At 70.9% G+C, this 56,960-nt stretch carries 52 protein-coding genes and 3 pseudogenes (2 of these 55 cut by a window edge); 41 read left to right on the top strand and 14 right to left on the bottom strand.

The features are described from left to right. From B277_RS03765 to B277_RS17300, 14 genes are all read left to right on the top strand, one after another. Window positions 1-764 carry the 3' portion of a tyrosine-type recombinase/integrase gene (locus tag B277_RS03765; RefSeq protein ID WP_007925338.1) on the top strand. Its footprint begins 160 nt before the window's first position, so only the last 764 of its 924 coding nucleotides appear in the window; the start codon falls outside the window, past its left edge; it ends in the stop codon at window positions 762-764. 35 nt (window positions 765-799) lie between these two features. Then, the gene (locus tag B277_RS17320) at window positions 800-1,303 is read left to right on the top strand and encodes a hypothetical protein (RefSeq protein ID WP_128276847.1); all 504 of its coding nucleotides are present in this window, start codon (window positions 800-802) and stop codon (window positions 1,301-1,303) included. A 152-nt stretch (window positions 1,304-1,455) separates the two neighbouring features. Beyond that, window positions 1,456-1,749 (top strand): hypothetical protein, encoded by a 294-nt coding sequence (locus tag B277_RS03760; RefSeq protein WP_007925337.1) that lies wholly within the window; start codon window positions 1,456-1,458, stop codon window positions 1,747-1,749. After that, window positions 1,742-2,056, top strand: coding sequence for a hypothetical protein (locus B277_RS17315; protein ID WP_128276848.1), 315 nt, complete (start codon window positions 1,742-1,744; stop codon window positions 2,054-2,056). Before B277_RS03760 ends, B277_RS17315 begins: the two co-directional genes overlap by 8 nt. Then, the gene (locus B277_RS03750) at window positions 2,053-2,307 is read left to right on the top strand and encodes a hypothetical protein (RefSeq protein ID WP_007925330.1); all 255 of its coding nucleotides are present in this window, start codon (window positions 2,053-2,055) and stop codon (window positions 2,305-2,307) included. Before B277_RS17315 ends, B277_RS03750 begins: the two co-directional genes overlap by 4 nt. Further along, window positions 2,307-3,701, top strand: a complete 1,395-nt coding sequence (locus tag B277_RS03745) for a DNA primase family protein (protein ID WP_007925327.1) — start codon at window positions 2,307-2,309, stop codon at window positions 3,699-3,701. The genes B277_RS03750 and B277_RS03745 overlap by 1 nt, the downstream gene beginning before the upstream one ends. A 488-nt stretch (window positions 3,702-4,189) precedes the next feature. Further along, a complete protein-coding gene (locus tag B277_RS17830; protein ID WP_040880711.1) occupies window positions 4,190-4,570 on the top strand; it encodes a hypothetical protein in 381 nt (126 codons plus the stop codon). After that, complete coding sequence (locus B277_RS17825) at window positions 4,567-4,833, top strand: WhiB family transcriptional regulator (RefSeq protein WP_007925324.1); 267 nt, start codon at window positions 4,567-4,569, stop codon at window positions 4,831-4,833. The genes B277_RS17830 and B277_RS17825 overlap by 4 nt, the downstream gene beginning before the upstream one ends. A gap of 121 nt (window positions 4,834-4,954) precedes the next feature. After that, window positions 4,955-5,632, top strand: coding sequence for a hypothetical protein (locus B277_RS03730; RefSeq protein ID WP_007925321.1), 678 nt, complete (start codon window positions 4,955-4,957; stop codon window positions 5,630-5,632). Continuing rightward, complete coding sequence (locus B277_RS17310) at window positions 5,629-5,907, top strand: hypothetical protein (protein ID WP_128276849.1); 279 nt, start codon at window positions 5,629-5,631, stop codon at window positions 5,905-5,907. Before B277_RS03730 ends, B277_RS17310 begins: the two co-directional genes overlap by 4 nt. After that, the gene (locus tag B277_RS03725; RefSeq protein WP_007925319.1) at window positions 5,904-6,188 is read left to right on the top strand and encodes a hypothetical protein; all 285 of its coding nucleotides are present in this window, start codon (window positions 5,904-5,906) and stop codon (window positions 6,186-6,188) included. Before B277_RS17310 ends, B277_RS03725 begins: the two co-directional genes overlap by 4 nt. Before the next feature lie 14 nt (window positions 6,189-6,202). After that, window positions 6,203-7,150, top strand: coding sequence for a hypothetical protein (locus tag B277_RS03720; protein WP_007925313.1), 948 nt, complete (start codon window positions 6,203-6,205; stop codon window positions 7,148-7,150). Between the two features lie 808 nt (window positions 7,151-7,958). Continuing rightward, window positions 7,959-8,594: a hypothetical protein gene (locus tag B277_RS17305; protein ID WP_128276850.1), complete on the top strand. Its 636-nt coding sequence runs from the start codon at window positions 7,959-7,961 to the stop codon at window positions 8,592-8,594. A 48-nt stretch (window positions 8,595-8,642) separates the two neighbouring features. Continuing rightward, window positions 8,643-8,867, top strand: a complete 225-nt coding sequence (locus B277_RS17300; RefSeq protein WP_007925309.1) for a hypothetical protein — start codon at window positions 8,643-8,645, stop codon at window positions 8,865-8,867. Window positions 8,868-9,705: 838 nt separating this feature from the next. On the opposite strand, the gene B277_RS17295 is transcribed toward B277_RS17300, so the two are convergent. From B277_RS17295 to B277_RS03700, 3 genes are all read right to left on the bottom strand, one after another. Beyond that, window positions 9,706-10,098 (bottom strand): hypothetical protein, encoded by a 393-nt coding sequence (locus tag B277_RS17295; protein ID WP_128276851.1) that lies wholly within the window; start codon window positions 10,096-10,098, stop codon window positions 9,706-9,708. A 444-nt stretch (window positions 10,099-10,542) separates the two neighbouring features. After that, window positions 10,543-14,052, bottom strand: coding sequence for a transglutaminaseTgpA domain-containing protein (locus B277_RS15730; protein WP_007925303.1), 3,510 nt, complete (start codon window positions 14,050-14,052; stop codon window positions 10,543-10,545). Between the two features lie 10 nt (window positions 14,053-14,062). Further along, window positions 14,063-15,025: an AAA family ATPase gene (locus B277_RS03700; protein WP_051987848.1), complete on the bottom strand. Its 963-nt coding sequence runs from the start codon at window positions 15,023-15,025 to the stop codon at window positions 14,063-14,065. A 354-nt stretch (window positions 15,026-15,379) separates the two neighbouring features. Between B277_RS03700 and mraZ the strand changes: the two genes are divergently transcribed. From mraZ to B277_RS03595, 21 genes and pseudogenes are all read left to right on the top strand, one after another. After that, window positions 15,380-15,811, top strand: coding sequence for a division/cell wall cluster transcriptional repressor MraZ (gene mraZ / locus B277_RS03695; protein WP_007925298.1), 432 nt, complete (start codon window positions 15,380-15,382; stop codon window positions 15,809-15,811). A gap of 164 nt (window positions 15,812-15,975) precedes the next feature. Next, the gene (gene rsmH / locus B277_RS03690; protein WP_007925297.1) at window positions 15,976-16,980 is read left to right on the top strand and encodes a 16S rRNA (cytosine(1402)-N(4))-methyltransferase RsmH; all 1,005 of its coding nucleotides are present in this window, start codon (window positions 15,976-15,978) and stop codon (window positions 16,978-16,980) included. A 3-nt stretch (window positions 16,981-16,983) separates the two neighbouring features. Then, window positions 16,984-17,514 carry a cell division protein FtsL gene (ftsL, locus tag B277_RS03685; protein WP_007925296.1) on the top strand — a complete coding sequence of 177 codons (531 nt, stop codon included), beginning with the start codon at window positions 16,984-16,986 and terminating at the stop codon, window positions 17,512-17,514. Between the two features lie 350 nt (window positions 17,515-17,864). Next, window positions 17,865-19,655 carry a peptidoglycan D,D-transpeptidase FtsI family protein gene (locus tag B277_RS03680; RefSeq protein WP_007925295.1) on the top strand — a complete coding sequence of 597 codons (1,791 nt, stop codon included), beginning with the start codon at window positions 17,865-17,867 and terminating at the stop codon, window positions 19,653-19,655. A gap of 11 nt (window positions 19,656-19,666) precedes the next feature. After that, window positions 19,667-21,205 carry a UDP-N-acetylmuramoyl-L-alanyl-D-glutamate--2,6-diaminopimelate ligase gene (locus tag B277_RS03675; protein WP_007925294.1) on the top strand — a complete coding sequence of 513 codons (1,539 nt, stop codon included), beginning with the start codon at window positions 19,667-19,669 and terminating at the stop codon, window positions 21,203-21,205. After that, entirely contained in the window at window positions 21,202-22,608 is a 1,407-nt protein-coding gene (locus tag B277_RS03670) for a UDP-N-acetylmuramoyl-tripeptide--D-alanyl-D-alanine ligase (RefSeq protein WP_040880710.1), read from the top strand. The genes B277_RS03675 and B277_RS03670 overlap by 4 nt, the downstream gene beginning before the upstream one ends. After that, window positions 22,605-23,686: pseudogene (gene mraY, locus B277_RS03665) on the top strand (phospho-N-acetylmuramoyl-pentapeptide-transferase). The gene B277_RS03670 and the pseudogene mraY overlap by 4 nt, the downstream one beginning before the upstream one ends. Beyond that, entirely contained in the window at window positions 23,665-25,182 is a 1,518-nt protein-coding gene (gene murD, locus B277_RS03660) for a UDP-N-acetylmuramoyl-L-alanine--D-glutamate ligase (RefSeq protein WP_007925289.1), read from the top strand. The pseudogene mraY and the gene murD overlap by 22 nt, the downstream one beginning before the upstream one ends. A 249-nt stretch (window positions 25,183-25,431) precedes the next feature. Further along, window positions 25,432-26,460: an FtsW/RodA/SpoVE family cell cycle protein gene (locus tag B277_RS03655; RefSeq protein ID WP_156811725.1), complete on the top strand. Its 1,029-nt coding sequence runs from the start codon at window positions 25,432-25,434 to the stop codon at window positions 26,458-26,460. After that, window positions 26,457-27,569, top strand: a complete 1,113-nt coding sequence (murG, locus tag B277_RS03650; protein ID WP_007925280.1) for an undecaprenyldiphospho-muramoylpentapeptide beta-N-acetylglucosaminyltransferase — start codon at window positions 26,457-26,459, stop codon at window positions 27,567-27,569. The genes B277_RS03655 and murG overlap by 4 nt, the downstream gene beginning before the upstream one ends. Before the next feature lie 56 nt (window positions 27,570-27,625). Then, the gene (gene murC, locus B277_RS03645; RefSeq protein WP_007925279.1) at window positions 27,626-29,005 is read left to right on the top strand and encodes a UDP-N-acetylmuramate--L-alanine ligase; all 1,380 of its coding nucleotides are present in this window, start codon (window positions 27,626-27,628) and stop codon (window positions 29,003-29,005) included. Next, window positions 29,002-29,745 carry a cell division protein FtsQ/DivIB gene (locus B277_RS03640; protein WP_007925277.1) on the top strand — a complete coding sequence of 248 codons (744 nt, stop codon included), beginning with the start codon at window positions 29,002-29,004 and terminating at the stop codon, window positions 29,743-29,745. The genes murC and B277_RS03640 overlap by 4 nt, the downstream gene beginning before the upstream one ends. 147 nt (window positions 29,746-29,892) lie before the next feature. Beyond that, the gene (gene ftsZ, locus B277_RS03635) at window positions 29,893-31,113 is read left to right on the top strand and encodes a cell division protein FtsZ (RefSeq protein ID WP_007925275.1); all 1,221 of its coding nucleotides are present in this window, start codon (window positions 29,893-29,895) and stop codon (window positions 31,111-31,113) included. A 116-nt stretch (window positions 31,114-31,229) separates the two neighbouring features. Beyond that, window positions 31,230-31,961 carry a purine nucleoside phosphorylase YfiH/LACC1 family protein gene (locus B277_RS03630; RefSeq protein WP_040880709.1) on the top strand — a complete coding sequence of 244 codons (732 nt, stop codon included), beginning with the start codon at window positions 31,230-31,232 and terminating at the stop codon, window positions 31,959-31,961. Continuing rightward, complete coding sequence (locus tag B277_RS03625) at window positions 31,958-32,662, top strand: YggS family pyridoxal phosphate-dependent enzyme (protein ID WP_007925272.1); 705 nt, start codon at window positions 31,958-31,960, stop codon at window positions 32,660-32,662. The genes B277_RS03630 and B277_RS03625 overlap by 4 nt, the downstream gene beginning before the upstream one ends. A gap of 50 nt (window positions 32,663-32,712) precedes the next feature. Next, complete coding sequence (locus B277_RS18770; protein WP_007925271.1) at window positions 32,713-33,186, top strand: cell division protein SepF; 474 nt, start codon at window positions 32,713-32,715, stop codon at window positions 33,184-33,186. Window positions 33,187-33,228: 42 nt separating this feature from the next. Beyond that, window positions 33,229-33,504 (top strand): YggT family protein, encoded by a 276-nt coding sequence (locus B277_RS03615; protein ID WP_007925270.1) that lies wholly within the window; start codon window positions 33,229-33,231, stop codon window positions 33,502-33,504. Between the two features lie 72 nt (window positions 33,505-33,576). Next, the gene (locus tag B277_RS19445; protein WP_007925269.1) at window positions 33,577-34,641 is read left to right on the top strand and encodes a DivIVA domain-containing protein; all 1,065 of its coding nucleotides are present in this window, start codon (window positions 33,577-33,579) and stop codon (window positions 34,639-34,641) included. A 194-nt stretch (window positions 34,642-34,835) separates the two neighbouring features. Then, on the top strand, window positions 34,836-35,594 hold the full coding sequence (locus tag B277_RS03605) for a TraR/DksA family transcriptional regulator (RefSeq protein ID WP_007925268.1): 759 nt from the start codon (window positions 34,836-34,838) through the stop codon (window positions 35,592-35,594). Beyond that, window positions 35,567-36,181: a signal peptidase II gene (gene lspA / locus B277_RS03600; protein ID WP_128276859.1), complete on the top strand. Its 615-nt coding sequence runs from the start codon at window positions 35,567-35,569 to the stop codon at window positions 36,179-36,181. The genes B277_RS03605 and lspA overlap by 28 nt, the downstream gene beginning before the upstream one ends. Next, entirely contained in the window at window positions 36,178-37,113 is a 936-nt protein-coding gene (locus B277_RS03595; RefSeq protein ID WP_007925264.1) for an RluA family pseudouridine synthase, read from the top strand. The genes lspA and B277_RS03595 overlap by 4 nt, the downstream gene beginning before the upstream one ends. Window positions 37,114-37,242: 129 nt before the next feature. Here the strand turns inward: B277_RS03595 and B277_RS03590 are convergent, their stop codons facing one another. Then, entirely contained in the window at window positions 37,243-38,775 is a 1,533-nt protein-coding gene (locus B277_RS03590; RefSeq protein ID WP_238148037.1) for an AMP-binding protein, read from the bottom strand. 172 nt (window positions 38,776-38,947) lie between these two features. Between B277_RS03590 and dnaE the strand changes: the two are divergent. Both dnaE and B277_RS03580 read left to right on the top strand, forming a co-directional pair. After that, a pseudogene (dnaE, locus tag B277_RS03585) lies at window positions 38,948-42,551 on the top strand (DNA polymerase III subunit alpha). After that, window positions 42,548-44,692, top strand: coding sequence for a S9 family peptidase (locus B277_RS03580; RefSeq protein WP_238148038.1), 2,145 nt, complete (start codon window positions 42,548-42,550; stop codon window positions 44,690-44,692). The pseudogene dnaE and the gene B277_RS03580 overlap by 4 nt, the downstream one beginning before the upstream one ends. A 15-nt stretch (window positions 44,693-44,707) precedes the next feature. On the opposite strand, the gene B277_RS03575 is transcribed toward B277_RS03580, so the two are convergent. From B277_RS03575 to B277_RS03560, 5 genes and pseudogenes are all read right to left on the bottom strand, one after another. After that, window positions 44,708-45,802 carry a DUF4185 domain-containing protein gene (locus tag B277_RS03575; protein WP_007925258.1) on the bottom strand — a complete coding sequence of 365 codons (1,095 nt, stop codon included), beginning with the start codon at window positions 45,800-45,802 and terminating at the stop codon, window positions 44,708-44,710. Window positions 45,803-45,916: 114 nt separating this feature from the next. Next, window positions 45,917-46,522 carry a response regulator gene (locus B277_RS18760; protein ID WP_007925256.1) on the bottom strand — a complete coding sequence of 202 codons (606 nt, stop codon included), beginning with the start codon at window positions 46,520-46,522 and terminating at the stop codon, window positions 45,917-45,919. Window positions 46,523-46,894: 372 nt separating this feature from the next. Continuing rightward, window positions 46,895-47,104, bottom strand: a pseudogene (locus tag B277_RS18755) (histidine kinase); the annotation flags it as partial. A gap of 557 nt (window positions 47,105-47,661) precedes the next feature. Continuing rightward, window positions 47,662-48,420, bottom strand: coding sequence for an ABC transporter permease (locus B277_RS03565; protein ID WP_007925255.1), 759 nt, complete (start codon window positions 48,418-48,420; stop codon window positions 47,662-47,664). Then, window positions 48,417-49,415 carry an ABC transporter ATP-binding protein gene (locus B277_RS03560; RefSeq protein ID WP_007925254.1) on the bottom strand — a complete coding sequence of 333 codons (999 nt, stop codon included), beginning with the start codon at window positions 49,413-49,415 and terminating at the stop codon, window positions 48,417-48,419. The genes B277_RS03565 and B277_RS03560 overlap by 4 nt, the downstream gene beginning before the upstream one ends. A 162-nt stretch (window positions 49,416-49,577) precedes the next feature. Between B277_RS03560 and B277_RS03555 the strand changes: the two genes are divergently transcribed. From B277_RS03555 to B277_RS03545, 3 genes are all read left to right on the top strand, one after another. Next, on the top strand, window positions 49,578-49,958 hold the full coding sequence (locus tag B277_RS03555) for a hypothetical protein (protein WP_128276862.1): 381 nt from the start codon (window positions 49,578-49,580) through the stop codon (window positions 49,956-49,958). 98 nt (window positions 49,959-50,056) lie between these two features. Next, window positions 50,057-50,506: a hypothetical protein gene (locus B277_RS03550; protein ID WP_007925252.1), complete on the top strand. Its 450-nt coding sequence runs from the start codon at window positions 50,057-50,059 to the stop codon at window positions 50,504-50,506. A 39-nt stretch (window positions 50,507-50,545) separates the two neighbouring features. Next, a complete protein-coding gene (locus tag B277_RS03545) occupies window positions 50,546-51,373 on the top strand; it encodes an MOSC domain-containing protein (protein WP_007925251.1) in 828 nt (275 codons plus the stop codon). A 6-nt stretch (window positions 51,374-51,379) separates the two neighbouring features. Here the strand turns inward: B277_RS03545 and B277_RS03540 are convergent, their stop codons facing one another. Both B277_RS03540 and B277_RS03535 read right to left on the bottom strand, forming a co-directional pair. Next, entirely contained in the window at window positions 51,380-52,822 is a 1,443-nt protein-coding gene (locus tag B277_RS03540; protein WP_007925250.1) for an HNH endonuclease signature motif containing protein, read from the bottom strand. A 131-nt stretch (window positions 52,823-52,953) separates the two neighbouring features. After that, window positions 52,954-53,334: a hypothetical protein gene (locus B277_RS03535; RefSeq protein WP_007925249.1), complete on the bottom strand. Its 381-nt coding sequence runs from the start codon at window positions 53,332-53,334 to the stop codon at window positions 52,954-52,956. A 91-nt stretch (window positions 53,335-53,425) separates the two neighbouring features. Between B277_RS03535 and B277_RS03530 the strand changes: the two genes are divergently transcribed. Next, the gene (locus B277_RS03530) at window positions 53,426-54,148 is read left to right on the top strand and encodes an alpha/beta hydrolase (protein WP_007925248.1); all 723 of its coding nucleotides are present in this window, start codon (window positions 53,426-53,428) and stop codon (window positions 54,146-54,148) included. A gap of 3 nt (window positions 54,149-54,151) precedes the next feature. Here the strand turns inward: B277_RS03530 and B277_RS03525 are convergent, their stop codons facing one another. The 3 genes from B277_RS03525 to B277_RS03515 all read right to left on the bottom strand — a co-directional run. Next, window positions 54,152-55,372 carry a kynureninase gene (locus tag B277_RS03525; RefSeq protein WP_007925247.1) on the bottom strand — a complete coding sequence of 407 codons (1,221 nt, stop codon included), beginning with the start codon at window positions 55,370-55,372 and terminating at the stop codon, window positions 54,152-54,154. Beyond that, a complete protein-coding gene (gene kynA / locus B277_RS03520) occupies window positions 55,369-56,154 on the bottom strand; it encodes a tryptophan 2,3-dioxygenase (protein WP_007925246.1) in 786 nt (261 codons plus the stop codon). Before kynA ends, B277_RS03525 begins: the two co-directional genes overlap by 4 nt. Window positions 56,155-56,245: 91 nt before the next feature. Next, window positions 56,246-56,960, bottom strand: partial view of an MFS transporter gene (locus B277_RS03515; protein WP_007925245.1) — the 3' portion only. It continues 632 nt past the right edge of the window; the window shows 715 of its 1,347 coding nt (coding positions 633-1,347); the start codon falls outside the window, past its right edge; it ends in the stop codon at window positions 56,246-56,248.

Genomic DNA, 56,960 nt, shown 5'->3' with positions numbered 1-56,960 from the left:
AACGCGCCTCGATCCGCGCGTGGGTGACCGACCTGCTCGACTCCGGCGCGGCCGCCTCGACGGCGCGCAGCCGGCAGCTGGCGGTGCGCCGGTTCTCCGCGTGGCTCGAGGACGAAGGGGAGATCGCCGCCGACCCCTTCCTGGGAGTCAAGGCGCCCAAGCTCGACCAGACGGTCGTCGAGCCTCTGACTGAGGACGAGCTGCGTGCGCTGCTCAAGGCGTGCTTGCCGGCGAAGGGGTCGACCCGTGCCGAGGCGATGCGCGACCGGCGCGACGAGGCGATCATCCGCCTGATGCTCGAGACCGGAGCCCGTGCGGGGGAAGTCGTCGCCATGTCGCTGGCCGACGTGGACCCGCAGACCTCGACGGCGATCATCCGGCGCGGCAAGGGCGGCAAGGGTCGGGTCATTCCGCTGAGCGCCAACGCGGTGATGGCGATCGACCGCTACCTGCGCCACCGACGAGAGCACCGCCTGGCCGAGTCCGAGCACCTGTGGCTGGGGGATCGGGGCAAGCAGTTCCGCTACGACGGGCTGCACAAGTCGCTGAAGATGCGCGCCGAGCGGGCCGGGATCGACCGATTCCACCCGCACATGCTGCGCCACACCGCCGCGCACCGCTGGCTGGCTGCCGGCGGGTCAGAGTCCGGTCTCATGGCCGTGGCCGGCTGGACCCGCCCCGACATGCTCATGCGCTACACGAAGGCGCAGGCGTCGGCACGCGCTGCCGAAGAGGCCAAGCGGCTGAACCTGGGGGAGTTGTGAGCGCAGCGAAAATCCAAGAGTCTGACAATTTTGAGGTGCGCCGGCGGGAGCAGAACGATCACATCCGTGCCTTGCTCGCGGCTCTCGACGCCGGTGCCCGTGCTCGACGACGCCGGTTCACGGCGGTGGAGTTCACATGCGCCGGATGCCACGAGGCAGTGTTTGAGGTAGTCAACCTGACGCCTTACAGAGTGCTGAGGGCGCGTGCCAGGGCCTCTGATCTGGTGCCTGAGGGGACGCCGACGATCGCGCAGGTTACGGCGGCGTCGGATGCCGTCGGACTCTCCGGTGCGGAGAGGGGGACCTTGATGTACGAGGCATTCAGTCCACAGGGTGGCAGTCGGAGCCACCGCCGCGGCGAACGCGTGTTCTTCCCGCTCGCGTGGCCGCGACCTGCCAGTGAGGACGGCGGTGATGCCGTCGTTACGAGCATCTGCAGGTGCCAGTCGCACGAGATGTCGCTGAGCCATGTTTATGACGCGTTGGAGGGACGGCAGGCACGGGTGATCCTGCCCGGTCCGCGGCCTCGACACGCCTGACAATCAGCGACGTAGAGAATCGCGCAGAACACCGTATGATGTCCTCGGGACCCGAGTAAGTCGGGCCTCATAGAACGTCAGGTGGCAGAGGCCGCGAACGCTGACACGAGCACGACGGCAGTCAGTCAGACCCTGAAGAGGGTGACTGACCCATGCCCGCCTCTACCCCCGCCGAGCGCGCATTGCTCTCGAGCATCGCCGCCCACACCAGTTGGGCCAACACCGAAGACCGTTCCGCCCGCACCGCCCCCGCGCGCCGGGCCCTCGATGCGAAGTTCCTCGAGCAGGCCGGGGGAGACCCTAAGCGCGCGGAGCACCTCCGCAAGGCGCACTTTCAGCGACTGGCCCTGAAGTCGGCGCAGTCTCGTCGCCGCGCCCGTGAGGCGACCGAGGCCGCCCGTTCCGCCGAGGCTGAGCTCGAGGCCCTGGGCGGTGCCCATGCCTGAGCGGACAGAAGTGCGCCCCCCGGCCGGCGAAACCGAGGGGCAGAAGACCACACGGGCGACGCGTTGTCTTGACGTCAAGATTACCGCCGACCTGGCCGCCCGCGCACGCAGGCACGACCACGGCGTGCTCGTGCTGGCAGAGCGTCGGGACGGCATCGTCACTTCGCAGGTGTTCGCTGACCTGGCCGCGGCTGAGCGCAAGGTCTGGCGCACGCGTGAGCGTGGCCTGTCGGCGTCGCTGCAGCTCGTGCGGCTGGTGCCTGTGGTGCATCTCGACCTCGACGGGCTGGGCGGTGACGGCCGATGACGACGCCGAGGAACGTCCTCGAGGAGTGGCCGCCGTCGCGTTGGGACGACTACTGCACCGGCTGGTCTGCCGGCTACCTCGAGGGACTCGACCGCGGCCGTGCACTGGCCGACGCCGAGGCCGCTGCTCGTCACCGCGCGGCTGCTGACGTGGTGCTGGCGATGACCCGCACGCCCGAGGTCGACCGGGCCGAGTCTGCTGCTCGTCGTGCGCGGATCGACGCCCGGTTTGCGGCTAAGGGCGGTGCCTGATGGAGAGCATCGACGCTGACCGTTTCGACGAGCTGGGCCGCGAGACGTCCGGTTCTGGTGAGCAGCACTCTGGGCAGGTGCGCATGGCGTACCGGCTGGCCGGGTCACACCGTGACCGGCTGCTGTACGTGCACGGCATTGGCTGGCACGTCTACGACGGCACGCGCTGGTGTGAGGACGACAAGGGAGCAGCGCCGCGGGCGGTGCTCGAGGTGCTGCGTGATGCCCTGGCCGAGTCCGTCGGTGACAAGCAGCTGCGGGCCGACGTCGCCAAGTGCGAGAGCAAGGCCGGCGTAGAGGGCGTGTTGGGCATCGCTGCCGCCCTGGTGGAGTTCGCCGCGACGGTCGACGACCTCGACGCCGACCCGTACCTGCTCAACGTCGCCAACGGCACGTTGGACCTGCGCACGATGCACCTGCAGGCCCATGACCCGGCCGACCGGCTCACGCGCATCACGGTGGGCGCGTACTGGCCCGACGTCGACCCCGGCGAGTGGGGCACGTTCCTCGCGTCGGTGCTGCCCGATGCGGACGAGCGCGCGTATCTGCAGCGGGTGATTGGTCAGGCCCTGTACGGGCGCGTGACTGAGCACCTGTTCCCTGTGCTCATCGGTGAGGGTGCCAACGGTAAGGGCACGTTCTACGGGGCTGTTGAGGCCGCGTTGGGCGACTACGCGACCGTCATCGACCCGTCGCTGCTCATGGCGTCTGAGAAGGGCCGTGCGCCCGGTCCTGAGTTGATGGAGCTGCTCGGCACGCGTCTGGTGTTCGGGTCGGAGACAGAAGAGGGCCGCAAGCTCGATGAGCCGACGATGAAGCGGCTGACGGGCGGCGACAAGCTGACCGCGCGCCGGCTGTACCGCGAGCCGGTCACCTGGACCCCTTCGCACCAGATCGTCTATGTGACGAACCACAAGCCGGAGGTCAAGGGCAACGATCCGGCCGTGTGGCGTCGCATCCGCGTGGTGCCATTCGAGGTGGTTGTGCCCGTCGGGCAGCGTGACGGCAAGTTGCCTGAGCGGCTGCTGCTGCACGCTGACGCGATCCTCGCGTGGGCCGTGGCCGGCTACGTCGACTACCGCGAGCACGGCATGTGCGAGCCGGCGACGGTGGTGCAGGCCACGGGCGAGTACCAAGCCGACAGCGACGCGGTGGGCCGGTTTCTGGCCGAGGGCTGCATGGTCGGGCCGGCCTCAACCTCGACGACCCGCGAGCTGTTCACCGCTTGGCAGCGGTGGGCGGTCGCGGACGGTGCGGAGGTCATCACCGAGAAGGCGTTCGGCAAGGAGTTGGACCGACGCGGCTACCCGGCCAAGAAGACGAAGCGGGGCATGACGCGTACCGGATTGGCCCCGTTCGCGGCTGACGACCTGGCCGGGGGTGAAGGGTGGTGAAGGGTTTCCCCAACTTTCCCCGCGTAGGGGACATAGAAAAAGTGCGGGAAACCCTGCACCACCCTGCACCTTCCCCCATTTTCCGGGGATCTTGCGCCTACGCCGGGTGCGACCTCGAGGCCCGACCCGAGCGGGTCATGTGCCCGATGCACTTCACGCACGAGCCGTCCGTGAAGACACCCGACCCACCACCGTCCTGCCCCCGTCACGGGCACGACCTGGCCCCGGATCGGTGCTCGACCTGCGAAGACCTGACGACCAAGGAGAGGGGCGCGTGATGCGAGAGAAGGACGAGGCGACCGCCTGGAGGTTTGACTACCTCACGCCCTACGGGTGGCACCCGTGGTCTGAAATCTCCATGCACACGCTCAAGGAGCATGGCGGCTACGAGCACGGCTGGTACGCGCGTGCCCGCGCAGAGTGTTTGGTCTACAACCACACGCCCCCCCGCCGCGGGCTGCTCGTGTGGGTACTACGCCGTCACCGAGATGTCAGACCAACTGGCGCAGCAGCTCGATTGGCTGGACGCTGAGCGCAGCCTGGCGATGGAGAACACTGGCGTTCGCCCGGACTGGTTCGTCATCACCTTGTCGCGTGTGACGATCACCAACTGGCGCCACTGCCCCAAGCGGAGCTCCTGGTCTCCCGGCGATGACCCGCCGGGCACCATCCGGGGGCAGCGGATGCGATACGAGCGCATCCTGGTGGACCGCGAATGGCCCTCGAGCACGGTCCCGAAGGACCCGAACCTCCAGAGGATCGGGTTCCCCACGCCCGAGTACGTGCCGAACCTCGCCGAGTACGTCCGCGAGCAGGGCCGCGCGGAGATCGACGCAGTCCTCGACGACTACCTCGAAGGGCGATCGTGAGCGCCCGCGACGCCCTAGACCGGGCCCTGCTCGACCTGGCAGCCGACGGCCGGCGACCCCGCTGCGCCGAGCCGGCAGACCACGCGTGGTGGACGAGCGAGGACCACGACGAGCGAGCCCGAGCTGCTCGGCTGTGCCGAGGCTGCCCGGTCCTGCGCCTGTGTGCCGAGTCAGCCGAGGACGAGGGCGAGCTGTTCGTCTGGGCCGGCGTCGACCACGGCACCCGACCGATTAAGAAGACCGCAACGAAGGAGACGCGATGACCGCACGCAACACACACCCGCTCCGTCGGTGCCGCGAATGCGGCCGCCGACGTCGAGGTCTCGGCAGCATCTGCGCCGGCTGCGCCAGTCGCCGTATGACCCGGAAGACGGTGACGAGCAAGTGAGCACCAAGGAAAACCGACCCGAGTTCTGCCAGCGGCTGCAGGACGACTTCTCCAACTTCGAGCGCGCCTACTACGCAAGGCGAGGTGTCGAGAGTGGCGTTTACCGACCAATGTTCTATCCGGCAGACGCGCATCCTGTCGGCCCGGCCGTCTCGGAGCGCGACGGGTGGAGAGTGTCGTTCTACACCGGCGCGGGCCGCGTGGGTCGCGCCTACCCGGCTCACGTCAACGTCAGCGGGCCAGACACGCCGGACTTCAGTAGCTACGACCTGGTGAGTCGGCGTTCTGCGACCTGCGACCACGAGTGCTGGCCGATGCCCCACCCACGGTGCGGGTGTGGAGTATGGGCGTCAGCGACGGTCACAGACGCGATCCATCAGCTCCGTGGGGCTCGCCGCCACCCGGGTTGGGAGCGTTGGCGCCTGGACGCCGATGCGCGGTTCATCGTTTACCCGGTCCGGCTCGAGACGGTGCGGACCTCTCGTGACTCGGTCCGTGGCCCCGTCGAGCTCGTCGGGGCGTCCGCGCAGATCACCGGGCCGATCCTGACCGTGCACCCGGGGTGCGCTAACGACTGGATGCTCAAGTATCGAGGGCTCGAGGTCGAGACCGTCGGCGATCACGCGCGGGACCTGATCGCTCACCTCGAGGCGATGGCCGAGGTGAGCCCATGAGTGAGCAGATCGAGCACCGCGAAGGCTGCCGCGGTCCGGAGATCGTCGTCTTCACCGGCTTCGCTGGCGATGAGGTCACGAAGTGTCGCGCCTGTCACCGCTCTGTGATCGCCGGCGGAGCCACGCCCCTTCACCCGCTGGAATACGCCCCGTCCGGCACGCGGCTCGTGTGCCGCGTGCACTACCAACCTGTCCGTCCCAACGGCAGCGGGTGCAAAGCGTGCGCCCTCGAAAACGCGCAACAGCGCAACCGACGAAAGAAGGAACAGCCATGACCACCAACATCGACCGAGACGAGTACGTGCGTCTGCTCGAGCAGCAGAACGACGTGCTGCGAGCCGAGAACGCCGAGCTGCGGCGACTCTCGACCCAGGGCGACACCGACAGCGCGGCCTACCAGCGCGGAGCCAGCCAGGCCCGTGAGCGGTACTCGATGCACCCCGCGGAGTCCGCCACAGGGGAAGGCGTCGATACCGCCCGAGACCGCGCCCGAGCCCGATACGCCAACCGTCCCAAGTTCAGCGACGGCCACGGCACCTACACCACCTACAACTGAGAGAAGGCACCCCAATGAGCACCAAGAAGACCAAGAGCGCCCCCGTCACCGGGGCCGACATCACCGCCCACATCAACGACGTGATCCACGCGCCGGCCACCCGGCTCGAGGAACTCGCCAAGAAGATCACCGCCAAGGTCACCGACCTCGAGACCGCCATCCGGCCGCCCTCGACCGACGCCCTCCTGCAGGAAGTCACCGCCGCCGACGTCGACCTCGACGACCTGGCCGACCGTCTCGCCCAAGTCGTGGAAGAGGCTGCCACTTCACGAGCCCGCAGCGAGCAGAACCGAGCCACCGCCGACGCGTACCGGCAGCAGGCCCGAGCGATCCGGGCACAGGCCGAGGACGCCCGCGCCGACGCCCACCGGGACGTCATCGGCTACCTCGACGAGCAGATGCAAGACGTCGTCGCTGACGTGCGCACGCTGGCCGAGCAGCACCCGCAGCTCATCGGTCTGGCGCAGGTGCAGGCCAACCCCAGCCTGCTCGGTGCGTCGCAGGAGCAGGGCCGAGTGATGGGCGTCTACCGCGCCATCCGGGCAGCCCAGCGCGAGGCGTACAAGCGCGAGCGTCTCTCGCAGGGAGCCGACTGGGTACGCGTCAACGCCCGCTCCGGGCTGCTGCGGGATGCCATCGACCACGAAGCGCACTGGGTCAACGAGCGCCGCGCCATCGGCTCCAGTCGCTCCCGGCTCGCCAGTCACGCCGGCTCGCACCGCAGCACCGCAGCGGCCTGGTACACCGACGTCGACCCGCTGCCCTGGCCCCCGATGCGGCCCTCTGCCGACCACGCAGGGGACGACCTGTGGACGTGGCTCGTGTGGGCCGTCGAGAACGCGCAGCTGTGGGTTCCCACGGTCGACGAGCTCGAGGACGCCGACGCCGACAATCAGCGGATGCTCGACCGTCCGCCCGTCGCACGGCCGCAGGGACGACCGTCTAGCCGGCGCACCGCCTGACCGTCCACCAACGCCGCCTGCGTCTTTCTGGCCGAAAGATTCGCGGACCGCGCTGGCCGAGAGGCGCACCGCAGCCACCCTCACATCGACAGGACGAGCAACGATGGCAAGCGACCCACGACGAGCGAACAGCACCAAGCGCGACCGACTCAAGCGCCGAGTGTGGAGAGAAGAGAACGTCTGCCACCTGTGTGGTCAGTGGGTCGACAAGCGGCTGCCTCGATACCTGCCAGGCTCACCGACCCTCGATGAGCTTGTGCCGATCTCATTCGGTGGTTCACCCTTCGAGCGCGAGAACGTCAGGCTTTGTCATTTTTGGTGCAACCGAGTGCGCGGGACGTCGCCGGTCAGCATGGCGCGCGAGCGACTCACCAACCCACCGCCACGGTTCGGAGCCGACGGACAACGCATCTCGACCGAGCTCGAGCCCGTGTCATCACGGTCGTGGCTGGGGTAGGGGCATGGCCCCTTCCCTCCCCGTGGAGCCGTCTAAGCGCATACGTCGGGCGATATCCCCCCTGAGCCTGAAAAGTTCCGGGGGGACGTTCTCAGGCTCGAATTTGCCGCCTTTGGAGCGGCCGATGGCGCTTGCTCGACGACTTGGGGCGCCAGGTAGAACGGCTACATTCGCACCATGTCTGTGGAGGGTGTCCCTACGACACCGCATGAAGCCATTGAGGCCCTTCGAGCGACTTTCGCCGAACTCGACGAGTGGCGGGCAGTGGTCCGAGCACCCTTGGTGCCCGCGCCGGGGTCACAGCTGTGGCGGGATGATCGCTATATGCCTCGGGCGCCAATGTCCGCTCAGGTGTCCTCGAAGATCGGCGCGTGTGTCGACCACCTGCAGGCATTCAGGGTGTTGTGCGACGCCGAGAGTTTTCACTCTTCGGCGACGTACAACCTCACGCGGACGGCGCTCCTTACCGCAAGTGAGGCGTACTGGGTTCTGGGACCAGAAGATGCGCGGGTGCGCATCCGACGCGGCCTTTGGCTGTCCGACTTTGATGACAGCGAGCAGCTGAACTATCTGATGCAGGTGGCAAAGATCCCGCAGTCGTACAAGAGACGAGTTGCCACCGCTGCGCTGGCTGTGAAGGTGCGTCGAGCCGGCATCAAGGTGTACGCCGGGGCGCTGCCGGGCCCTGGGCCGACCACGAATTTGGACGTTATTCGATGGTCTGCCACCGATCTGCAGCCCGGCCTGCCGCATTGGGCGGAGCAGGCTGCAGAACAATGGCGCGTCGGCAGCGGCCACGCGCACGGATGGACATACGCGGCGCTAACCGGTGCGCAACCAGCGGCAGGTGCCGGGCGTATCGGCGTAGTTCGAGATATTCAGGTCGGAGGAAACCCTGTGCTCGCCTGGCAGCGGTACTACGTGCCGTTCGTGACCTTGCAGGCGGTGTTGCGCCGATGGCGAGAGTTGGCCGCTGCTCCCGCCTGATGCGAGGCGCCGACCTGGGGTGTCGGCGCGGCTCGCTACCGTCGGGGCATGGGACGAGACGACGCACTGAGCCGATGGTGGTCCGACCTGACGACCGAGCAGCAGGCGACCGCGCGAGCGATGCGCGCGGGCGACTCGATGCCGAGCTACATGCTGCGGACCCTGACCCATGCAGGCATCCCGCAGGCTGCCGCTTGGTGGCCCGCGAGCGAGTCAGGTCCGACGTTCACCGTGCCTGAAGAGGTTGTCAGGTTCGTTGCAGAGCAGCGGTAGCCGCCGCAGGTGATGCACCTGCATCACCTGCGCCCCCACCCCCACGCGCGGACGCGAGTGCGCGTCTCCGACTGGGGAATTTCCCCAGGTCGTCCCCACGCGCGTGCGCGAGAGAGGTACTTGCAACGGATCAGACGGAGTACTCGGCCCTCTCAAGCAGATGTGTGGTCGTGCAAGGCGCGGGCCCTACGGGCAGGGCTGTGGCGAAACCCCCCCCCAAAGAAGCCGACTCCGCGTTGTTTCCGCCCACGCCCTCTAGCCCGCCCTCGATTCGAGAGCGAGCTGTAGTCAGACCCGACGACGGCCGTGCACTGCCATGCCGTCGGGCGACGCGTGCCGGCTCACGCGTCTGGGAGTCATCGCCGGGCGGTGCTCGAGTTGGTTCGGGGGTCCGCGTGTAGTGCGGACCCCAGGTGTCTCCACACTGTGGAGACCCCTAGCGCGGCTGAGTCGCTGTTGAGCGCCGCGCGAGGCCGGGTGGCCCTGGCAGGCACACGGGCTGGCTCATTCGCAGTGTTGCGATTGAGAGACCGTGCGCGAGCCGGAGTGACCCGACGAAGGGGGCGGGTCTAGTCGAGACCTCGATACACGCGCGTGTTCGCGCAACGCCCGCAGACGCGGGTGTGCGAGGGTCGGGCGTCGTCGTCGCGGAAGTGCAGGCGTCGGCTCAGCTTCCCGCTCCACCGACCGCAGAGCGCGCGCACCGAAATGCCGTAGGCGAACGCCATTTCGGTGTCCTCACGGTGATAGACGTGCAGGATGACCGGGGTGTCATCGCTGCTGACACCCTTCGTCGATGGGCGGGTCTGCCGATCTGGCACACCCTTCGTCCGGGCGCTCACTTTGCGGCCTCGATGCGGTCGGCCAGCATGGTGAGGTAGCCGGCGAGCTGCCGAGCCTCGTGGGCGCGGAGGAAGACCTCGCCGTCGGGGACCGAAAGGGCGACGTGTGGCGCGTCGTCCGCAGACCCGGGGTAGCGGAGGCTCTCGTGGAACATCGCGGTGAGCGTCGCGCCGGGGACGATCACGGAGCCGGCCTTGTCCTCTGCGGGGAAGAACCAGTCTCGGGATGCGCCTCCCGTCGCCGGGGTGTAGCGGGCAAAGCTGGCGTGCTCGCCGACGCATTCGCCCGTGCGGCACTCCTCGCACCACGGCTGGGGCGTGAAGTCCGAGTCACTCCCTGCAGGAGCGGGTGCGTCCGTACCAGTGCCACCGTTCGTCTGGTCGCTCATCGGGTCACCTCGAGGAACCAGGCGACCGTCACGACGACGAGCGAGCCGAAAAGGCCGATGGTCTGGGAAGCGGCAACGGCCGCGGGTAGGGTGAAGTCCACGTTCAGCACCTCCATGCTGTCCGTCTGGCCCTCGGTAGTTTCCGCTACGCGGGGGCCGCCCCGTTAGTCGGGGATATTTCGCACTACAGCGCTTGAAACCGAGTGGCGATCTGCCGCCAAACCCGCCGTGTCGCACAGTGCTGAGGTCGTCCCTAGTGCGCGACTACCTCGACTGATCGACGTCGACGCGCCCACGTGGCGCGTGACACCACGAGCCCCGGCTCCGCACGAGTGCGACACTCCTGCGGAGCCGGGGCTGATGTGCGTCACCCCATCGTGCGGCGGGTGGGCCGGCGCCGGACGACGGGGGAGTCAGCGCCGGGAGAGTTGGGCGAAGGGGGAGTCAGCGCTGGGGGAGGCGACGCAGGATCGCCCGGCCCAGGGACCGCCAGGCGTCGACCCCCTCCTGGGGCCACAGCAGCGAGCGTGCCCGGGGCAGACCCTGACGGGTCGAGCGCACCCGGTGCACGACGGCCGTGACCTGGGCGCTGATGTCCGGCAGGTCGGCGCCGGGCGCGCCGTAGCGGGCGCGCTCGAGCGTCGCGACGACCTCGTCGAGCTGTCCCTGCAGCGGCGCGTCCAGGTGCATGCGATGACCGATCCACGCGCCGGCCTGACGCGGGGTGGAGCCGACGGGCGGCCGGATGCCGAGGTCGTCGAGCTGGGCGACGAGCTCCTGCCACTCACGCTCGACCCGCTGGGCGTCGTCGGCCGCCGTACGTCGGCGGCGTCGTCGGGCCAGGACCGCGGTCACCGGCATGATCGCCGCGAGGGCCAGCACGGCGACGAGGCCGACGAGCCACCACAGCCACCGAGGGGTGCCCGTGTCCGCACCGGCCTGGGGGTCGACGGCGGTGGCATCCTCCACCTCGGAGCTCGTCGTGGAGGTCGACGTCGACGAGTCGGAGGTGCTCGTCCCGGTCTCGTCGGTGTCCGTCGAGTCGGAGCTGGCGATGCTGTAGCCCGGGACGCTGGCCGCCCGCTGGCCCGGCGTCGGCTCGAAGCGCACCCAGCCGACGCCTTCGAAGTACAGCTCGGGCCAGGCGTGGGCGTCGCTGGCGCGGACCACGCGCGCGCGGCCGTCCGGGCTCGACCCGGGCAGGAAGCCGACGACCACCCGCGCGGGGATCCCGCGGGCCCGGGCCAGCAGGGTCATCGTCGCGGCGAACTGCTGGCAGTAGCCGACTCCGGTCTCGAGGAAGTGCACGATCGGGTCGCGGCCCTCGGGCATCGCCGGCAGGTCGAGGCTGTAGCTGTAGGAGGCACTGCGCAGGTGCTCCTGGATCGCCTGGGCCGCCTCGAGGGGCGTGGCGTCGACCGGGGCGAGCGACTCGGCCAGCTCGGTGATCTCGACGGCCGACCCGGGGTCGAGGGAGACGTAGGCGTCCCGGTAGGCGGTGGTGTCGACGACCTCGGTCTGGCCGTCGTCGCGCAGCACCGAGTCGGCGAGGTCCTCCTCCTGGGGGTCGAGCTCGATGAAGGAGGCGGAGTAGGTCCCGGGCGTGCGCTGCACCCGAGCCGTCCCGTCAGCGCCGACCGACCAGGCGATGCCCCCGAGGTCGGCCGAACGGGTGAGCCACGGCAGCGGCAGCTGCGGCGCCGCGACGCCGTTGTCCTCGACGAGGATCGTCCGCTGCTCCCGGTCGACCGACTCGGGGACGGTGCGCACCGGGTCCCTCGGGGTGAAGCCCTCGCGGGGCTCGAGAGCCCGCGAGCGCATCTGGCCGAAGCCGTCGGTGAAGTCCTCGACGACCGCGACGCGCAGCGGCTGCGGGGTCGGGTCGTCGGTCGTGTAGCGCATGACCGGGGTCTGGCTCGGCGACTCGAGACTGCGTCGCAGGTCGAGCTCGGTCGAGAGCCGGATGCCCGTGCCCGCTCCCGCTCCATCTCCTCGGCCGAGACCGTCGAGCACGTAGCGGGTCGGCAGGTGCGGGACGAAGCCCGCGGCCACCATCGCCGCGACGACCGCCACGGCACCCACCCCGGCTGCCTGCCAGCGGTGCGAGCGGGCGGCGACCCCGTCGCCGTCGCCATCGGCCATCAGGGGGATCGACGTGGTCCACCCGCGCAGGTCGACGTCGGACTGGTGCGCGACCATCGCCAGCCACAGCGCGGCGGCGACGACGAACCACACCCAGTGGAGGGACCCGCCGGAGTTGGCCGCCGAGACGAGGAAGAGCGAGAGCAGGGGCAGCCCGGCCACAGCCGGGCTGGCCGCAGCCGTGCTCGCGAGGTCGACGGCGAGGGCGACGACGACGACGATGATGACGAGGCAGACGACGATGCCGGGGGTGGCCGGCGCCGGTGCAGCGTAGGTCGTGATCGTGTGGTGCGCCTGCTCGAGGTGCCCCACGAGCGCAGTCCACGTCTGCGGGGTGGGGACGACGACGAAGCGCGTGGTGTCGCCGAGCTGGGAGACGAGCACGTACAGCCCGGCGACGAGGGTCTGGCCGAGGACGATGACGCCCGAGCTCATGGTGAGGCTGCGCAGGAGCATGCCGGCGGCCGCGACGACGATGACGCCGAGCACCGCGGGCACGACCCAGGGCGGGGTGTCGAAGAGCCGCACGAGGGGCAGGGTGACGGCGGTGGTCGCCGCGGCGGAGAGCAGGCCGGCGACGATCCGCGCCTCGCCCCTCACCGGATCGCTCCCATGCCGACCGTGGCGCGTGCCCACACCTCGGGCAGCGAGGCCCCTGGCGAGACGACCTGGGCCCGCCACCCGCCGAGCGCGAGCTGCTGGGCGGTGGCCCCGGCGGGCCCCCCCTTCGTCCTGACCGTGGGCGAAGCCGCCGCGATCGATGACCAGGGCGATCCCGTGCCGGGAGCGGCCCGTGCACATCGCGGCGACGTCGTCGTCGAGGGCGCCCACGACGACGACGACGAGGCCGCCACCGTGGTGGGCGAACTCGTCGAGGGCCTCGACGATCCCGCTCGGAGAGGTCGTCTCGTGGGGCTGGACCGCTGCGAGCTCGTCGAGGGCGTGGTCGATGCCCTGCACGGGTAGCACCGTGCCGGAGGTGTCGGAGGTGAGGCACAGGTGCACCTCGAAGCGCTCTCGCAGGAGCAGGGTGGCGACGGACGCCACCGCGGTCACCGACCACTCGAATGAACCGCCGTCGCCCGTGCCGGCGTGCACGGCGGCCCGGTCGTCGAGGAGCACGAGCACTCGCCGCCTCGTGGGCTGCTCGTCCTGGCGGACCATCGTCTCGCCGGTGCGCGCCGTCGAGCGCCAGTGGATGCGGCGCAGGTCGTCGCCCATGCGGTACTCGCGCACAGCGACGTCGTCCTCACCGTGCAGGGCGATCCTCGGGGAGGTCGTCGTCTCGCCACCGCTGCCCGCGGCGACACCGCGCACCGGGGAGAGGGGCACGACGCGGGGCAGCACGACGAGGGTCGCCTCGCCGGGGACCGTCACCCCCCGCGTCGCCAGGCCGAAGGGGTCGTCCACACGCAGCGTGAGCGGTCCGATGCGGTGGTGGCCGCGCACGTGCGACCGCACGCGGTAGGTCAGCTGGCGGGACTCGCCGCCGTCGAGCCGCGGGACGAGCAGGTGTGGCCGGTCACCGAGCGCATAGGCGAGCCCCTCCTCGCCGCGCAGCAGCGGGGTCGGCAGCCGGCCGTCGTTGCGCACCCGCACGGTCACGTCGGCGTGGGCGTCCGTCGTCACCCGGGTGGGGTGGACGACCCGGGTGATGTCGAGGTCGAGCTCGCGTCGCGAGAGGAGCACGGCGAGCCCCGGCAGGAGCACGAGCAGCAGCCCGATCTTCGTCAGGTCGTGCAGACCCAGGACGAGACCGGTGGCGACGACGAGAGCCCCCGCGCCGACGAAGAGGCGCCCCCGGAGCGTCACCTGCGTCTCCTCACCGGGAGGCGGGCACGCGCGTGCGGCGCACGAGCTCGGTGACGATGTCGAGGGGCTCGCGGCGGGCGAGCTGGGCCTCGCTGCTCAGGAGCAGACGGTGGGCCAGGACGACCGGCGCAATCGCCTGGATGTCGTCGGGCAGCACGTGGTCGCGGCCCTCGAGGGCGGCTCGGGAACGGCCGGCGCGCAGCAGGTGGAGGGTGGCGCGCGGGGAGGCGCCGAGCCGGATGAGGGAGCTCGTGCGGGTGGCGGCGGCGATGTCGACGACGTACTGCCGCACGGCGCTCGCGGCGTGGACGGTGCGCACCGCGCGGATGAGCCGCGCGATGCCGTCGGCGTCGGTGACCGGCTGGAGCTGGTCGAGCGGGGAGCTCGCACCGTGGTGGTCGAGCATGGCGACCTCGGCCGCGCTCGTGGGATAGCCCATCGACAGCCGGGCCATGAAGCGGTCGCGCTGGGCCTCGGGCAGGGGGTAGGTGCCTTCCATCTCCACCGGGTTCTGCGTCGCCATGATGATGAAGGGCCGCGGCAGCTCGTAGGTCGTGCCGTCGACGGTCACCTGGGCCTCCTCCATGCACTCGAGGAGGGCGGACTGCGCCTTGGGCGAGGCGCGGTTGATCTCGTCGCCGATGACGACGTTGGCAAACACCGCGCCGGGGCGGAACTCGAAGTCGTGCTGGTCCTGGTTGTAGATGCTCACGCCGGTGATGTCGCTCGGCAGCAGGTCGGGGGTGAACTGCACCCGACGGACAGAGGCGTCGATGCTGCGCGCCAACGTCTTGGCGAGCATCGTCTTGCCGACGCCCGGGACGTCTTCGACGAGCAGGTGCCCCTCGGCGAGGAGCACGGTGACGGCGGTGCGCACGACGTCGGGCTTGCCCTCGATGACGGCGTTCATGGCGTCGGTGAGCGCGCCACCCACCCGCACCACGTGCTCGAGGTCCGCGCTGGGGACGGCCATCGTCGGGGTGCTCTCCCTGCTGAGGGTCACGTGGTCTCCGATCCGGACGAACGATGCCGCCCCACTTCGCTCCGCTGTGCACCCGACCCTACGTGGCCCGGCGCGCCTCGCCCCCGAATACCGGCGACCGAGCCACTGACGGCAGGACGTGGGTGCGCCGAGGCCCCCGCGGAGGAGTCGGCGACGGATATTTCGCCCCACTTTGCACCACCCTTGATTTATCAGGGAAAACTCAGCATCTGATCGGCGAAAACCTGCCTGAGTGGGTGTCTTTTGTCTCATGGGTGGAGTAAAGTGGGGCAACAAGGAAGAGCAGGGAGCCATGCGGGTCGAGACGAAGGGGAGGTGGCCGCGATGTTCCTCGGTACCCACACCCCGAAGCTCGACGACAAGGGCCGGCTCTTCCTCCCCGCCAAGTTCCGCGACAAGCTCGCCGGCGGCCTCGTCATGACCCGCGGGCAGGAGCGCTGCCTCTACGTCTTCCCCATGGACGAGTTCGCCAAGATCACGCAGAAGTTCCAGGAGGCCCCGACGTCGAGCAAGGCGGCCCGCGACTACATGCGCGTCTTCCTCTCCGGCGCGAGCGACGAGATCCCCGACAAGCAGGGCCGGGTCACCGTGCCGGCCGCGCTGCGCCAGTACGCCGGCCTCGACCGTGACTGCACGGTCATCGGGACCGGCTCGCGCGTCGAGGTCTGGGACACCGCCGCGTGGGAGGAGTACCTGGCGAGCACCGAGCAGGCCTTCGCCGACCAGTCCGAGGAGGTGATCCCCGGACTCATGTGACAGCTGCTGCCATCCGGCCTCCAGCCGTGACGGCGCCGACCCGACTTCCCCCGGGCCGGATCGTCCCGGATGGGGACCAGGTGGCAGCAGCGAGCACCAGCCGGAGATCACCACCCCACCCCGCACCACCACCCGACACCACCGACGAGCACGAAGGGAGCACCGTGGAGCACGACGCCGACCGTGACCTGACGACCGACGACCGCGACGCGGCCTCCCGCCACGTCCCCGTCATGCTCGACGAGGTCCTCGAGCTCCTCGCGCCCGCGCTCTCCACGCCGGGCGCGATCCACGTCGACGGGACCCTCGGCATGGGCGGCCACGCGCAGGCCGTGCTCGAGTCCGACCCGCAGGTCCGCCTCATCGGCATCGACCGCGACCCGCAGGCGCTGCGCCTCGCGGGGGAGCGGCTCGCCCCCTTCGGCGACCGGGTCACCCTCGTGCACGCGGTCAACGACGAGATCGGCGAGGTCCTCGACGACCTCGGCATCGACACGGTGACCTCCGCCTTCTTCGACCTCGGCGTCTCCTCGCTGCAGCTGGACGAGACCGAGCGCGGCTTCGCCTACGCGCACGACGCGCCCCTCGACATGCGGATGGACCCCACGACGGGCGTCACGGCCGCCGAGGTGCTCAACACCTACGACGCCCGGGACCTGGCCCGGGTGCTGTCGGAGTTCGGCGAGGAGCGCTTCGCCCGCAAGATCGCCGGCGCGATCGTCCGCGAGCGGGAGGTCGCTCCCTTCGACCGCTCGGGGCGGCTCGTCGAGCTGCTCCGCTCGACCATCCCCATGGCCTCGCAGCGCGGGGGTGGGCACCCGGCCAAGCGGACCTTCCAGGCCCTGCGCATCGAGGTCAACGAGGAGCTCGCCGGGTGGTCCCGGGCGCTCCCGGTGGCGCTGCGGCGGCTCGCGGTCGGTGGGCGCCTCGCCGTCCTGTCCTTCCACTCGCTCGAGGACCGCATCACCAAGAAGGCGCTCGCCCGCGGCGCGACGTCGACCTCGCCGGCCGACCTGCCCGTCGAGCTGCCTGAGCACGCGGCCGAGCTGCGGCTGACCACCCGGGGTGCCCTCACCCCGAGCGAGCACGAGCTCGCCACCAACTCCCGATCCGCCTCGGTCCGACTGCGTGGGGCCGAACGCATCCGTCCACCGAGAGAAGGCGCGTAAGAGATGAGCCAGTCGACCGTCGCCACCACCGTCGCCCGCCGAACCCCGGCCCGTCGGGAGCGCGCCTCGCTGCAGGTCGTCACGCCCGCCGACCGGTCCGGGTCGCCGTGGTTTGCCGTCCTGTGCGTCGCCCTCCTGCTCGCCGGTCTTGCCGCCGTGCTCGGGCTCAACACCTCGATGGCCCAGGACTCCTTCAAGGTCTCCGCGCTCGAGGCCCGCTCGGCGAGCCTCGCGGACACCGAGGACTCCCTCGCCCAGTCGATCAACGCCAAGTCCGCGCCGCAGAACCTGGCGACCCGCGCGGACGAGCTCGGCATGGTGCCGGCCCAGTCAGCGGCCTTCATCGACGTCGACCAGGGCAAGGTGCTCGGCGTGGCGACGGTGGCCGAGAAGCCCGACGGATTTACGGTGGGAGCAGCGGCCACGAGCACCGCGGACGAGGCGGACAAGAGCTCGACGAGCACGAAGAAGACCGCCGACGAGAGCATGAAGAAGCAGAGCAGCACCAAGAGCAGCAGCTCGACCAAGGACTGAGAGGGGGAGCGCGGTGAGCCAGCGCCGACCCGAGGACCCCCGGAGCACGGGCCGGCCCACGCGCTCGGCCCGCCCCGGGCCGGCCGCGAAGAAGACGGCCGCCCCGAAGGGTGCGGCCAAGACATCGGCGGCCAAGACGTCGGCGGCGAAGAAGGCCTCCGCGAAGAAGACCTCGGCACCCCCACCCGCGACGAAGGCGGCCGCGAAGAAGACCGCGCGCACGACCGCCTCGCGCCCCCGCGGCGTCCCGCCCGGCCACCCGACCGACGCGCGGACCACGCCCTTCGTCGACCCGACCGGCCACGCGACCGGCGACGGCCACCCCAGCCGTCGGCAGCCCGCGCGCCCGCATGCGCGCCCTCATGGTCGTCTCGCTCATCGTGCTCAGCCTCTTCGCCGCACAGCTGCTGCGCATCCAGGGCTTCGACTCCGACGCGGTCGCCGCCGACGCCCTGCGTCAGCGGACGCACACCGAGGCGATCCCGGCGCACCGCGGCACGATCTACGACGTCAACAACACCGTCCTCGCGCAGAGCCAGGAGCGGCGCACCGTCATCGTCGACCAGACCGCGGTGCCCGAGTACAAGAAGACGGTCGACGGCGAGCGCACCACCGTCGGCGTCGAGGGCGCGGCCGAGGACCTGGCCGAGATCCTCGGCGACCCGGCCTCCGAGATCGAGCCCAAGCTCACCGGCGACCTGCGCTACCGGCCGCTGGCCAAGAACATCTCGCCGCTCACCTGGCGCAAGATCAACGCCCTGGGCATCCCCGGCATCTACTCCGAGCGCTCCTCGCAGCGCACCTACCCGCAGTCGACGACCGTCGCCTCGCTCGTCGGCTTCGTCCAGCCGCAGGACCAGAGCGCCGGCGGTGGCCTCGAGCTCCAGCTCGACGACGTGCTCAAGGGCACGCCCGGACAGGCCACGTACGAGATCGCGCAGGACGGCTCGCGCCTGCCCAATGCCTCCGACGACGTCACCTCCGGCACGGCCGGCAAGGACGTGCGCCTGACGATCGACAACGACATCCAGTGGTACGCGCAAAATGCCCTGGCCGACAAGGTCAAGGAGACCGACGCGCTCTCGGGCACGATCGTCGTCCAGCGGGTCACCGGTGAGCTCGTCGCCCTGGCGTCCTACCCGACCTTCGACCCCAACAACCTCGGGGACGGCAAGGGCGTCTACAGCAACCTCGCCTTCAGCGACGTCTTCGAGCCCGGCTCGACGTCGAAGATCATGACCGTCGCGGCGGGGCTCGAGGAGGACACGATCACCCCGGAGACGCCGATGATCCTCCCGGGGTCGGTCAACCGCGGCAACCGCACGCTCAACGACTCGCACCCCCACCCCGACGAGTACCGGACGGTCGCCGGGGCCCTGGCGCAGTCGAGCAACACCGGCACGATCCTCATCGGCGAGACGATGGAGCCCAAGACCCTCGAGGAGTACCTGCGCAAGTTCGGCTTCGGGTCGACGAGCGGGTCAGGATTCCCGGGGGAGTCGGCGGGTCTGCTGCCCAAGGCGGAGACGTGGAACGGCTCCCAGCGGGCGACGATCACCTACGGCCAGGGTGTGTCCACGACCGCGATCCAGGTGACCAACGTCTTCCAGGCCATCGCCAACGACGGCGTGCGGATCAGCCCGACCTTCGTCAAGGAGGTGAGTGACGGCCAGGGCGGGTGGGACCCCGCGCCGGCCGGCACGCGCACCCAGGCGGTCTCCAAGGAGACGGCCAACGAGGTCTCCCGGATGCTCGAAGGCGTCGTCTCCGAGGAGGGCACCGCGCCGCAGGCCCGCATCGAGGGCTACCGGGTCGCCGGCAAGACCGGCACCGCCGACCGGTACGACTCGCGCACGGGCGGGTACTCGGGCAAGACGGCGAGCTTCATCGGCTTCGCGCCGGCTGACGACCCGCAGCTCGTCGTCTCGGTCATCCTCCAGCGCCCGATCAAGGGCTACTACGGCGGCACCGTCGCCGCCCCGGTCTTCAAGGACGTCATGACCTACGCACTCCAGCACGAAAAGGTCCCGCCGACACCGCAGGACGAGAAGGCGCCCAAGGTGCGCACCAAGCTGTCCAAGCGACCGGCCGACGACACCCCGGGTCTGCTGAAGGACCGGGGTACGCCCGGCGACGGGTAGGGTCGGCCGACGTGTCTTTTCCTCGCCCAGAGCGGGTCCGCCCGCTGACCCTGCACACCGTCGCCGACCTCCTCGGCGACGGTGCCCGGCTCACCCACGGTGACCTGGCCACCGAGGTCACCGGCGTCTCGCTCGACACCAAGACCCTGCAGCCCGGCGACCTGTGGGCCGCCCTCCCCGGGGCCCGCGCCCACGGCGCCGACTTCGTCGACCAGGCCCTCGCGGCCGGCGCCGTCGCCGTCCTCACCGATGCCGACGGGGTTTCCCGCCTCCGGGCGAAGGGGGTCGAGCTGCCCCTCGTCGAGGTGGAGCGGCCCCGCACCGTGCTCGGCCGGGTCGCGGCCGCGGTCTACGACAGCGCCGCCCGACGGCCCAAGATGTTTGGCATCACCGGCACCAACGGCAAGACGACGACGGCCTACCTCATGGTCTCGGCGCTCGAGGCGCTCGGCCGCACGACGGGGCTCATCGGGACGATCGAGACCCGCATCGGCAGCGAGCGGATCAAGTCGGTGCGCACGACCCCGGAGACGACCGACCTGCACGCGCTGCTGGCGACCATGGGGGAGCGCGGCGTCGACGCCTGCGTCATGGAGGTCTCCAGCCACGCGCTCACGCTGCACCGCGTCGACGAGGTCGTCTACGACGTGGCCCTCTTCGCCAACCTCAGCCAGGACCACCTCGACTTCCACGGCACCATGGAGGAGTACTTCCGGGCCAAGGCCAGCCTCTTCACCCCCGAGCGCTCGCGCCGCGGCGTCGTCTGCATCGACGACGAGTGGGGCCAGCGCCTGTCCCGCGAGGCGAGCGTCCCCGTGACGACCGTGACCTCGCGCCTGGACGCCGAGGCCGACTGGGTCATCGGGGGAGACCCCCGGCAGCCGCTCGTGCGCCTCACCCGACGCGACGAGACCGTGCGGCTCGAGTCGGCCCTGCCCGGCGACTTCAACCGGGTCAACACCGCGATGGCCGCCGTCGCGCTCATCGAGTCGGGTGTGCCCGCCGACCAGGTCGCCGAGGCCGTGCTCACCCGCCCGGAGGTGCCCGGCCGGATGGAGATCGTCGCTCCGAGCACCCCCTCCGACGAGCTGCCTCTGGCGATCGTCGACTTCGCGCACACCCCGGATGCCGTCGGCGCGGCCCTGGCCGCGCTGCGCCCGCAGACCAACGGCCTGCTCGTCGTCGTCCTCGGTGCCGGCGGCAGCCGGGACCCGGGCAAGCGCCCCGGCATGGGGGCGGCCGCGGCGGCGCACGCCGACGTCGTCGTCGTCACCGACGACAACCCGCGTGACGAGGACCCCGAGGTGATCCGTGCCGCCGTCGCCGACGGCGTGTGGCCCCGCTCGCGGGCTCGGCTCGAGATCGTCGCCGGGCGGGTGGACGCCATCGAGCGCGCCGTCGCCATCGCCCACGAGTCCGGCCCCGGCGCGACCGTGGCCGTCCTCGGCAAGGGCCACGAGCAAGGACAGGAAGTGCGCGGCGAGGTCCGCGACCACGACGACCGGACGGTCCTGCGGGCCGCCCTCGACCGCCGGAGTGCCACCGGATGATCCCCATGACCTTGGGCGCCGTCGCCGACCTCACCGGCGGGCGCCTCCACGGATGCACCGTGGCCGAGGCCGACGCGCTGCTCGTCGACGGCCCCGTCGTCACCGACTCGCGCGAGGCCGGCCCCGGCAGCCTCTACGTCGCCCGCGTCGGCGAGAGCGCCGACGGGCACGACTTCGTGCCCGGTGCCGCCTCGGCCGGCGCCGTCGCCGCGCTGACCACCCGCGAGGTCGACGGGCTGCCCTGCGTCGTCGTCGACGACGAGCAGGCCGCCTTCGTCGCCCTGGCACGACACCTCGTCGACTCCCGACCCGACCTGACGGTCATCGGGATCACCGGCTCCTCCGGCAAGACAAGCACCAAGGACCTGCTCGGCGCCGTGCTGGCCACCGACGGCGAGACCGTCGCGCCGGTCGGCTCGTACAACTCCGAGGTCGGCGTGCCGCTCACGGTCTGCCGGATCACGCCCCGGACCGCCCACCTCGTCGTCGAGATGGGTGCCCGCGGCATCGGGCACGTCGAGTACCTCACGCGCATCGCCCCGCCCCGCATCGGCATCGTGCTCAACGTCGGGCACGCCCACGTCGGCGAGTTCGGCTCCGTCGACGCGATCGCGCAGGCGAAGGGGGAGCTGCCCGCCGCCCTGCCTGCCGACGGGGTCGCCGTGCTCAACGCCGACGACGAGCTCGTCGCCGCGATGGCTGACCGCACCTCGGCCCGGGTCGTGCTCGTCGGCGAGGCGGAGGGCGCGCACGTTCGTGCCACCGAGGTCACCGTCGACGAGACGGGACGCCCCTCCTTCACCGTCGTCGCCCCCTTCGGCACGGCCCGCGTCGATCTCGGCCTCGTCGGCCGCCACCACGTCGGCAACGCCCTGGCCGTCATCGCCGCTGCCCAGGCCGCCGGCATGACGCTCGAGCAGATCGTGCCGGCACTGGCCGCGGCCCGTCCCGCCAGCCGCTGGCGGATGGAGGTCACCCGCCGCGACGACGGCGTCGTCGTCGTCAACGACGCCTACAACGCCAACCCCGACTCGATGTCCGCGGCCCTGCGCAGCGTCGCCGGCATGGCGACGACCGGGCGCCGCTGGGCGGTCCTCGGTGCGATGCTCGAGCTGGGGGAGACCTCCGACGAGCTGCACGCCGCCGTCGGGCGCGAGGCGACCGACCTCGGCTTCGACGAGATCCTCGTCGTGGGCGCGTCGGCGTCGCCGATCGCCACCGGGGCGAAGGACAATGGCCCGCGGGAGGACGTGCGGGTCCGGGTCGTGGACGACGCCGAAGCCGCCGAGGCCGTGCTCGCCGACGAGCTCGCCGTGCCGGACGTCGCCTTGTTCAAGTCGAGTCGGGACGCCGGGCTACGGTGGCTCGGAGACCGCATCATCCAGAGGGAGGCCCGCTCGTGAAGGCAGTGGTCATCGCGTCCGTCCTGTCCCTCGTCGTCGCCCTGCTGGGGACGCCGATGTTCATCCGCTACCTCGTCAAGCAGGGGTACGGGCAGTTCATCCGGGACGACGGCCCCACCTCGCACCACACGAAGCGCGGCACCCCGACGATGGGCGGCGCCGTCATCATCCTCGCGACGGTCATCGCCTATGCGCTCGCGCACGTCGTGACCTGGCACCCGCCGACCGTCAGCGGCCTGCTCGTGCTCTTCCTCATGGTCGGCCTCGGCGCCGTCGGTTTCGCCGACGACTACATCAAGATCAGCCGGCAGCGCAGTCTCGGGCTGCGGTCAGGCAGAAGCTCATCGGTCAGACCGCCGTCGGCGTGATCTTCGCGATCCTCGCGCTGCAGTTCCCCAACGAGGCCCTGCGGCGACCGGCGTCGACGAGCATCTCCTTCGTCCGCGACACCGCGATCGACCTCGCCTTCGCCGGGCCGGTCATCGGGACGATCCTCTTCATCCTCTGGGCCAACCTCATGATCGCGGGCACGTCCAACGGCGTGAACCTCACCGACGGTCTCGACGGGCTCGCCACGGGGTCCTCCGTCATGGTCTTCGGCGCCTACGTCGTCATCTCGATCTGGCAGTTCAACCAGAACTGCCAGATCAGCCCCGTGGCCAACTGCTACGACGTGCGTGACCCGCTCGACCTCGCGGTCGTCGCCGCATCCGCGACCGGCGCCTGCTTCGGCTTCCTCTGGTGGAATGCCTCCCCGGCCAAGATCTTCATGGGCGACACCGGCTCGCTCGCGCTCGGCGGTGGTCTTGCCGGCCTGGCGATCCTCTCGCGCACGGAGCTGCTCATCGTCATCCTCGGCGGGCTCTTCGTGACGATCACCCTCTCGGTGATCATCCAGGTCGCCTCCTTCAAGTCGACCGGCAAGCGGGTCTTCCGGATGGCGCCGCTGCAGCACCACTTCGAGCTGCTCGGGTGGCAGGAGGTGACGATCGTCATCCGCTTCTGGATCATCGCGGGGCTCTTCGTCGCCGGCGGCCTGGCGATCTTCTACGCCGAATGGGTCGTGGGGACGCCGTGACCCGGGCCCGCTCCCACGACGAGCGGCTGGCGGGGCTGACCTCCCACGAGGCGGACTGGGCCGGCCTGCGGGTCGTCGTCACCGGCCTCGGGGTCTCCGGCTTCGCCGCTGCCGACGCCCTGATCCAGCACGGCGCCCACGTGCGCGTCGTCGACGCGCAGACCCCGGTGGAGGGCACCCCGATGGGCCAGCGTGCCCAGATCCTCGAGGTCCTCGACGCCGAGCTGCACCTCGGCGACGGAGCCGAGACCGCGCTGCCCGTGCCGGCCGACGAGATCGACCTCGTCGTCACCTCGCCCGGATGGCCGCCGCACCAGCCGCTGCTCGCCGCGGCCGCCGCCGCGGGCATCCCGATCTGGGGCGACGTCGAGCTCGCCTGGCGCATGCGGCCGCGCGAAGGGGGAGCCCCCTGGCTCCTCGTCACCGGCACCAACGGCAAGACGACGACCGTGCAGATGCTCACCTCCATGCTGCGGGCCGCCGGCCTGCGGGCGGCGAGCGCTGGCAATGTCGGCACCCCGGTGCTCGACCTCGTCCAGGACCCCCAGCCCTACGACGTCATCGCCGTCGAGCTCTCGAGCTTCCAGCTGCACTGGAGCCACTCCCTTCGCCCGCGTGCCGCGGCCTGCCTCAACATCGCACCGGACCACATCGACTGGCACGGCTCGCTCGAGGAGTACGCCGCCGCCAAGGGCAAGGTCTACGCCAACACCGAGATCGCCTGCGTCTACAACGAGCAGGACCCCGCGACCCGGCGCCTCGTCGAGGAGGCCGACGTCGTCGAGGGGTGCCGGGCGGTGAGCTTCACCCTCGGCAGCCCCGGGCCCTCGATGCTCGGGCTCGTCGAGGACGTGCTCGCCGACCGGGCCTTCGTCGAGGACCGCGCCACGACGGCGGCCGAGCTCGGCAGCCTCGCCGACCTGCAGGGCGAGGCCCCCAGCGTCGCCCCGCACCTCGTCGCCAACGCCCTCGCCGCCGCGGCGCTCGCCCGCGCCCACGGCGTCCCGCCCGTGGCCGTCCGCGACGGGCTGCGGGCCTGGCAGCCAGAGCCCCACCGCATCGCGCACGTCGCCACCGCCGGCGAGGTGCACTGGGTCGACGACTCCAAGGCGACCAACCCGCACGCCGCGCAGGCCAGCCTCACCGCCTACGCCAAGGTCGTCTGGGTCGCCGGGGGGCTGCTCAAGGGGGCCGACGTCGACGAGCTCGTCGCCGCAGCGGCCGACCGGCTGCGGGGCGCCGTGCTCATCGGGCGCGACCGCGAGCAGATCGCCGCCGCCATCGCCCGACACGCGCCGGATGTCCCCGTCATCGACGTCGCCGCCACGGACACTGGAGCCATGGACCTCGTCGTCCGGCACGCGGGGGCACTCGCCCAGCCGGGAGACGTGGTGCTGCTCGCCCCGGCGGCGGCGTCCATGGACATGTTCGACAACTACGGAGCCCGCGGAGACGCCTTCGCCGACGCGGTGGATCGCTACCTGCAGGAGGGGTGAGTGTGAGCAGCAGCGCAGCAACCGGTCGCGGCACCGGCGCGCGATCGGCTCGCACCCGGCTCGAGCAGTGGGCGGCGCGCTTCGAGTCGCCGATGACGACCTACTACCTCCTGCTCGGGGTCGTCGGCCTGCTCGTCGGCATCGGCCTGGTCATGGTGCTCTCGGCCTCGATGATCGTCTCGCTGAGAGAAAACGACAGCTCCTTCACGATCTTCCTCAAGCAGTTCGTCTTCGCGGTCGCGGGGGGGGCTGGCGCTGTGGTGGGCCTCGCGGCGGAGCGTCGCCTTCTGGAAGCGTTTCGCCCTGCCCGCGGTCCTCGCCTCCATCGTCCTGCTCGGGCTGGTCCTCACCCCCCTCGGCTTCGGCTTCCAGGGCAACCGCAACTGGATCGGGGTGGGCTCGCTGTCCATCCAGCCGAGCGAGATCGCCAAGATCGGCCTCGTGCTCGGTGGTGCGCTCGTCCTCGAGCGCAAGCAGGCGCTGCTCGGCTCGATCAAGCACGCGCTCATCCCCTTCGTCCTCCCCGGGGCGCTGGTCATCGTCGGGCTCGTCATGCTCGGTCACGACCTCGGCACCGCCATGGTCATCGTCGCGATCGTCGTCGGCATGCTCTTCGCCGCGGGAGTGCCGCTGCGCTGGTTCGGCGCCGGGCTCGGGGTGCTCGCCGTGCTCGGCTACGCCGCGCTGACCCTCGGCAACAGCCGGATGGAGCGGATCAACGTCTGGCTCAACCCGGAGCAGTGCGCCCCCGGCACCGAGCTCTTCTACGGCATCTGCCGCCAGTCGGTCCACGGCCGCTACGCCCTCGCCGACGGGGGCTGGCTCGGCGTCGGCCTCGGGGCCAGCCGCGAGAAGTGGGGCTGGCTCTCCGAGCCGTACAACGACTTCATCTTCGCGATCATCGGTGAGGAGCTCGGCCTGCTCGGCACGCTGGCGATCCTCCTGCTCTTCGCCAGCTTCGCCCTCGCCGGACTGCGGCTGGTCACCCGCACCGACGACTACTTCGTGCGGCTGGCCACCGCGGGCATCTGCACCTGGGTGCTCATCCAGGCGATCATCAACATCGGCGCCGTCATCGGGATGCTCCCCGTCATCGGCGTGCCGCTGCCCTTCGTCTCCTCCGGCGGGTCCTCGCTCGTCACCTCGATGCTCGCCGTCGGCATCCTGCTGAGCTTCGCTCGTGCCGAGCCGGGCTGCTCTGAGATGATCGCGGCCAAGCCCTCCCGGGCGCGCGCCCTGCTCGCCCGGTTCCCCAGCAGGAGGACATCCACGCGATGACGCCCGACCGCCCCTCACGCATCCTGCTGGCGGGAGGTGGCACCGCGGGACACGTCTCGCCGCTGCTCGCCCTCGCCGACTGCCTCCGTCGCCGTGACCCCGGCGTCGAGATCCTGGCCCTCGGCACGAGCGAGGGCCTCGAGGCACGGCTGGTGCCCGAGCGCGGGTACGACTTCGCGACGATCCCCAAGGTGCCGCTGCCGCGCAGGCCCTCCGGTGACCTCGTCCGGCTGCCGGTCAACCTGCGACGTGCGGTGGCGGCCGCTGGTCGGGCCATCGAGCAGGTCGACGCCCAGGTCGTCGTCGGCTTCGGTGGCTACGTCTCCACGCCGGCCTATCTCGCGGCGCGCAAGGCCGGGGTGCCGATCGTCATCCACGAGCAGAATGCGCGGGCAGGGATCGCCAACAAGGTGGGGGCCCGCTTCACCGACCACGTCGGCGTGACCTTCCCCGGGACCAAGCTCGCCGGTGCCCGGGTCATCGGGATGCCGCTGCGCCCGGAGATCGTCGCCCTCGACCGCGAGGCCACCCGGGCCGAGGCACGCGCGGGGCTCGGCCTGCGCGACGACCTGCCGGTCCTGCTCGTCACCGGTGGCTCGCTCGGCGCCAAGCGGCTCAACGACGCCTTCGCCGCGAGCGTCGCGACGTTCCGCGATGCCGGTATCCAGGTCCTCCACGCGACCGGCGCCGGCAAGGACTTCGTCGCCCTCGGCGGCGACGAGTCGGTGCCCTACGTCGTCATGCCCTACGTCGACCGCATGGACCTGGCCTACGCGGCCGCCGACGCCGTCGTCTGCCGCTCGGGCGCCAACACCGTGTGCGAGCTGACGGCCGTCGGGCTGCCCGCCGTCTACGTGCCGCTGCCCATCGGCAACGGCGAGCAGCGGCTCAACGCCGCCGGCGTCGTCGCCGCCGGTGGTGGACTGCTCGTCGAGGACGCCGACGTCGACCCCGGCTGGGTCGCGCGGGAGGTCGTCCCGCTGCTGCAGGACGCGGAGCGGATCCGCGAGATGTCCCGCGCCGCGGCGTCGGTCGGCCACCGGGATGCCGACGAGACCCTGGCCGACATGGTGACCACCGCGTGGGTCGACGGGAGCCGGCATGAGTGAGTCCGTGCTGCCGCCCGTGCCGCGCAACGAGCGCTTCGACGTCCTCGCCCCCCCGTGTGCCCCTCGCCGACCTCGGCTCCGTGCACGTGCTCGCCGCCGGCGGCGCCGGGATGTCGGCCATCGTCCGGCTGCTCGTCGACGCCGGCGTGCCGGTCAGCGGGAGCGATGCCCACGACTCGCCGCTGCTGCGTCGTCTCGGTGAGCTCGGTGCCCGGGTCAACGTCGGCCACGACGTCGCCCACCTCGAGGGCGCCGACACCGTCGTCGTCTCGTCGGCGATCCGCGAGGACAACCCCGAGCTCGCCGCCGCGCGCAGCCGAGGGCTGCGGGTGCTGCACCGCAGCCAGGCCCTCGCCTCCGTCATCGGTGAGCAGACCGGCGTGGCCGTCGCCGGGGCCAACGGCAAGACGACGACGAGCTCGATGCTCACCGTCGCGCTGCTCGAGAGCGGGCAGCGTCCTTCCTTCGCGCTCGGCGGGGAGCTGTCGACGCACGGGGTCAACGCGGCGCTGGGGGAGGGGACTCCCTTCGTCATCGAGGCCGACGAGTCCGACGGCTCCTTCCTCGCCTACCGGCCCGAGGTCGCCATCGTCACCAACGTCCAGCCCGACCACCTCGACTTCTACGGCAGCTTCGCCGCGGTCGAGGCGGCCTACCTCGAGTTCGCGCAGAGCATCGCCCCGGGCGGGCTGCTCGTCGCCTGCGCCGACGACGCCGGGTCCGTCCGGCTCGCCGAGCGGGCGGCAGCCGCCGGGGTGCGGGTGCTGCGCTACGGCTTCGCCGAGGAGGCCGAGGTGCGCCTCGTCGACCCCGTGCTCGACGGCACCCGGGCCGGCGTGACCCTCGTCGAGGGCGGGCAGCGGCGCGAGCTCGAGATCGCCGTGCCCGGCCGGCACAACCTGCTCAACGCGGCCGCGGCCTACGCCGCCGCGGTCCACGGACTCGGTCTCGAGCCGCAGCCCGTGCTCGATGGGCTGGCGGCCTACGGCGGCACCCGCCGGCGCTTCGAGACGAAGGGGGAGGCCCGGGGCGTCAGCGTCGTCGACGACTACGCGCACAACCCCGGCAAGGTCGAGGCGGTCGTGCGCACCGCGAAGGAGATCGCGGGTGAGCACCGGCTCTTCGTCGTCTTCCAGCCGCACCTGTACTCGCGCACGCGCGACTTCGCGGAGGGATTCGCGGCCGGTCTCGAGCCGGCGGACGAGGTGCTGCTGCTCGACGTCTACGGAGCGCGCGAGGACCCGGTGCCCGGAGTCAGCTCCCAGCTCATCGCGGCTCCCCTCGAGGCAGCAGGCCGCTCCGTCCGCGTCGTCGGGACCGATGAGGCCGTCGCGGCCGTCGCCGCGCAGGCGCGTGCCGGCGACCTCGTCCTGACGGTGGGGGCCGGCGACGTCACCCACCTCGGCCCGAGGTTGCTCGAGGCACTGCGTCGATGAGTCGGGGGAGCGGGACGCGGGAGGCGACCGAGGAGCGGTTTGCCGAGCGAGCGGCGCACGCGCGCACCCAGCGGGTCCGGCGGTGGCTGCTCGTCGTGGTCGCGGTGGTCGTCACCATCGCCCTGGCGTGGGCGGTCGGGTTTTCCTCGCTGCTCGACACCCGGGAGGTGAGCGTCACCGGGGCCGACCCTGCGGACGCGGCGAGCATCGAGCGGATCGCCGACGAGCAGGTGGGCCGACCGCTCGTGCGGGTCGACGGTGACGACCTCGCCCGACGGATCACCGACGAGGTCCCCGGGGCCGCGCACGTGACGGTCGAGAGGAGCTGGCCGCACACCCTCAACCTCAAGGTGACGTCGAGAGTCCCGGCGCTCGCCGTCGAGCGCGGGGAGCGGGACTTCGAGCTGCTCGACCTCGACGGGGTCGTCATCCGCCACGTCACCTCGGCCCCCGAGGACGTGCCCACCGTGACGGCCGAGGACGACGCCGAGGTGTCCGGCCACGGGGTCAAGGCGGCGCAGGGGATGCTCGCCGCGCTGCCCGCGGAGATGCGCTCCAAGGTCAAGGACGTCCGGGTCGACTCCGCGGACCAGATCAGCTTCCGCCTGGGCTCGACCCGGATCATCTGGGGCGACGGGTCGAAGCCGGAGGTCAAGGTCGAGGTCATCCGGATCCTCCAGGCCAAGAAGGCCAAGACCATCGACGTCTCGGCCCCCGACACGCCCGTCACGAGCGGGTAGTGTGGCGACACGCGGGTGCAGCGTTTGCCCATGCGGCTCGGGCCGCATAACGTCACCCGCACACCGAGCGTGACCAAACTGTAACCCTGAAGTTCACCTTGAGCTTTCGGGGTGAGGCACCACCGAGCAGCAGCAACAGGAGTCCCCGTGGCATCAGCCCAGAACTATCTGGCCGTTATCAAGGTCGTCGGCATCGGCGGCGGTGGCGTCAACGCCGTCAATCGGATGATCGAGGTCGGCCTCAAGGGTGTCGAGTTCATCGCGATCAACACCGACGCCCAGGCGCTCCTGATGTCGGACGCCGACGTCAAGCTCGACGTCGGTCGCGAGCTGACGCGCGGTCTCGGTGCCGGTGCCGACCCCGAGGTGGGCAAGAAGGCTGCGGAGGACCACGCGGAGGAGATCGAGGAGGTCCTCAAGGGGGCCGACATGGTCTTCGTCACCGCGGGCGAAGGGGGCGGCACCGGCACCGGTGGCGCGCCGGTCGTCGCGAAGATCGCCAAGAGCCTCGGTGCCCTGACCATCGGTGTCGTCACGCGCCCGTTCACCTTCGAGGGGCGTCGTCGCGCCAACCAGGCCGAGTCCGGCATCGGTGCGCTGCGCGACGAGGTCGACACCCTCATCGTCATCCCCAACGACCGGCTGCTGTCGATCAGCGACCGCGCGGTGAGCATGCTCGACGCCTTCCGCAGTGCCGACCAGGTGCTGCTCTCCGGTGTCCAGGGCATCACCGACCTCATCACCACGCCCGGCCTGATCAACCTCGACTTCGCCGACGTCAAGTCCGTCATGCAAGGGGCTGGCTCGGCCCTCATGGGCATCGGCTCGGCGAGAGGTGAGGACCGCGCCGTCCAGGCCGCCGAGCTCGCGATCTCCTCGCCGCTGCTCGAGGCCAGCGTCGACGGTGCCCACGGCGTGCTGCTGTCGATCCAGGGCGGCAGTGACCTGGGCCTCTTCGAGATCAACGAGGCAGCGCGCTTGGTGCAGGAGGCCGCTCACCCCGAGGCCAACATCATCTTCGGTGCGGTCATCGACGACGCGCTCGGCGACGAGGTGCGCGTGACCGTCATCGCCGCCGGCTTCGACGGGGGCGTCCCGCAGCAGCGGCCCGACGACCGGGCGCTCGGTCAGGTCCAGTCCGGTGGGCAGTCGCGTCAGGCACCCACCCAGCAGCGCCCGGCCCAGCAGGCCCCCGCGCAGCCGCAGCAGCAGGCGGCCCCGGCCCAGCAGGCGCCCGCTCAGGCCCAGCCGCAGCAGCAGGCCGCCCCAGCCCAGCAGGCTCCGGCCCAGCCGAAGCAGGCCACCCCGCCGCGCCAGGTGACCTTCGACGACGGCGACGACCTGGACGTCCCGGACTTCCTCAAGTGACCTCGGGCCGCTGAGCGGCCCGGGCATCGCCCGCAGGGCCCCGACACCACGGTCGGGGCCCTGCGTCGTCCCGGTGACATGTGCCGGCGCTCGGCGGCGAGAGGTAGGTTGCAGACGTGTTCGGCTGGAGAGATGACGACGCAGGACTGGTGCGGGCCTTCACGGACCGCCGCGACGGGGTGAGTGCGGCCCCCTTCGCCGGGCTCAACCTCGGGGCCCACGTCGGCGACGACCCGACCGCCGTCGCCCGCAACCGCGCCGCCCTCGAGGCCGCGCTCGGGCTGCCCACGTTGTGGGCCGATCAGGTCCACGGCAGCGAGGTCATCCACGTGACCTCCGACGTGCTCACGGCGCCCCGTACGGAGACCGGTGCCGTGGGCACCGGAGACGCCATGGTCACCGCCGAGCCGGGCATCGCCCTCGGCGTGCTCGTCGCCGACTGCACCCCGGTCCTCGTCCACGACACCGGCAGCTGCCTCGTCGGGGTGGCCCACGCGGGGCGACCCGGCATGGTGGCGGGGGTCGCGCTGCGGCTCGTCGAGGCGATGCGTGACCTCGGCGCCGTCGACTTGCGGGCCACGGTCGGGCCTTCCGTCTGCGGCCGCTGCTACGAGGTGCCCGACGAGATGCGCTCGGCCGCAGCCGCCGTCGCGCCCGTCTCCGCGGCCGTCACCTGGTCGGGCACGCCGGCCATCGACGTGGCGAGCGGGGTCGTCGACCAGTTGGCCGGTGCGGGAGTGCCCGTCGAGTGGATCGCCGGGTGCGCCCGTGAGGAGGCCGACCTCTACTCCTACCGTCGCGACGGTAGAACCGGTCGCTTTGCCGGCGTCATCGGGAGGGCGGCATGACCGGGCCACGTCGGCAGGAGCTAGCCACCAACCTCGCGCAGGTCGAGGAGCGGATCGCGGCGGCCTGCGCCTCCAGCGGCCGCGAGCGAGACGACGTCCACCTCGTCGTCGTCACGAAGCACTTCCCCCGCAGCGACCTCGACCTGCTCGCCGACCTCGGCGTCACCGACATCGGGGAGAACCGCGAGCAGGAGGCTTCCGCCAAGCTCGACGACGGGGGAGTGCCCCCCGGGGTGCGGACCCACTTCATCGGTCAGCTGCAGTCGAAGAAGGCCAATGCCGTCACGCGGTGGGCCGACGTCGTCCAGTCCGTCGACCGGCTCAAGCTCGTCGGGGCGCTCGCCCGCGGCGCCGAGACCGCCGGCCGCGAGGTCACCGCCCTCATCCAGGTCAACCTCGACCCCGACGCCGATGCCCACCGGGGCGGAGCGGACCCGGCCGAGGTGCCCGCCCTCGCCGACGCGATCGCGGGGTCCTCCCTTCGTCTCGGAGGGCTCATGGCCGTCGCTCCGCTCGGTGGCGACCCGGACGCGGCCTTCGCGCTGCTCGCCCGGCTCCACGAGGCGCTCGTCGCCGACCACCCGTCGGCCTGGATGCTCTCGGCGGGGATGAGCGGCGACCTCGAGTCCGCAGTCCGGCACGGTGCGACACACCTGCGTGTCGGGACGGCAATCCTCGGAACTCGTGCGTCACACCGGTAACTTCGGTGACACCGACGAGGCCCCCGGTAAGACGTAAGGACTTGAGAGACATGACGGCACTGCGCAACGCGATGGTCTACCTCGGACTCGCCGAGGACGACAAGCGCTACGACGACTACGACGACCAGTACGTCGACGACTACGAGAGCGGCCACGAGGTCCTCGAGGAGGAGCGACCCGCAGAGGTCACGCCGCTGCGCCGCGTCCCCACCGCTCCTGCCGTGCACGAGGTGGAGGTCACCCAGATGAACCGCATCACGACGATCCACCCGAGCACGTACAACGACGCGCGCGCCATCGGCGAGAGCTTCCGCAGCAACACGCCGGTCATCATGAACCTCACCGACATGGACGACTCCGACGCCAAGCGTCTCGTCGACTTCGCCGCCGGCCTCGTCTTCGGCCTGCACGGCTCCATCGAGCGCGTCACCAACAAGGTCTTCCTGCTCTCGCCCGAGCACATCGAGGTCGACGCCGAGGGCGGCGAGGCGCAGCAGCCGCGCGCCCTCTTCAACCAGAGCTGACCCTCCCAGCGGGGCCACAGGCCCCCGGCCTAGGCTGAATCCATGTCGATCGTCCGCGATGTGCTGCACCTCGTGCTGTACATCTACTTCCTCGTCCTCATCGGTCGTCTCGTCCTCGACTGGATCCAGGTCTTCGCCCGGCAGTGGCGCCCCAAGGGCGTCATCCTCGTCGTCGCCGAGGCGATCTACACCCTCACCGACCCGCCGCTCAACGCGATCCGCAGGGTGGTCAAACCGATCCGCTTCGGCGGGGTCGCGATCGATGTCGCCTTCCTGCTGCTCATCCTCGCGGTCTCGGTGCTGCTGAGCATCGTCTAGGCTGAGGGTGATGCCCGTGCGCGCTCTGCGTGGCACTGGCGTGCAATCTGTCCGAACGCATACGGAGGAACAATGGCGCTCACGCCCGAGGACGTCCTCAACAAGACCTTCACCCAGACCCAGTTCCGTCGTGGGTACGACGAGCGCGAGGTCGACGACTTCCTCGACGAGGTCGTGGCCGAGATGCGCCGCATGGTCAAGGACTCGGAGGACCTGCGGGCCCGTGCCGCCGACGGGTCCGGCGCCCCGGCTCCGGTCGCGGCCGCCGCTGGTGGATCCGGTCAGGCCGACGAGGCGCTGACCCGCGAGAACCGCGACCTGCGTGCCCGGCTCGACGACCTGCGCACCCGCTTCGAGAAGGAGACGGCTGCGCGCGCCGCGGCCGAGAAGCGCGCCGGCGAGCTCGAGCGCTCCGCCCGGGCCAACGACGAGCAGGCCAAGGGCGACAACGCCAAGGTCGACAAGGCCCAGCTGGGTGCCGACGAGCGCATCGCGACCGTCAATGCCCGCGCCCAGGAGGCAGAGGAGCGCGCCCAGCAGCGCATCCAGGCCGCCAACGCGGCCGCCGAGAAGGCCGAGGCCGAGGCCAAGCAGCGTCAGGAGGCTGCCGCCGCGCAGCCCGCGGCCCCCGCCGCGGCCGCGACCGATGGTGGAGCCGGTCAGATGGCCGCTGCCGCCGGTGGTGGCGCCGGCGCGTCGGGCCTCATCGCCCTCGCCCAGCGCCTGCACGACGAGCACGTCGCCGAGGGCCAGAGCCAGCGCGACAAGCTCATCGCCGAGGCCCAGCGCAAGCACGACGAGCTCGTGTCGACGGGTCAGGGCAAGCACGACGAGTTCGTCAAGACCGGTCAGGGCAAGCGCGACCAGTTCATCGGCGAGGGCACGACGCAGCGCGACAAGCTCATCTCGGACGCCCAGACCAAGAGCACGACGATGGTCAGCGAGGCCGAGGCGCAGCGCAAGAAGATCCTCGACGACCTCAACGCGCAGAAGACGAAGATCGAGGCGCAGATCGCCGAGCTGACGACCTACGAGCGCGACTACCGTCGCAAGCTCAAGGACTTCATCAGCACGCAGCTCAAGGGCCTGGAGTCCACACCGGCTCTCGCGCCGGAGACCACCTCCAGCAAGAGCTGAGCGGATCAGCACGACCCGCAGAGGCGGCGGTCTCCCCACTCAGGGAGGCCGCCGCCTCTGGCAGCTGTGAGACGCCGGCAGATGGCCTCTCGGAGAATGACGCGCGCTGATCCCGCGATCTGCGCCAAAACGTCGTACCCTTCGTTGACTCTGGTCCGTGCAGGGGTACGGGCCAACCCGATCTGAGGACGGTCATGGCGACGAAGAAGACGGCCACGGGAGCAGCGGAGCGTGTGAAGAGCGCGGCCCGGGCCACGGTGAAGAGGGTCTCGTCGAAGAAGGAGCCCGAGGCGAAGGGGACCACCGCGAAGAAGTCCACGGCCGCGAGCGCGAACGGCAGCACGACGTCGAAGGGCGCCACGAAGAAGGCGACCACGAAGAAGACGAACGCCCCGAAGAAGACGAGCGCCACGAAGGCCGCCGCGAAGAAGACAGCCGCGAAGAAGGCGGCCGCCACGAACAAGGCCGCGCCGAAGAAGGCGTCCACCTCGAAGAGCACGACGAAGAAGGCTGCGGCGCAGAAGACCGCAGCGAAGAAGGCTCCCGCCAAGAAGACCGCGGCGCAGCTCGTCGTCCGGGAGGACGAGAGCCCGTGGACCGCCAAGGAGCTCAAGGAGGTGCGGGCCGAGCTCGACACCGAGATCCAGCGCCTCACGGCGGAGATCAGCTCCGCGGAGACCGACCTCAACGAGTTCCTCAAGGAGCCGATCGATGGGGCCGGCGACGACCAGGCGGATGCCGGGGCCAAGTCCTTCGAGCGCGAGCACGAGCTGAGCCTCGTCGCCGGGGCCCGCACGGGCCTGGAGCAGAACCTCCACGCACTCGCCCGACTCGAGGACGGGACCTACGGGATCTGCGAAAACTGCGGCAATCCGATCGGCAAGCTTCGACTCCAGGCCTATCCTCGTGCGACCCTGTGCATGACATGCAAGAGTCGACAGGAGCGGCGCTGAGCGCCCCACACACCCCAGACGACGACACCCCGGCGCCCGCCTCGCGCTCCGGGGTGCTTCGTTGGTACGTCCTCGCCGCCCTCGCGGCGCTCATCCTCGACCAGGCGAGCAAGGTCTGGGCGCTCGGAGCACTCACCGACGGGAGGTCCCTCCCGCTCATCGGTGACGTCCTCTCCCTTCGTCTGATCCGCAACTCCGGCGCCGCCTTCTCCATCGGTGACGAAACGACGTGGCTCATGACGCTCGTGGCGGTGGCCGTGACGGCCGCCATCCTGTGGGCGACCCCACGGATCGGCTCCTCCCGGTGGGCCCTGTCGCTCGGGCTCGTCCTCGGCGGCTCCCTCGGTAACCTCTACGACCGGTTCTTCCGCGAGCCTGGGCCGCTGCGCGGACACGTCATCGATTTCATCGACTACGGCGGGCTCTTCGTCGGCAACGTGGCCGACATCGCGATCGTCGCCGGAGCGGTGCTGCTCATCTGGCTGGTCTTCGCCAACATCGGCATCGACGGCACCCGCCCGCAGCACGCGGCCGGAGCGCACGAGGATGCTGTCGACGACCGCAACGACCAGGAGGAGACACCGTGACCGATGTGCGCAACGTCCTCGTCCCCGACGGTCTTGAGGGGGAGCGCATCGACGCCGCGGTGGCGCGCCTCTTCGGCCTCTCCCGCACCCGCGCGGCCGAGCTGGCCGCCGACGGCAAGGTCCTCGTCGAGGGGAGCGCCGTCGCCAAGTCCGCCCGCGTCAGCGCCGGTGAGCACATCGAGGTCACCCTGCCCTCCGTCGACGACAGCCCGACGCTCGCCGTCGTCGCCGAGCCGGTGCCCGGCATGCGGATCATCCACGACGACGAGGACATCGTCGTCGTCGACAAGCCCATCGGCGTCGCGGCGCACCCGAGCGTCGGCTGGTCCGGCCCGGACGTCCTGGGCGGTCTCGCCGCCTCCGGGTACCGCATCACGACGAGTGGCGCGAGCGAGCGACAGGGCATCGTCTCGCGGCTGGACGTCGGCACTTCAGGCCTCATGGTCGTGTGCAAGAGCGAGCACGCGTACTCGGTGCTCAAGCGGGCCTTCAAGGAACGCACGGTCGACAAGACCTACCACGCGCTCGTCCAGGGCCTGCCCGACCCGCACGTCGGCACCATCGATGCGCCGATCGGGCGCCACCCGAGTGGCGACTACAAGTTCGCCGTCATGGACTCCGGCAAGCACGCGATCACCCACTACGAGCTCCTCGAGGCCTTCCGCCACGCCTCCCTGCTCGAGATCAAGCTCGAGACCGGGCGCACCCACCAGATCCGCGTGCACATGGCCGCCTTGCGCCACCCGTGCGTCGGTGACCCGACCTACGGCGCCGACCCGACGTTGGGCGCCCGACTCGGTCTCGAGAGGCAGTGGCTGCACGCCATGGGGCTCGGTTTCGTCCACCCCGGTACGGGCGACTACGTGCACTTCGAGAGCACCTACCCGCAGGACCTGCAGACGGCCCTGGACCGGCTCGCCGACCTGTCCTGACGGGGTGAGGCTTCGTCGGTCCTGCGGGGCACGACCGGCTCGAAGACGAGGAAGGTCCACAGCTGACCGTCAGCACGCCGAAGGGGGGCGCCACCACCACGGTGGCGCCCCCCTTCGTCATGGGCTGGGTCAGTTGACCCGACGGTCGCGGCCCTCCCAGTAGGGAGCGCGCAACTTGAACTTCTGCAGCTTGCCGGTGGCCGTGCGGGCCAGCTCGTCGCGGAACTCGATGGTCGTCGGCGCCTTGTAGCCGGCCGCCTTGGACTTGCACCACGCGATGAGGTCGGCCTCGGTCGCCTCCGACCCCTCCGCGACGACGACGAGGGCCTTGATCGTCTCGCCCCACTTGTCGTCGGGGACGCCGATGACTGCGACCTCGGTGACGTCCGGGTGGGAGAAAAGCACGTCCTCCACCTCGATCGACGAGACGTTTTCACCACCGGTGATGATGACGTCCTTCTTGCGGTCGCTGATCGTCACGTAGCCGTCGTCGCCGATCGTGCCGCCATCACCGGTGTGGAACCAGCCGCCCTCGAAGGTGCGCTCGGTCTCCTCTGGCAGGTCGTGGTAGCCCTCCATGACGACGTTGGAGCGGGCCAGGAGCTCGCCGCTCTCCTCGTCGAGCTTCATCCGGCAGCCGATGGCGGGGGAACCCGCCCGCACGAGCTTGCCGGCACGCTCCTCGGGGGTCAGCTCGTCCCACTCGGCCCGGGTCCGGTTGATCGTCAGCAGCGGAGAGGTCTCGGTCAGGCCGTAGATCTGGATGAACTCCCAGCCCAGCTCCGTCTCGACGCGGGCGATCGTCTGCGTGGGCGGGGGAGCGCCGGCGACGATGATGCGCACCCGGTCGCGGCCGGGGATCTCGCCCTCCCACTCCTGCGCCGCGGCGAGCACGGAGTTGACCACGGCAGGCGCGGCACACATGACGGTCACGCCGTGGCGCTCGACCCGGCGCAGGATCTCGGCACCGTCGATCTTGCGGATGACGACGTGCTGCGCCCCCACACCGGTCATGGCGAAGGGCATGCCCCACCCGTTGGCGTGGAACATCGGCAGGGTGTGCAGGTAGACGTCACGGTCGCTGATGCCGGCGTGCAGGCCGAAGGTCACCGCATTGGTCCAGATGTTGCGGTGGGTGATCCGCACCCCCTTGGGGCGCGCGGTCGTGCCGGAGGTGTAGTTGATCGTCGCCGTGGCCGCCTCGTCCGGCTCCCACTCCCGCGGCTGCGCGGTGGCCGGGTCGATCCCGCCGAAGAGGTGCTCGTCCTCGCCCAGGACGAAGGTGTGCTCGGCCTGCACCTCGTCGATCAGTGAGGTCAGCTCGGGGTCGATGTAGAGCACGCGCGCGCCGGAGTGCTCGACGATGAACTTCACCTCCTCGGGAGCGAGGCGGAAGTTGATCGGGACGAGGACCCGGCCCGAGCCGGCGACGCCGAAGAAGCTCGTGAGCAGCCGCGCCGAGTTGTGCGAGACGACGGCGACGCGGTCGCCGACCTCGATGCCCAGGGAGTCGAGGTGGGCCGCCTGCGCATTGGCGAGCTGCCGCATGCGGGCATAGGTCACGCCCTCGAGCGGAGGCGCCGGCTGGTCCGGCTCGTCGACGACCGCCAGGCGCTCGCCGTAGACGGCGGCCGCGCGGTCGATGAAGTCGTTGACGGACATCGGCACGATCATCCGGTGGAACCTCCATGCGGTGTGGACGACTCTGTCGAGGCGACGTTAACCCCCTTCGTCCGCGGTGACCGCACGTCTCGGGCGGCGGCGCGCCGAGCGGTGCGCGGGAGGCGGCCGGCGGCGTGCCGGGGTGTCGGTGGGGCGATCTAGACTCGGGTCGATGTCCGAGCTGCCGCGTTCCGAGAACTTCGTCCACCTGCACAACCACACCGAGTACTCGATGCTCGACGGGGCCGCGCGGATCAAGGACATGTTTTCCACCGCCCAGGAGATGGGCATGCCGGCGATCGCGATGACCGACCACGGCTACCTCTTCGGCGCGCACGAGTTCTGGAAGACGGCGCAGTCCTACGACGTCAAGCCGATCATCGGGCTCGAGGCCTACGTGGCGCCGGGCACCCACCGCACGGACAAGAACCGCGTCAAGTGGGGCGACGAGCGCACGCGGCCGGGCGACGACGTCTCCGGTGGTGGCGCGTACACCCACATGACGCTGCTGGCGCGCAACAACACCGGCATGCACAACCTCTTCACCATGGGGTCGCGGGCCTCCCTGGACTCGGTCTTCGCCAAGTGGCCGCGGCTGGACCGCGAGCTGCTCTCCCAGTACGGCGAAGGGCTCGTCGCGACGACCGGCTGCCCGTCGGGGGAGATCCAGACGCGGCTGCGGCTGGGGCAGTACGACAAGGCGATCGAGGCGGCCTCGGAGTTCCGCGACATCTTCGGCCGCGAGCACTACTTCCTCGAGCTCATGGACCACGGCAACCAGATCGAGCGGCGCGTCCGCGACGACCTCATGCGCCTGGCCAAGGACCTGCAGCTGCCGCTCCTCGCGACCAACGACCTGCACTACGTCAAGCAGGAGGACGCGATCGCCCAGGACGCGCTCCTGTGCATCAACTCCGGCTCCAAGCTCCACGACCCCGACCGCTTCAAGTTCGACGGCGAGGGCTACTACCTCAAGTCGCCGGCCGAGATGCGCCACCTGTGGCGCGAGCTGCCCGAGGCGTGCGACAACACCCTGCTCGTCGCCGACATGTGCGAGGTCTCCTTCGTCGAGGGCGAAGGGCGGTACATGCCGCGCTTCGACTGCCCGCCGGGCGAGGACGAGGAGTCGTGGTTCGTCAAGGAGGTGCAGACGGGCCTGCACAAGCGCTTCCCTGACGGCATCCCCGAGTACGCGCAGCGGCAGGCTGACTACGAGATCGACGTCATCGTCGGCAAGGGCTACCCGGGCTACTTCCTCGTCGTCGCCGACTTCATCAACTGGGCAAAGGACAACGGGATCCGCGTCGGCCCCGGCCGAGGGTCCGGTGCCGGCTCCATGTGCGCCTACGCCATGGGCATCACCGACCTCGACCCGATCCCGCACGGCCTGATCTTCGAGCGCTTCCTCAACCCCGAGCGCAAGTCGATGCCCGACTTCGACGTCGACTTCGACGAGCGTCGGCGCTCCGAGGTCATCCGCTACGTCTCCGACAAGTACGGCGACGAGCGGGTCGCGATGATCGCGACCTACGGCACGATCAAGGCCAAGCAGGCCGTCAAGGACGCCGCCCGGGTCATGGGCCACCCCTTCAACGTCGGCGAGCAGCTGACCAAGGCGATGCCCGCCGACGTCATGGGCAAGGGCGTGCCGCTGGCGAAGATGTGGGACTCGGAGCACGACCGCTTCGGGGAGGGGCAGGAGTTCCGCCAGCTCGTCGAGTCCGAGAAGCACCTCGGTGAGGTCGTCGACCTCGCGAAGGGCCTCGAGGGCCTCAAGCGCCAGWCAGTGGGGCGTGCACGCCGCCGGCGTCATCATGAGCAGCGAGCCGCTCATCGATGTCATCCCGATCATGCGGCGGCTCCAGGATGGCCAGGTCCTGACGCAGTTCGACTACCCGACGTGCGAGACGCTCGGGCTGGTCAAGATGGACTTCCTCGGCCTGCGCAACCTGACGATCCTCGACGACGCCCTGATCAACATCAAGGACAACCGGGGCGAGGAGATCGACCTCGACGCCCTGAGCAAGGACATGACCGACAAGGCGACGTACCGCCTGCTGTCGCGGGGTGACACCCTCGGCGTGTTCCAGCTCGACGGCGGGGGCATGCGCACCCTGCTGCGCCTGATGCAGCCGGACAACTTCGAGGACATCTCCGCCGCCCTCGCGCTCTACCGACCCGGCCCGATGGGCGTCAACGCCCACACCAACTTCGCCCTGCGCAAGAACGGCCGCCAGGAGGTCGTGCCGCTCGACCCCCAGCTCAAGGGCAAGCTCCAGCCGCAGATGGAGGAGGCCCTCGGCCCGATCCTCGGCACGACCTACGGCCTGTGCATCTACCAGGAGCAGGTCATGGAGATCGCGCAGAAGCTCGCGGGGTACACCCTCGGCAACGCCGACCTGCTGCGGCGAGCCATGGGCAAGAAGAAGAAGGAGGTGCTCGACGCCGAGTACATCCCCTTCTCCGAGGGCATGAAGGCCAATGGCTACAACGAGGCCTCGATCGCCGCGCTGTGGGGCGTCCTCGTCCCCTTCTCCGACTACGCCTTCAACAAGGCGCACACCGCCGCCTACGGCCTCGTGTCCTACTGGACCGCCTACCTCAAGGCCAACTACCCGGCCGAGTACATGGCCGCCCTGCTCACCTCCGTCGGCGACGACAAGGACAAGTCGGCGCTCTACCTCAACGAGTGCCGTCGCATGGGCATCAAGGTCCTGCCGCCGTCGGTCAACGAGTCGCAGGGACGCTTCTCGGCCGTCGGCTCCGACATCCGCTTCGGTCTCAACGCCATCCGCAACGTCGGCCGCAACGTCGTCGACGGGATCATTGCGGCCCGCGAGGAGAAGGGGGCCTTCACCTCTTTCGACGACTTCCTCGCCAAGTGCCCGGCCGTCGTCTGCAACAAGCGGACCGTCGAGTCGCTCGTCATGGGCGGAGCCTTCGACGACCTGGACCACCCGCGTCAGGGCCTGGTCATGGTCCACGAGGAGTACGTCGACGCCTTCGTCGGGGTCAAGCGGCAGGAGGCCGTCGGCCAGGACTCCCTGTGGGACATGTTCGGCGGTGACGACGAGGCCGAGGCCGGCCCGGCGGGCATGGAGGGCATGGGGTTGCGCCCCGTGCCCCAGGTGGAGTGGGACAAGCGGACCAAGCTGGCCAACGAGCGCGAGATGCTCGGCCTCTACGTCTCCGACCACCCCCTCTTCGGTGTCGAGCACGTGCTGCAGCGGGCCGCCGACACCTCGATCGCGGCGCTGACCCAGCCCGACTCCGGCATCAAGGAGGGCAGCCACGTGACCATCGCGGGGCTCGTCACCGGGCTGAGCGTCAAGCGGACCAAGAAGGGCGACCTCTGGGCCATCGCCACCGTCGAGGACCTCGAGGGCGCCATCGAGTGCCTCTTCTTCCCCAAGACCTACCTCACCGTCCAGACGATGCTCACCCAGGACATCGTCGCGGTGGTGCGCGGCCGGGTGAATGCCCGCGACGACTCCGTCTCGCTCTACGCCGAGGACCTGACGATCCCCGAGATCACCGACGGGCCGCGGGGTCCGGTCGTCCTCACCCTCGACTACGCGCGCGCGACCACCGGTCGGATCGAGGAGGTCAAGCAGGTGCTCGCCCAGCACCCCGGCAGCACCGACGTGCAGATCAAGCTCGTTCAGCCCGGCCGGTCGGTGACGATGTCGGTCGATGCCGCCTACCGCGTCGAGCCGACGGAGGCCCTCATCGGGGACCTCAAGGTGATCCTCGGCGCCCGGGCGGTGAGCGCATGAGCGAGCGAATGAGCGGTAGCACGACGCCGCCGGTCGCCGCGCAGAAGCCGTGGACCCGCACCCACCACGGCGAGGAGGTCGACGACCCCTACGAGTGGCTCCGAGACGGTGACGATCCGCAGGTGCTGTCGTACCTCGAGGCGGAAAACGCCTACGCGGAGGCGCTCACCTCCCACCTCGCGCCGCTGCGCCAGCAGCTCTTCGACGAGATCAAGGAGCGCACTCTCGAGACCGACCTCAGCGTCCCGGTGGCCTCCGGGGGCTGGTGGTACTACTCGCGCACCGTCGAGGGCAGCCAGTACGCCATCCAGTGTCGGGCGCCCCTCGTCGACCGGGCCGCCGTGCCCGAGCTGGACCCGACCCGGCCGCTGCCGGGCGAAGAGGTCCTGCTCGACGGCAACGAGCTCGCTGCCGGGCACGAGTTCTTTTCCCTCGGGGGCTTCGAGGTCAGCGCCGACCACTCCCGCATGGCCTACGCCGTCGACGTCACGGGCGACGAGCGCTTCGACGTCGTCGTCATGGACATCGCCAGCCGAGAGGTCATCGACCGCGCCGTGGTCGGCGCCGGATACGGGCTGGCCTTCTCGCGCGACGCCCGGTACCTCTTCCACGTCGCCGTCGACGAGGCCTGGCGCCCGCACGAGGTGTGGCGCCACGAGGTCGGCACCGACCGTGGTGACGACGTGCTCGTCCACCGCGAGGACGACGAGCGATTTTGGATGGGGCTGGGCACCAGCCGCGACGAGCGCTGGGTGGTGCTCGGCCTCGGCAGCAAGACGACCTCCGAGGTCCACCTCATCGACGCGCACGACCCCACGGGGCCGATGCGCTGCGTGGCCGCCCGTCGTGAGGGCGTCGAGTACGACGTCGAGCCGGCCGGCGACCACCTGCTCATCATCCACAACGAGCGACAGCCCGAGGGCGACCTCGCGTGGGCCCCGCTCGACGCGACGACCCACGAGCAGTGGCAGCCCCTGCTCGAGCGCACCGACGGCGAGCGCTTCGTCGGCATCGACGCCTTCGACGACTTCGCCGTCCTCTCCCTCCGCGTGGACGGACTGCCGGCCCTGCGCGTCCTGCCCCGGCAGGTGCGGTCCACTCCCTTCGCCGTGGGTGACTACGGTCCGGCGACGGACGTGACCTTCGACGACGAGCTCCACTCCGTGCACCTCGGCCCCGTCGCCGACCCGGACGCAGACCGCATCCGGGTGGTCCACGAGTCCTGGGTGTCGCCCCGGTCGGTGCTCGACGTCCACGTGGCCACGGGGGAGCGGGTCGTCCTCAAGCGGCACCAGGTGCTCGGTGGCGTCGACCTGGACGACTACGAGCAGCAGCGCGTCTGGGCCGTCGCGCCGGACGGCACGCACGTGCCGGTCTCCCTCGTGCGGCGACGCGGTGTCGTGGCCGACGGCAGCAACCCCGGTCTGCTCTACGGGTACGGCAGCTACGAGATGAGCTTCGACCCGTACTTCTCCATCGCCCGGCTCTCCCTGCTCGACCGCGGCGTCGTGTGGGCCGTGGCCCACGTCCGGGGCGGTGGCGAGCTGGGGCGCCAGTGGTACGACGACGGCAAGATGCTGCTCAAGCGCAACACCTTCACCGACTTCGTCGCTGTTGCCGAGTACCTCCACGACAGCGGGTGGGTGGCCCGCGACCGCCTCGCCATCGAAGGGGGCTCCGCCGGCGGCCTGCTCGTCGGCGCGGCGACCAATCTCGCCCCGGACCGCTTCGCCGCGGTGCTGGCGGCGGTGCCCTTCGTCGACGCGCTGACGACGATCCTGCGGCCCGATCTCCCGCTCACCGTCGGCGAGTGGGAGGAGTGGGGCAACCCGCTCGAGGACCCCGAGGTCTACCGGTACATGCGCGGGTACAGCCCGTACGAAAACATCGCGCCGGTCGAGTACCCCCCGATCCTCGCGACGACATCGCTCCACGACACCCGGGTCTACTTCACGGAGCCCGCCAAGTGGGTGGCTCGCCTGCGTGAGGTGACGCGTCACGACGACGAGCGTCCGATCCTGCTGCGCACCGAGATGAGCGCCGGGCACGGTGGGCGCTCCGGCCGCTACGACGCGTGGGAGCAGACGGCCTGGGAGTGGGCCTGGGTCCTCGACCAGATCGGGGCGACCGAGCGGCGCTGACCGCCGGGCGGTCCGTCACTCGAGGTCGAGGGTGATGAACTTCGGCCGGTAGAGGGTCGGGTCGCGCTGCAGCTCGCCGAAGTCGAAGGTGTTGACGTTGTACGAGATGAGCAGCTCGCCGTCTCGCGAGATCTCCGGGTGCCCGTGCGCGTTGTACGTGAAGTGCTGGCCGACGCCGGACTCAGGGGTCTCGTAGATCGTCTGCGGGTCCTGCCACGGACCCTCGGGCGCACACGCCGTCCAGGCCTGGATCTTCGGGCTGAAGGGGGCGGAGGTGTCCGACGAGATCATCAGGTACCCGTCGCGGTAGCGCGTCACGCTCAACTCGTTGGCCACGCCGTCGGTGAGGCGGGCGCTCTGGGTGACGTCGCTGCTCCACCCGTCCTGCGTCCGGTACTCCCAGCGGGACCGGTCCGTCAGGTTGCCGGCCGGGACCCGCGCCAGATGGAGGTGCTTGGTGGCCTCCAGGTCCTCGACCCCGTAGACGTAGGTGTGGGTTGGGGTCGACATGACGCCGGCGCCCCACGCGACGTGGTCCGAGGCGTCGCCCGGGTCGATGATCTCGGTGACCTTGAGATCGGGCAGGGACACGCGCGCCATCGCATTGCGCTCCCACGCAAAGCCCTGCCCCCCGGCCTGCCCGCTCACCTGGCGCGTCAGCGAGAGGAAGACGACGAGCTCGTCGCCCTGCACGACGGCATCCTGGACCCAGTAGTAGCTGTCGTCGCTCGGGTCGGGGAAGAAGGACTCCGGACCGGCGGAGGTGCGGGTGCTCAGCCGGCCGGACTCGCTCTCCGCCACGAGCGCGTTGTGGACCATCGCCATGCCCGGCGCCGGTCGGCCCGACGACGACACCTCACCGATGAAGGAGTCGCTGAAGAGCCACAGGGTCCGGTCGTCGGGCAGCCGCACGGAGTACGTCGAGTCACCGCCGATCCACCCGGGGCCGGTGAGGTCGAAGCGCGCATCCTCCGTCGGGGCGGGCGTCGCCCAGGCGAACCGCGCCGACGTGGCTTCACAGGACCCGTCACGCTCGTCGGTGCAGCCGGCCAGCAGGCCACCACCGAGCACGAGCACGGCGACGAGCGCAGTCCAGCGTGTTCGGCGCATCAGGCTCCTCGGGGTGGTCGGCTCACAACGTACTGCAGCCTGCTGGGCAGGCAGACCACCTGGCGAGGGTTCCGCGCCTCGACCGCCGGCGGTCCCGCGGCAGCACGCCAGGCATCACAGCCAGCCGAGGTCCTGGGCGCGCCGGGCCGCCTCGACCCGGTTGCTCGTGCCGGTCTTGCCGATCGCGGAGGACAGGTGGTTGCGCACGGTGCCGGGGGAGAGGTGCACCCGGGCAGCGATGGCGGGGGCGGACAGCCCGTCGAGCGCCACGGCAAGGACTTCGCGCTCGCGCTCGCTCAGCGGGTTGGGTCCGCCGATGACGACCTCTGTGGCGAGGGAGGGGTCGACGACCCGGCCGCCGCGCGCGACCGTGCGCACGGCCTCCGCCAGCTCGTCCGAGGGAGTGTCCTTGACGACGAAACCGCTCGCCCCGGCGTCCAGGGCCCGGCGCAGGTATCCGGGGCGACCAAACGTCGTGACGATGAGCACCTTGGTCCCGGGGACCTCCTCGCGCAGGAGACCGGCGGCCGCGATCCCGTCGAGCCCGGGCATCTCGACGTCGAGCACGGCGACGTCCGGCCGGGTGCGTCGGGCGGCCTCGACGACCTCGTCCCCGGACCCGACCTCGGCGACGACCTCGAGGTCCTCCTCCAGCCCGAGCAGCGCAGCCATGGCTCCGCGGACGAGGGCCTGGTCGTCGGCCAGCAGCAGGGTGATCACGGCAGCTCCACTCTCACTCTCGTGCCCGGGCCGTGCGGGCCCGGGATGCCTTCGGTGACGTCGAGGGTCCCCCCGACGCGGGCGAGCCGCTCGCGCAGCCCGGTCAGTCCATTGCCCTCGCGGCGCCCTCGCAGACCGCGTCCGTCGTCGACGACCTCGAGCCAGGTCGGCCCCCCACGCGATGTCGGCGCGCCGGGCCCCGCTGTGGCGGATGACATTGGTCGTGGTCTCCCGCAGGGCCCACGCCACCGTGATGCGGTGGGCCGGGTCGACGACGTCCACGTCGGCCGGGACGGAGGCCTCGATCCCCGCGTCGCGCAGGGCCTCGACGGCGGTGTCGCGCTCGTCCGCCAGACGGGTCACCCGCAGACCGGCGACGGTCGCGCGGATCTCGGCGAGGGACTGCCGGGTCAGGGAGCGGATCGCAGCGATCTCGGCCTTGGCGCGCTCGGGGTCGCGGTCGACGAGTCGCTCGGCCAGGTCCGCCTTGAGCGAGACGACGGTCAGCGAGTGGCCGAGGACGTCGTGGACGTCGCGGGCCACCCGGTCGCGCTCGGCAGCGACCGCCAGGGTCCGCTGCATCTCCTCCCTGCGCTCGTCGCCCTCCATCATCCGCCGCAGGAGCAGCCCGAACCCGCCGATGAGCATCGGGATGAAGAGGAGGGGCCACAGCTCGCGCAGGTCGTTGGTGAAGAGCAGGACGAGGATCGTCCCCAGCCCGACGGCGAGCACCCCGGGCGCCGCCCATCGCCGCGGCCAGCCGAAGGCGGCGAGGCTCGCGAGGAAGGCGCTCATCCCGAAGACCTCGAGCCCGATGATCAGGGACAGCAGGCCCATGCACGCCACCATCGCGGCGAAGCCCCCGAAGGCCCACCAGCGCCGGAGCCGGGTCCAGCAGCCGTGCACGCCCATCTGCGAGTGGATGAAGGCCGTGATGTAGACCGCGGCAAAGAGGACGAGCAGGCCCCAGCCGACCACTCGCAGGAGCGGGCGGTCGACGGTCACCTGCGCGACCTCGTTGGCCGGGAAGAGCAGGAAGACCAGCCACACGGCCGCCAGCAGCCACCCGTGGCGGGCCCACGGGTCGACCACCTCGGCGGACAGGTCGTCCGCGAGGTGGCCGGCGTCGGAGGTGTCGGTCACTGCCGGTCCCGACCTCGGCGCACGAGGTAGACCGTCAGGAGAGCGAGGATCAACGTCCACACGCCCACGTTAACGAGCGGCACCCAGAGCGCCTCGTGGGAGAGGTTGCCGTCCATGTCGACCGAGTACCCCTCGGTCAGCGGGTACCGGGCCAGCGAGACGATGCCGTAGAGCGGGGTGAACTTCGCGATGGTCAGCATGACTCCCGACAGCGGGATGAAGATGTTGCCGAGGAAGGCGAAGATCACCAGCGACCCGCTCGCCGCACCGACCGCCGACTCCGACGTGAAGGCGAGCCCGAAGACCAGCCCGTAGAGCGCGAAGAGGCACGCGCCGAAGAGCGTGATGCCGGCGGTCGCCAACCAGACCCAGGCATCTCCCTCCGCGCCGGTGGCGGAGCCGATGGCGTAGATCAGGCCGATCGGGATGCACGCGACGACCATGGCCACGAGCGCCTTGGCCCCGACGTACGACGCATCGCGAAGGGGGGTCAGCCCCAGCTGTCGTCCCCAGCCCTGCATGCGCTCGACCGCCGAGGAGCCGCCGACGGAGACCGTCGCGGTGACGGCGCCGTAGACCGCCATCGAGATCATGATGTACAGCGCCACGTTGCCGCGCCCGATGTCCTCCTGGGCGAAGGTCTGGGCCGCGCCGAAGACGACGTACATGAAGGCCGGCAGGACCGCGATGAAGAACAGTCCGACGTAGTCGCGCGCCAGGCGCTTGAGCTCCAGGCTGATGATCGTGGGGTTCATCGGGTCTCCTCGGTGTCGTCCTGGGTGTCGGTGGTCTCGTCGAAGGCATCACGCGTGATCGCGAGGAAGGCCGCGTCGAGCGAGGCGGTCGTGACCTCGAGGTTGCTGCCCCCGAGATCCGTCAGCAGCAGTCGAGCCAGCGCGTCGGAGTCCTCGCCGACCGCCGTGATGCGGGCTCCCGATGTGGTGACCGAGCTGACCCCCGACAGCCCGCGCAAGCGATCGACGGTGGCGTCGACGTCACCCCTGCGGACGTCGGCGCTCACCGTACGACCGCTCACGCGGGCCCGGATCTCCTCGGTGGTGCCGTCGGCGACCACCCGTCCGCCGGCCATCATCACGATGCGGTCGGCGAAGTTGTCGGCCTCCTCGAGGTAGTGCGTGGCGAAGAGGACCGTGCGCCCGTGCCCGGCGTCCTCGTGCATGGTGCGCCAGAAGTCCCGTCGGGCACCGACGTCCATCCCTGCCGTGGGCTCGTCGAGGATCAGCAGGTCGGGGTCGGGCAGCAGGGCCAGGGCAAAGCGCAGCCGCTGCTGCTCGCCGCCGGACAGCTTCGAGACCCGTCGGTTCGCCTTGTCCGCCAGCCCAGCCCGCTCGAGGACCTCCTCGATCGGCTCGTGCCGGGCGAAGGTCGAGGCGACGTAGCGCACCGTCTCGCGGGCGGTGAGGTCGCGCAGCAGGCCGCCGGTCTGCAGCACGGCCGAGACCCTCCCTTCGTGCACGGCGCGGCGCGGGGAGGATCCGAAGGAGGTGATCCGCCCGGTCGTCGGCTCGGTCAGCCCGAGCACCATGTCGAGGGTCGTCGTCTTGCCGGCCCCGTTGGGCCCCAGCACGGCGAGGACCTCACCGGGCGAGACCGTCAGGTCGACACCGGCCACGGCGCGCACGGTCTCGCCGCGGGAGCGGAAGCTCTTGGTCACGCCCTCGAGGAGGATGCCGTCGGCTGCGGGGCGGGTCGCGGCCGGTGGGCTCGTCGTCTGCTGCGTCGTCGTCATGGGGGCAAGCCTCGCGGCGAAGGGGGTATCCCAGCCATGCCCCGATGTCACGACTGCGCAATGACAGGTGTCATGGTGCAGACACCTCTCAGGCTGACGGAGCATCATGGGGGGCCAGGCCCCGGTTGCCCGACCGGGCGTACCGACACGAGGAGGCCTTCGATGGGCGCAGCAGTGGAGATCAGCACCGGGACGATCGCTCCGGAGCACCTCGCGGGCAAGCACGTGATGCTCGGGACGCGTGACCTGGGCGTCTTCGACGGGTCGAGCGGCACGCTCCACTTCGAGATCCCGTCGGGCAAGCACGTGCTCTTCCTCAAGGACGGACTGACGACGTCGGGGGCAGTCGCCTTCCGGGTCCAGGCAGGGCACTGCGCACAGATCGTCGTCAAGGACAGCGAGGCGGGCATCTTCAGCGCCTTCTTCGGCGGGTGGTTCGCGCTCGAGCGGTCCGGCGACCACCTCGAGGCGCAGCACCACCTCGAGGACGGCGTGCCCGGGGCGGAGGAGATCTCGCCGGACGAGGTGCCTGTCAGCGCTTGACCGCATGGCCCGGTCGAGCTGCCCGTCCTGCCCTGCCCTCCTCCGGCCGGCGGGTGCCGCCGCGCCGACGGGCCGGGTCGTGCGGCACGATGTCGCCCATGAGTGACGAGGACCTGACGTCGGCGACCGGCGAGCTGGAGCTGCGCGCGGCCCGAGTGGGCATGGTCTTCGTGCTCCTGGTGTGCGCCGGCTTCGCGGTCATCGGCCTGTGCCTGCTCGCCGGTGACGGGCTCGTCCAGATGCTGGGTATTGCGCTCCTCGTCTTCTTCGGTGCGGTCGGCATCCCCACGGCGCTGTGGCGGCTCATCCGCCCCTCGGTCGAGGTGCGCGTCGACCCGACGCGCGGGGTGTGGATCCGTGAGCTCGGCGGGTGGACCCCGTGGTCGGACATCGTCTCGGTCGGTCGCGGGAAGGTCGAGTCCAGACCGGTCGTCGAGCTGCACCTGACCGAAGGGGGCACGGTGCGTGTCCCGCCCACGGTGGCCCGTCGTCCGCAGGAGGTCTTCGCGATCCTGTCGCGCGAGCACTCCCGGGCTCGCGCGCGCTGAGCACGGCGGGCGGGGGGCGGCCTCGCCTACGATCGCCTCATGCATGTCACCGGCCTGTGGATCCACCCCGTCAAGTCCCTCGGCGGCCAGGCGATCGACTCCGCCCGCGTGGAGCCGTGGGGGCTCGAGGGCGATCGTCGCTGGGGTCTGGTCGACCCGAGCGGCGAAAAGGTCACCGCCCGCGACCTGCACGCCCTCCTGCGGCTGCACGCGGAGCAGGTCGACGACGAGACGATCCGCATCCACGACGGGGGCGAGAGCATCCTCGTCGACATCCCCCTCGGTCTCCCGCCGATCCCGGTGAGCCATGCGCGGCAGGGGTTCGCCCCGCCGGCCGACCAGGACGTCAGCGAGTGGATCAGCGAGCGGGTGGGGCGCCCCCTTCGCCTCGTGTGGCAGGAGGAGCCGACTCAGCGACGGATGTCCGGTGCGCACGGTGGCCTGGTTGGAGACACGCTGTCCCTCGCCGACGCGGGCCCCGTGCTCCTCACGTCGGAGGCCTCGCTGGCCCAGCTGCAGGAATGGGTCGACGCTCGCGCTGCAGAGGACGACCCGGGCGCAGGTGCGGCCTTGCCGCTGAGCATGGTCCGCTTCCGGCCGAATGTCGTCATCGACGGCGGTGAGCCCTTCGACGAGGACGGGTGGGGGACGCTGCGGATCGGGGAGGTCAGGTTTCGCACGGCCGAGGTCTGCGACCGTTGCGTCATGACGACGATCGACCCCGAGACGATCGTCGCCGGCAAGGAGCCCATCCGGACTCTGGCACGCCACCGGACATGGGATGGCAAGACGTGGTTCGGCACCCGGTTGGTGCCCCTGGACGAAGGGCGCATCGCTCTCGGCGACGAGGTCGTCCCCGGCGACTGAGGTCTCCTACGTCCGCCGGTGGAAGGACAGGGCGACCGTCCGCTGGTCTCGCCGGGTGATCGAGTGCGACCACATCCCGCTGTCGATCATGTGGTGGTGGCGCCCGCAGAGCGGGACGGCGTTGTCGAGATCGGTGAGGCCGCCGGCTTCCCACGGCCTGAGGTGGTGGGTCTCGGTCCAGGCGAAGGGCCGATCGCACCCTTCGGCAGCGCACTCGTCGTAGCGTCCGGCGAGCGCCATCCGCTGGTTGTCGCTGAAGAGGCGCCGCTGTCGCCCGAGGTCGAGGGGGACGGAGTCGCCGTCGAGGACAGCGGGGAGGATGCCCGCGCCGCAGGCGAGGCGGCGGGCGGTCCCGGCGCTCATGACGTCATGGACGTCCGTGCCGGCGGCCCGGGTGCCGAGGTCGCCGAGCAGGTCGCTCAGGCGGGTCGTCACGAGCATCGTCGCCGAGACCTTGGTGTGCAGGTGGTCGGTCGGGATGCGGGTCAGTAGGTCGGCCAGCGCCAGCCCGCGGCGGTGCGCCCAGTCGAGGTGGCGATCGGCATGGCTCGTCACGAGCGACCGGTCGCCGTCGGTGGGGGCCGAGTCAGCGGCAGTTGCGTCCTCGGACCGGCGTCGAGGCGCGGTCATGGCGTCGATGACCTTCTTGAGCATCATCCCCGAGACCCAGGGGACGGTGAACTGCCCGGTCATCGTCCCGTCGCAGTTGTCCTTGATCCAGAAGGATGCCTTGTCCCGCGCAGCCTCCTCCTCGTCGGCGACGAGGTCGTCCTCGTGCTGGTCGACGGTCTCGACCCGCGACTCGAAGACCTCGATGATGCGTCGCGATGCCCGGCGCACCTGGCTGGGGGAGCGGTTGGTGCAGAGCTTGAGCAGGGCCAGCTCGCACTGTCGCCGCTGCTCGTCGGTCGTCGCGTCGGGGAGGGTGTCGAGCGCCCGCATGATGACCTTGGCGTGGGCCGCGCTGATGCGGCCCTCGTCGAGTGCCGCGCCGGTCGCGGTGAGGTGAGGTGTCCGTCGCCCTCCGTCTCCGTCGCTCGCGCCACCGGCCCCACCGCCCGCGCCAGGGCCGCCGCCCGGGTCACCGTCACCGCCGTCCCCCTTCGGCCGCTCACCCAGAGCATCGGCCAGGGCCGCATGACCCGCAGCGTCCGCACGGTCGGTCCGGGTGGTGCGGGCGAACCAGCTGGGGGTGTCGAGCTGCCCGGACCCCTCGTGCGCTCGCCGCTGCGAGGCCTGTGCCGTCAGCCGCAGCTGCACGGCCTCGACGCGGCGCTTGAGCCGCTCGACCTCGGCGATCTGGGCGCGCAGCTCGGCCGGGCCGAGAGCGTTGTCGGTGAGGCGGTCCATCATCGAGTCCACCTCGCGGTGGGCTGCCCGCAGGAGCGAGTCGAGGCTCGGGGTGAAGTCGATGGGGTGCCGCGCAGCGGCCAGGTCGATGAGGCTCAATGACCGCCCCATCGCCTCTTCGACCGCCCCTGTCAGCTCCATACGGAGACACTAGTCGAACACATGTTCGAGATCAAGACCCGTGGGGATTCCTTCTTCAGCGACCTCCGGCGCCCCAAGCCACCGCTGGCTCAGGCCATCTGCGGCACGACGACGAGGGCCAGCCACATGCCGATGCAGCAGCCGAGGGTCGTCAGGCCGAGCCCGATCATCTGCGCCGTGCGCACCCCGGGAGTCCGACCGAAGCGGACCGCGGAGTAGGCGACCATCGTCACGAAGCTCCCGATGAGCAGGCCCGCGATGACCGCGACGAAGGCGGCTGCTGCGGCGGCGAAGGGCGCCGCCGGACGGGTCGAGATGTCGGCGTCGTCGGCCTGGAAGGTCGTCACGAGCACGACGAGCGGGTACATGCCGCAGAGGACGAGGAGCGCGACCGACGGCACGACGTGGATCCACCCGCGGTCGGCGTGGACGGGTGCGGTGGGTGCGGATCGAAGGGGGAGTGCGGCCATGTCTGCGACGCTACGAGGCGCACCTCGCCCGGGTCACTGGGTAACGGTGCTCATTCCCGGGGCGACACCGGCACAGTGGGAGGCTGATGGCATGACCACCGAGGACGACGCGCTGGACCGCCTGCTCGCTGCGGGTGCCCGTATCGACGCCCCGAGCACGCCCTGCGGGACCGGGCCCGACCACGTCCACGAGACATACGGACCGGCCGCGGCACGCACCCTCGTCGTCGTGCACGGCGGCTACTTCCGGCCGGGCGTCGACCGGACCCACGCGAGACCGATGGCGCGCGCGCTCGCAGATCTCGGGTGGCGGGTCGTCCTCGCCGAGTACCGCCGCGTGCCGGGCGATCCCGACGCGACGCTCGAGGACCTGCAGCGCCTCGACGAGCACCTGCGGCGGACCGGCCACGACGTCGCCGCATGGGTGGGCCACAGCGCCGGAGGCGCCCTCGTCATGTGGCGCGCACTGCACCCCGACCTGCCGCCGGTGCGTGTGCTCGCGCTGGCCCCGGTCGCGGACTTCGACACTGCCGTCACCGATCGCCTCGGTGGCGACGCCGTCCGCGACTGGGTGAGGGCCACCCCGGACCGGGCGCCTGACGTGTACGCCCGGCTCGACCCGAGCCGCCTGCGCTCGGCCGACCCTGGTGCGGCGGGCCGCGTCGCAGTGCTTCACGGCGACGAGGACGCGAGCGTCCCCCTTCGTCAGAGCGACGGATGGGCACGCACGGTGCTCACCGGAGCCCACCACTTCGACGTCGTCGACCCGGCGTCGCCGCACTGGCCGGCCGTCGTGGCCGCGTTGCCCGGCTGACCCTCAGCGGGTGAGTGCCGCCTCGATCCGCAGCAGCGCCTCGGCCACCTCGCCGTACGACGTGTTGAGGGGCGAGAGCCCGAGCCGGATCCCGTCGGGCTCGCGGAAGTCGGGGACGACGTCGTCGTCCCACAGCGCCCGGTAGACCTCGCGGAAGTCCTCGTGCGCGATGGTCACGTGGCCCCCTCGCGTGGCGTCTTCGCGGGGAGAGACGAGCCGCACCCCCAGCCGGGCCAGTCGCTCGTCGACGGCCGCGATGACGAAGCGACCGAGGCCAGCAGCCTTGTCCCGCACCGCTCCCAGACCCACCGACTCGATGAGGTCGACGGTGTCCTCGATGCCGACCATGCCGAGCACCGGGGGAGTGCCGGAGATGAAGCCGCGCATCCCCGCGCCCGCCTCGTAGCCGGGCCCCATGACGAAGGGAGCGGCGTGTCCCATCCAGCCCTGGATGGGCTGCCGCAGCCGGTCCTGGTGGCGCGCAGCCACGTAGCCGAAGGCGGGCGCACCCGGCCCGCCACCGAGGAACTTGTAGGTGCACCCGACCGCGAGGTCGACGCCGTGCGCGTCGAGGTCGCTGGCGACGACGCCGACGGAGTGGCACATGTCCCACAGCACGAGGGCGCCAGCCTCGTGCGCGAGCCGGGTGATCTCGGGCAGGTCGGCGATCCATGCCGACTTGTACGCGACGTGGGAGAGCAGGACGACACCGGTGCGGTCGGTCAGGGCGGAGGCGACGAGGTCGGGGGTGACCCCCTTCGCCGGGTCCGGCTCGAGCCACACGAGCTCGGCACCGGTCTCGGCCGCGATGCCCTCGGCGACGTAGCGGTCGGTGGGGAAGTTTTCGGTGTCGAGGACGATCTCGGGGCGCTGCGGGCCGGCGGCGGCGACCGCCGCTCGCAGCAGCTTGTAGAGCATGACGGTCGTCGAGTCGCCGACGACGGTCTGGCCTGGGGCGGCGCCGAGGCAGACCTCACCGATGCGGTCACCGAGGCGCAGCGGCAGCTGCATCCACTGCTCGTCCCACGAGCGGATCAGGCGGTCGGCCCAGTCGTGCTCGACGAGCCGGGTGATCCGCTCGGCGGTGGCCCGCAGCGGCCGTCCGAGGGAGTTGCCGTCGAGGTAGGCCACGAGGCCCGCCGACGGCAGGTAGAGGTCACGTGTGTGACGAAGGGGGTCACTCGCGTCGAGCTCGGCGGCACGGGTCCGCAGGTCGGTGGTCATGCGCCGATCTCCGTCCGCACGGCGAAGAGCTCGGGGAAGAAGGTGAGGTCGAGCGCTCGCTGGAGGAATCCGACGCCGGAGCTGCCGCCGGTGCCGGTCTTCATGCCGATGGTGCGCTGCACCGTCTTGAGGTGGCGGAAGCGCCACAGCTGGAAGTTGTCCTCGAGGTCGACGAGCTCTTCGCAGGCCTCGTAGACGTCCCAGTGCTGCTCGGCGTCGCGGTAGATGTCGGTGAGGACGGCGACGAGCTCGGCGTTGAGCTCGTGCGCGGTCGTGACGTCGCGCTCGAGGACCCTGGTGGGGATCGGGTAGCCGCGGCGTGACAGGTAGCGGAGGAACTCGTCGTAGAGGCTCGGCGCCTCAAGCAGCTCGCTGAGCACCGCGTGGGCCTCGGGGTCGGTGGTGTGGACGGGCAGCATGCCGGCGTGCTTGTTGCCGAGGGCGAACTCGACGGCGCGGTACTGCCAGGACTGGAAGCCCGAGGCGTGGCCGAGGTAGGGGCGAAACTCCTGGTACTCCGTCGGGGTCAGCGTCGCGAGCACGGACCACTGGTCGGTCAGCGTGCGCTGGATGTGCTTGACGCGGGCGATGCGCTTGAGGGCGATGCGCATCTCGTCGGCGGCGAGCAGCTCCATGGCCGAGCGGGTCTCGTGGAGCACGAGCTTGAGCCACAGCTCGCAGGTCTGGTGCTGGACGATGAAGAGCATCTCGTCGTGGTGCTCGCTCATGGGGTGCTGCGCGTCGAGGAGCGTGTCGAGGGCCAGGTAGGACCCGTAGGACATCTCCTCACGGAAATCGCGGTGAACGCCTGCCTCGATGTCTCGTGTGTTGCCGGTCACCGCCTCAGACTAGGCGCTGCGGCCCGCGGTCAGGTCAGGCCTGCTCGACGTCGGGGAGGCGTCGGGACGAGATGACCCCGAGCACGCCGAGGGCGGCGAGGAAGAGCAGCGTCCCGATGATGCTCCAGCCGGCGATCGCGGAGCTGACGGCACCGACGACGAGGAGCACCAGGCCCATCGCCGAGTTGGAGACGGCGACGTAGGTGGTGCGCTGGTCGCCCTCGGCCATGTCGACGACATAGGTCTTGCGCCCGACACGCACGCCGGTGTGGAGCAGTGTCACGAGGAAGTAGGCGGTGACGAAGACGGCGTAGGTGAGCAGGCTGCCGCCGTCGAGGTCGAGCGTGGTGTCGAGGAGGACGAGCGTGACGAGCACCAGCGAGGCGAGGGCGGCGCCGAAGGTCATGAGCCGCTTGCTCGAGCGGTCGGCCATGCGCCCGAAGGTGCGACCGCCGAGCAGCGAGGCCAGCCCCGACGCGATGATGAAGCCGCCGAGGCCGGTGAGCGCCGGCGCGCCGGCCTGCACGGCGAGGGTGACGATGAAGGGCGGGCTGAGCGAGGAGACGAGCAGGAAGCTGCGGACGGTGACGAAGTTGCGGAAGGTCGCGTCCTCCCGCAGCAGCGTGATCGTCTCGGCGAACCAGTTCTGCCCGTCGTCTGCCCCGTCGCTGTCCGGTCCCTGAGGAGGCGCGCCAGCGCCGTCTCGAAGGGTCACCGGCTCCCGCACGCTCGCCCACACACCGGCGACG

The organism is Janibacter hoylei PVAS-1 (assembly GCF_000297495.1).
Lineage (GTDB): Bacteria > Actinomycetota > Actinomycetes > Actinomycetales > Dermatophilaceae > Janibacter > Janibacter hoylei.
This window is presented reverse-complemented; position numbering and strand designations above follow the sequence as displayed.

Excerpts from the sequence above, each read along its gene's own strand:
- B277_RS03555 (WP_128276862.1), top strand. The coding sequence starts at position 49,578 with ATGGGCGCAGCAGTGGAGATCAGCACCGGGACGATCGCTCCGGAGCAC.
- lspA (WP_128276859.1), top strand. The coding sequence starts at position 35,567 with ATGCAAGAGTCGACAGGAGCGGCGCTGAGCGCCCCACACACCCCAGAC.
- B277_RS03565 (WP_007925255.1), bottom strand. The coding sequence starts at position 48,420 with ATGAACCCCACGATCATCAGCCTGGAGCTCAAGCGCCTGGCGCGCGAC.
- B277_RS03760 (WP_007925337.1), top strand. The coding sequence starts at position 1,456 with ATGCCCGCCTCTACCCCCGCCGAGCGCGCATTGCTCTCGAGCATCGCC.
- B277_RS18770 (WP_007925271.1), top strand. The coding sequence starts at position 32,713 with ATGACGGCACTGCGCAACGCGATGGTCTACCTCGGACTCGCCGAGGAC.
- B277_RS03590 (WP_238148037.1), bottom strand. The coding sequence starts at position 38,775 with ATGTCCGTCAACGACTTCATCGACCGCGCGGCCGCCGTCTACGGCGAG.
- B277_RS17830 (WP_040880711.1), top strand. The coding sequence starts at position 4,190 with ATGTCAGACCAACTGGCGCAGCAGCTCGATTGGCTGGACGCTGAGCGC.
- B277_RS03525 (WP_007925247.1), bottom strand. The coding sequence starts at position 55,372 with ATGACCACCGACCTGCGGACCCGTGCCGCCGAGCTCGACGCGAGTGAC.
- B277_RS03725 (WP_007925319.1), top strand. The coding sequence starts at position 5,904 with ATGACCACCAACATCGACCGAGACGAGTACGTGCGTCTGCTCGAGCAG.
- B277_RS03745 (WP_007925327.1), top strand. The coding sequence starts at position 2,307 with ATGGAGAGCATCGACGCTGACCGTTTCGACGAGCTGGGCCGCGAGACG.
- B277_RS17300 (WP_007925309.1), top strand. The coding sequence starts at position 8,643 with ATGGGACGAGACGACGCACTGAGCCGATGGTGGTCCGACCTGACGACC.
- B277_RS03530 (WP_007925248.1), top strand. The coding sequence starts at position 53,426 with ATGACCACCGAGGACGACGCGCTGGACCGCCTGCTCGCTGCGGGTGCC.
- B277_RS03680 (WP_007925295.1), top strand. The coding sequence starts at position 17,865 with ATGCGCGCCCTCATGGTCGTCTCGCTCATCGTGCTCAGCCTCTTCGCC.
- B277_RS03750 (WP_007925330.1), top strand. The coding sequence starts at position 2,053 with ATGACGACGCCGAGGAACGTCCTCGAGGAGTGGCCGCCGTCGCGTTGG.
- B277_RS17295 (WP_128276851.1), bottom strand. The coding sequence starts at position 10,098 with ATGAGCGACCAGACGAACGGTGGCACTGGTACGGACGCACCCGCTCCT.
- murG (WP_007925280.1), top strand. The coding sequence starts at position 26,457 with ATGACGCCCGACCGCCCCTCACGCATCCTGCTGGCGGGAGGTGGCACC.
- ftsL (WP_007925296.1), top strand. The coding sequence starts at position 16,984 with ATGAGCCAGTCGACCGTCGCCACCACCGTCGCCCGCCGAACCCCGGCC.
- B277_RS17315 (WP_128276848.1), top strand. The coding sequence starts at position 1,742 with ATGCCTGAGCGGACAGAAGTGCGCCCCCCGGCCGGCGAAACCGAGGGG.
- B277_RS03700 (WP_051987848.1), bottom strand. The coding sequence starts at position 15,025 with ATGGCCGTCCCCAGCGCGGACCTCGAGCACGTGGTGCGGGTGGGTGGC.
- B277_RS03670 (WP_040880710.1), top strand. The coding sequence starts at position 21,202 with ATGATCCCCATGACCTTGGGCGCCGTCGCCGACCTCACCGGCGGGCGC.
- B277_RS03550 (WP_007925252.1), top strand. The coding sequence starts at position 50,057 with ATGAGTGACGAGGACCTGACGTCGGCGACCGGCGAGCTGGAGCTGCGC.
- B277_RS03560 (WP_007925254.1), bottom strand. The coding sequence starts at position 49,415 with ATGACGACGACGCAGCAGACGACGAGCCCACCGGCCGCGACCCGCCCC.
- B277_RS03545 (WP_007925251.1), top strand. The coding sequence starts at position 50,546 with ATGCATGTCACCGGCCTGTGGATCCACCCCGTCAAGTCCCTCGGCGGC.
- B277_RS03575 (WP_007925258.1), bottom strand. The coding sequence starts at position 45,802 with ATGCGCCGAACACGCTGGACTGCGCTCGTCGCCGTGCTCGTGCTCGGT.
- B277_RS03720 (WP_007925313.1), top strand. The coding sequence starts at position 6,203 with ATGAGCACCAAGAAGACCAAGAGCGCCCCCGTCACCGGGGCCGACATC.
- B277_RS03535 (WP_007925249.1), bottom strand. The coding sequence starts at position 53,334 with ATGGCCGCACTCCCCCTTCGATCCGCACCCACCGCACCCGTCCACGCC.
- murD (WP_007925289.1), top strand. The coding sequence starts at position 23,665 with ATGGGTCGTGGGGACGCCGTGACCCGGGCCCGCTCCCACGACGAGCGG.
- B277_RS03625 (WP_007925272.1), top strand. The coding sequence starts at position 31,958 with ATGACCGGGCCACGTCGGCAGGAGCTAGCCACCAACCTCGCGCAGGTC.
- B277_RS03615 (WP_007925270.1), top strand. The coding sequence starts at position 33,229 with ATGTCGATCGTCCGCGATGTGCTGCACCTCGTGCTGTACATCTACTTC.
- B277_RS03605 (WP_007925268.1), top strand. The coding sequence starts at position 34,836 with ATGGCGACGAAGAAGACGGCCACGGGAGCAGCGGAGCGTGTGAAGAGC.
- mraZ (WP_007925298.1), top strand. The coding sequence starts at position 15,380 with ATGTTCCTCGGTACCCACACCCCGAAGCTCGACGACAAGGGCCGGCTC.
- B277_RS03580 (WP_238148038.1), top strand. The coding sequence starts at position 42,548 with ATGAGCGAGCGAATGAGCGGTAGCACGACGCCGCCGGTCGCCGCGCAG.
- B277_RS19445 (WP_007925269.1), top strand. The coding sequence starts at position 33,577 with ATGGCGCTCACGCCCGAGGACGTCCTCAACAAGACCTTCACCCAGACC.
- B277_RS17310 (WP_128276849.1), top strand. The coding sequence starts at position 5,629 with ATGAGTGAGCAGATCGAGCACCGCGAAGGCTGCCGCGGTCCGGAGATC.
- kynA (WP_007925246.1), bottom strand. The coding sequence starts at position 56,154 with ATGTCCTACGGGTCCTACCTGGCCCTCGACACGCTCCTCGACGCGCAG.
- B277_RS03640 (WP_007925277.1), top strand. The coding sequence starts at position 29,002 with ATGAGTCGGGGGAGCGGGACGCGGGAGGCGACCGAGGAGCGGTTTGCC.